Genomic DNA, 57,671 nt, shown 5'->3' on the forward strand with positions numbered 1-57,671 from the left:
TGCGACTTCTCATTTCGGTATCACCATCAGTTCTCACTTGGATGCCATGCATCTCTGCTGGTCACAGCACAGAACCGGTGACATCAGGTGAAAAGGCTTGGTGACATTGATTGAGAATCTCCAGCGCAGTGAAATGAGAAGCCCAAAGGAATGGCCGTCTGACCTGCAGTTTTCTATCCCAATCTTATTGGATGCTCGGTTCGGCGACCGGTCGTCCGGCGGTGCCTTGGGGCATGTTCGCTTGGGGCATCGAGTGGCGCGGCTCTGCTGGTCGTTCGCTGTGCGGCCGGCTCAGGTGTCGCGCGCTTCGGTGTCCGGAAGATTCGGGTGTGCCTGCCGGTGGCCGAGCGGGGCAGTGCGGGGGAAGGGAGCGTGCCACGCGTGGGGATATTTCGGCTGCCTGGGTGAGGGCTGTTTTGCCACAGTGGGGGAGTGGCTGATGAGTTTCGGTTCGTGGCGCTGCGTGCCTTCGCGCGGCCGCCGCGTCTGCTGGTGGTGTTGCCGTATGTCGAGGCGGAGTGGGTGCATAGGGCGGTGGTCTGGGCGCGCTGAGCCAGGTCTGGGGCGGTTGCGCGGGGACCGACGGCAGGGCAGCGGAAGCCGAACGGGCGCCACCGTTTCAGGTCGGCCGTGGGGCATCGACGGCCACGGCGCCCGAACGTACCGGTAGGCACTGACCTCTCGCGCGTAGGGAGAGAACAAAAGCCCAGCCCAGCCTGGGGCGCTGACCCAGCCAGCTCGCCCCCAGGGCCAGTGAAGTGCGCCCTGCCAGCGACGCGGACGGATCGACCCCGCACTTTGGGGACGACGACCCTCGCACTCGAAGGGGAGCGGGTGTGCGAGCTGCTCCATACGGCGGGCTGACCCCCACAAGTGTGGGGAAGACGAGTCGTCGTGCACCCCGCAGAGCAGCATCAGGGAACGACCCTCACGCAGGTGAGGAAGGACATCGCCCCGATCAGCGTCATCGACCAGGCTGGCAGACCCCGCGTGTGCGGGGAAGACGTCATCCGGCGCACCGTGCTCTGGATGTCCGACACACCCATGTGGGGAAGTCTCTCCCACTGATCGACAGGCCCCAGTGAACGACGACAGACTCCCACGCGTGTGGGGAAGACGCGCGGAGCGGGTCCCAGACGGTGTCGGTCCCGGACAGACCCCCACGCGTGAGGGGAAGAGGTGGCGTCGGGCCGCGGCACGCCGAGGTAGCAGGACAGACCCCCACGCGTGTGGGGAAGACACCGTCATCACCGTCGGCATTGTGGTTGCCGGGGACAGACCCCCACACGTGTGGGGAAGACACGTCGACGACGAGGAGTAGTCCTCACCGCCAGGACAGACCCCCACGCGTGTGGGGAAGACGCTGAGACCGTGCGCGAACTCGTCTCGACCCGGGACAGACTCCCACGCGTGTGGGGAAGACCGCGAGCGGGAGATGCAAGCGGCATACCGTCAGGACAGACCCCCACGCGTGTGGGGAAGACCGTCCAGGGTGTGCCGCGGGAAAGTACAGCGGGGACAGACCCCCACGCGTGTGGGGAGGACCCTTGCTGAACTGGAGTTTTGAAGATCGACACGTCGTCTTTCCCTGACTTTACATGCGTCGTGTTCGGCGCCAGACCTGCGTGCCAACGCTGTGGCGGGGGCCGGTGCGAGGGCGTCAGTGGACTGGGGCACGGTGATGCGTGCATCCGGTACCAAGGCCTCTTGTCGCTCCGTGCCTTGAGACGGAGACGGCGGGCTTGCTCGATCGTCCTCCTGGCCGAACGGGTGGGCCGACTCGGCCGGGGGTACATCGACTGCTGGCTGGCGGCGACGAGTTGCTCGCGGTCTCCGGCATCCGCTCCGTAGTCGCCCCTGCTCGTGCCGACGCGTGCGCTCCTCGGACAGGAGGCAACGGGTGCACGTACTCAGGCAGGCAGAGACGACTGTCCACACCCCACGCCACGCGTGGGGAAGGCGCCGAGGACGACCGAGCCACCGACGAGGTGCAGGACAGGCCCCCACGAGTGTAGGGAAGACGGCGGCGAGGTAGGAGGCTTCGGCGTGGAGCAGGACAGACCCCCGCGCGTGTGGGGAAGACTCCAGCCTGTTCTGGGCTAGGCCTGCGGAGTTGGACAGACCCCCACGCGTGTGGAGAAGGCCCTTGCTGAACTGGAGTTTTGAAGACCGGTAGGGCACGTTCTGCTCACTTTGCATGACCTGGCCGTGCTGGTGAGGGCCGTTGCCTGGAGGCGGTTGCCTTTGGTGGTGCGGCCTGAACTGCCCGGCCGGTAGAGGGATTTGGTTGCATCGGTAGCGCGGTGGTTGCGCTTACCTGTTGGGCTTCTCCCGTTGGGCGCGGGTTGACCCGGCGGCGTTGCTGGCGGGCGGGTGCTGAACGGAGGGTGTGGGCTTGATGCGGATGGATACGAGCCCTGCGGCGGCGCGCCCCTCGCGGTCACTTTCGGAGCTCCCGCGCGAGCCCGATCCCGTGCGCGGGGGAGGCGTCACTTGATCGCCTGGAGCGTGTACGACGGCGGAGAAACCCCCACGCGTTTGGGAAAGGCGCCTCATCTCTGGACGCGGATACGGCCTGGCAGGACCTACCCCCACGCGTGTGGGGAGGACTTCTACACCGAGCCAGAAGCGGTCGCCACGGTGGACAGACCCCCACGTGTGTGGGGAAGGCAGTTCACCGTCGAAGGAGCGCGGGATGCGGGGGGAACGACCCCTACGCACGTGGGGAGGGCGCCCCGCTGGTATCCCGTCTTTCCTCGCGTGCTGGACAGACCCCCACGTGTGTGGGGAGCCAAGGTGGGCTGGACCGGGTGTGCGCAATTCACCGACGAACCCCCACGTACGTGGGGAAGACGGCGACTACTTCTTCGGCAGCCGCGAGGAACTGGGCAGACCCCCACCTATGTGGGGAGGGCCGCGCATCGTCCAGCTTGCCGCCCTGCTGTACGGCTGATCCCCGCGCGTGTGGGGAAACGGGGCCCTGAGCGGCCCGTGATGACCAGCAGGGGCGCACCCTCACGGGGATGAGGAAACCGGTGAGATCGAATCGTAGGCTACACCCTGACCTCCCAAGGCCGCGTACGGGGGGAGATGCTCTACATGCGGCAGGATGGGTGAAACACCCCTGATTCCAGGGTGGGTTGACGTAGAGCGGAGCGGGAGCATTCGGTGGGGGTGCGGGAGGATGCCCGGCGCGACGGAATCAACCTGTCGCCGTGGGGCAAGTTCGACCGCGGAGAGCGGGCGGTGTATGCGCTGCTGTTCCATCTGCTGGATGTCGCGGCGCTCGCGGGTGCGGTCTGGGACGGGTACCTGACCCGCGGCCAGCGCCGGCTGATCGCCGCCGGACTGGGGCTCACTCTGGCTCAGGCGCGCTGCCAGGTGATGTTCATCGCCGGCCTGCACGATCTAGGCAAGTTGTCCGCGTTCCAGGAGCAGGAGGCGCATCCCTGGGCGCGGGTCAGTGACACGCTGCGCAGCGACACCTGTAACTGGCCGCGTATGCCGCATGAGCGGGCGTCCATGCACAGTGTGCTGCAGCTGCTGGCCGAGGCAGGCTATCCGGCGGACACTTCCGACAGCCCCGGTGTGTTGATTGCGCAGATCCTGGGCGGCCATCACGGCCGGTTCCTGCAGGTCGACATCGATGGCGCAGCCAAGGCATCTCGAGTCAACCTCGCCCTGGGCGGGTCGGCCTGGCAGGACGTGCGCCGCCGCTACTTCGCCCTGTTGCGTCATCTGACCGGCGCCACCGCGGTGCCGGCGGACGTGTCGGTGCCGGCGGCCGTGCTGATCACCGGGGTCGGCGTCATCGCGGACCGGCTGGCCAGCCAGCGCCACTACTGGCTGCCCAAGGCCCAGGCGCCGGCCTTTGGCGCCGGCGAGCACTTTTCCCTGGCCGTCCGGGACGCTCCCGGCGTGGTCGAGGAGTCCGGGCTGGTCCGTATCACTCTGCCGCAGGTGCCGTTCACCCAGGCGCACGGCGGCCTGGAGCGGCCGAACGCCCTGCAGGCCTCGGTGATCGGGCAACTGCCCGCCGTGGTGGGGGAGAAGGGGCCCGGCATCCTGGTGGTCACCGATGCCACCGGTGGCGGAAAGAGCGTCACCGCGCTGGAAGCAGCACGGATCTTCAACGCCTCCGGTGACACCTCAGGCATTCTGTGGCTGCTGCCGACCATGGCCACCACGGATGCCGCCTACGACCTCCTCGAGGCCTACGTTGCGGCCCACCATCCCGAGCACGCCCCGGTCTCCCTGGTCCACAGTCACAGCTACAACAACACCGCCTACACCGACCACCGCCTGGCCGCCCGTGAACCCTCCACCAGCGACGCCTACTGGCCCGACAGCGACGACGGCTACGGTGATGAGGGCAGGCCGACTGCGGGGGAGCGGCCCGAAGAACGCGTCACGGTGCCCGACGGCTGGCTGCGCGGCTGGGACAGGGCCCTGCTGGCCCAGTTCACCGTCGCCACCCACGACCAGGCCCTCATGGCCGCCCTTCCGGTCCGCTTCAGCGCCCTGCGCATGTTGGCCCTGTGCGGGCGGACCGTCATCGTCGACGAAGTCCACGCCCTGCCCCCGTTCATGCGGCAGACACTGTCCCGGCTGCTGCACTGGCTCGGCGCCCTGGGCTGCCCCGTGGTGCTGCTGTCCGCGACTCTGCCCGGCCACATCAGCAGCCAGCTCGTGCGCAGCTATCTCGACGGCGCCGGCCACCCGCACCCCGCAACAGCCCACCTGGACTGCCGGCCCCCCTACCCGGGCTGGCTCTACGCCGCCGCCTCAGACGCCTCCCTCACCCGCATCGACCCAGCCGCGGCCGACGCCCACGCCGACCGCCACCGCCGCCGCGCCGACCTCCGTCTCCACCCGGTGCGCCACCCCTCCTGCACCGACCCCGAGGACGCCCCGGCCCGCGAGAGCCGACTGGGGCGCATCACCCAGGAGATCGCCCCCGTCGCCCGCTCGGGCGGCTGCGCGGCCGTCTACTGCGCCACCATGGCCGACGCCCAGACCACCTACGCGCACCTGACAACCGCCCTCAACTGGCCGGACGGCGGCCCCGACGGCCAGCTGCTCCTGCTGCACGCCCGCCTGCCGGGCTTCCAACGTGAGGCCCTCACCCGCCGCGTCCGCACCGCCCTGTCGGCGACCGGCGAGCGCCCTCGAAGGCTGGTGGTCATCACCACCAGCCTGCTGGACATGAGCCTGGACGTCGACGTTGACGTCATGGTCAGCGACCTGGCCCCCCTGCAGACCCTCCTGCAACGCCTGGGCCGCCTGTGGCGTTTCGACCACATCAAGCGGCCCGACTGGCTCTGCGGCGACGTCCCCCGCCTGATCGTCCTGGAGCCCACCGACCACCGCGGCCGCACCCTCCTGCCGCCCGCCTGGCGCCCGTTGGACTCCCCGTTCCTGCCGCTCGCCACCGCCGCCTACCTCGCCCGACGGCCCGAACAGCCGCTCACCCTGCCCGACGACGTGCAGCAGCTCGTGGAAGCCGTACACGGAGACGCCGACGCCCTCGCCCGCACCGACGCCGCCCTGCGCCGCAGCCACACCCTGCACCAGGCCCGCACCCGCACCGAGGAACACCACAGTGCCCTGCACCTCGTGCCGGCCTGGCACGACACCCTCTCGCTGTCCGACCTGCACCGCCAGAACCTGCACCCCCGCGAGGCCGCCACCCGCCTGGGCGCCATGCCCCGCCGTCTCCTGCCCGTCTACCGCATGTCCGGCGGCCGCCTCACTCTGGACGCGGCCGGCACCCGGCCGCTGCCCGAGCACCGCAAACCGACCACCGCCCAGATCCGCACGATCCTCCAGCACACCCTGCCCGTCCCCGCCGCCTGGGTCGCCGGCCGCACAAGAGACCACCACATCCCCGCCTCCTGGCGCAGCCACGCCCTCCTCGCCGACCTCGTCCTGCTCCCGCAGGACGCCGGCGACCCCTCCCGGCCGGTGCGCTTCGGCCGGCACCGTCTGCACCTCGACGACGCCCTGGGACTCGTCCACACCGAAGACTGAGCCGCTTCCCGCCTCACACCGCCCGCCCGAACTCCCCTCACGGGCATCGCCGCTGCAGGAAGGCCGGATCTTCCTGCCCGAGGCACGCAGCAGCGCGATGCCAGAAGACAGAAGGCGGCGAATTCTCATCCCAGGCCGCCAGGGCTTCTCATCCGATGCCACCCTGCCGCTAGCTGGGGCCAGACAGGAATGCCTGACATCTGAGCGAGAACCGGCGGTGACACTGAAATGAGAAGTGACAGTTGTCGCACCGTCGGCACGGATTGAGGAGTGCGGTCCGGAAATGACTTACGTTCAAAAAAGGGGAACCGACCGGTAATTTTCGGCTGAACTATGTGGTTCGGAAGCTGCTTGTCTATAGCTAATATGGAAACGCGGAGCCGGACTGACGTTCGAGTCCGGTCTCGCGCGCCCTGCCTGCTGCGCTGTGTGCACCACACCCTTGGTGTCCCCGTGTAGCCGGGGCGGCACGTCGGTGTGGCCTGACCCGGCCCGCGCCCTGACAGTCTCCCCTTCCTTCTCTTTCCTGCCGCCCTGATGCGCCCCCGGCGTCATAGCGTGCGCAGAATTCCCGCCCCGGCGCACGAATCTTCCCTGAAGTCCCTCTTTTGTTCGCACCCTGCAATGGATCCTGTGTGTCTTCCCCGCGTTTTGAGACCGACAAAGAACCGTGTATTCCCGTCCTCTTCCCGGACGGGCACCAGGAGGAGCTGGGATGGCGGGACGTGCTGCTGCGCGCCCACCTCATCAAGGACCTGGCACTTCCCGTCCCGCCGGCGGCATCTGCCGTCTTGCGCCTACTCGTGGTCATGGCCGCACGGGTCAGCGGCCTGGACGCACGAGGACCGGGGCGCATGACGGCACGTCAGTGGGCTGCCCGCCGAAGGGAGTTACTGGCGCATCCCGCCGGGTTCGACCCCAACGCCGTTCACGCCTACTTCGACGCCTACATCTGGGACCTGTTCCACCCGGCGCGGCCGTTCCTGCAAGACCCGAGACTGGCCAGCCAGTGCCCGCAACGCGCCGGCGTCAACAAGCTGGTCTTCGGCCGTCCCGAGGGCAACAACCTTTCCTGGCTCAGCCCGCATACGGACACCAACCCGCAGCCGGTGCCCAGCGCCCAGGCGCTGTGGCACATGCTCATCCACCACTACTACGGCGCGGCCGGACAATGGTCCGTGCGCACCGTAGGCGATCGCTCCCTCAACCGGGCTAAAGCCGGCCCACTGCGCTCGAGTCTGTCCTTCCACCCCCTGGGCCGGACCCTGTACGAGACCCTCCTGGCCGGCATCCCCAAGCCCGACTCGTCCTGGCCGGACACAGTGGACCACTGCCCGTGGGAGGAACCGCTGCCCCACCCCGACCCCGACGACGACGGTGACCCCGTCGAGGGCCCGGACCCCGATACCGCGCCGCCGCCGGTGTCCTCACCGGGCCGTCTGCTGACCGGCCGCTCGCGTCACGCCGTCCTCCTCATCCCCGCACCGGACGGACGCCACGTGACCGACGCCTACCTGACCTGGGCCACCCAGAAGAAACTCCCGGCCCTCGACCCGTACCTCATCCATCACTTCCATGCGGACGAACCGGTCACCCGACGCCACCGACCACGCCGCGCGGACGCCGACCGGGCCCTGTGGCGCGACCTGGACGCGCTGCTGCTGGCGGGCGACGAGGACGACCGCAAAGGCACCCAGGCAAAGAGCGGAAAAGGCCGCTACACCGTCCAGCGACCCGACGCCTTCACGACCCTCAACGACCTGCCCCCCGACCTGCGCGCCGCCCTGCGGGTGCGGGTCTACGGATTCGACCAGGACGGCAAGACCACCAACCGCACCTGGTACACAGCCCTGACCCCGCCGATCTGGCCCTGGATGCAGGAATGCGACCCAGCCGCGACCGAGCGGATCGCCGCATGCCGCAAGGCCGCCGAAGAGATCGGCGCCCACCTCGACAGCCTCTCCCAGGAAGCCTGGAAGCAGACCACCAACGCCGGCAGCCCCCGCCACCTGCCGCCCTGGACCCGCAGCGCCCGCACCCTGTACTGGCCCCGCGCCGAGGCCACCTTCTGGAACCTGCTGAACGAACCCGCCCGCAGCGCCCGCGCGGCGTTCGCCGCGGACGCCATCGACGCCCTGCGCACCGCTACCCGCCCGGCGATCGCCCAGCACTTCCGCGCCGCGGAAGCCGTCGCCACCGCCCTGGCCCAGCTGCGCCTGCGCAGCCGCTGATCCTCCCTCACCACATCCCTCTGCCCACTCTTTCTTGCCGCCTTCGGAGGCTGCCGCCCCTATGCCCGTCACCACCGCGCAACGCCGCGCCCACTACGACGACTTCGTCCACCAGGTCATCACCCTGTGCGCGGTCAACGGCATCCGCGCCGACCTCAACTCGGGCTTCGGACGGCCCGTCGCAGAGTGCTCCCGGATGCCCGAGCACCTCACCCGGCACATCGCCGGCTTCGGAGCACGCCGCGCCCACTACACCGTGGCCGCACTCATCGCCCTGCACCCCGACCTGCCCCACGAAGAAGGCCCCTACCAGCCGGAACAGCCTGCCCCCGGCAAGGACCAGGACGCCACCACACCGACCGCGAACACCGCTCCAGCATCCAACCCGTCGGGTCCGGCACCGGCGGCGAGCACGGCTGAGCGGCCCTGGCGCCGCCGTCCCGATCTCGGCACCCACCTCGCCATCGCCGTGGCCCGCTACGGCTTCAAAGAAGCCACCATGACCAACCGCGTCAAAACCCTCACCCGGCTCGACACCTCGCTGCTGCACCCGAGGCTGTGGACGCTGACCGGCCACCTGAACAGCCGCGGCGCCGCCCGCCTCGACTTCGCCGTCCTGCTGGAGGACCTGGCCTGGTGGGACGACGACCACCTCGAGACCGCCGCCCGCTGGCGCGAGAACTACTTCCTCACCCTGCACACCCTGACATCCAAGGAGCAGTGACATGACCGCCTACGCCCCCGCCCGCTACGCCGACTTCCACATCCTGCACCCGCTGCCCGCCTCCCTCCTCAACCGAGGAGAGGACGACCTGCCCAAGACCCTGCAACTGGGCGGCGTAGTCCGCGCCCTGGTGTCCTCGCAGTCCTGGAAGCGGGCCGTGCGCCTGCGCCTGGAGGACGTCCTGGACGAGCACGCCGCCCGCACCCGCATGCTGCCCCTGCGGGTGGCCGACGCCCTGCGCGCGGCCGGCTGGCCCCCCGACCTGGCCGCCTTCGCAGGAACCCAGATCGTGCGCTCGGCCACCACGGAAGGCCTCAAGACCGAGGAAAACCAGCGCGGCATCACCTCGGCCACCCTCTACCTGCCGCGCGACGTCCTCGACGACCTCACCGACCTGTGCACCGAACACCGCCCGCACCTCGAAGAAGCCCTCGCCAAGGAAACCGCCGCACAGACCGCCCCGGCCAAGGGCACCCGCAAGAAGCCCAAGGCGGAGGCCGTCCTGCCCACGCCCAGGGTTGCTTCCGTGATCCGCCGGCGCACCGCGACCATCAACCTCTTCGGCCGCATGCTCGCCGAGGTGCCCGACGCCCACGTCGACGGCGCCGTGCAGATGGCACCCGCCTTCACCGTCCACGCCAGCTCACCCCAGCCCGACTACTTCACCGCCGTCGAGGACTGGGCAGCCCCGAACGAGGCCGGCAGCGCCCACCTGCAGACCGCGTTCTTCACCACCGGCCTGCTCTACCGCTACGCCACGGTCAACCTCACCGAACTGACCCGCAACCTGAACGGCGACCACGAACAGGCTCTGCACCTGCTGCGCCTGTTCGCCGACGCCTTCATCGACGTCATGCCCGGCGCGAAGAAGACCTCCACCGCCCCGCACACCTACCCCCACCTGGTCCACTACACGATCCGCGACCGCCGCCCCGTCTCCTACGCCGCCGCTTTCGAGCAGCCCGTCAAGCACGCCCCCGGCGGCGGCTACACCGCCCCCGCCGTCACAGCCCTGTCCGAGCACGCCGCCGGGCTGAACCGGCTGCTGGGCACCCGCCGCCTCGTCGGCTGCGGCTACGCCACCCTGCACCCCGGCCCCGTCGACCACCTCGGCACCGCCCACGCCGGCCTCGACGACCTCATCGACGCCCTCACCAAAAACGCGGCCCTGCCCACCGGTACCCCCGTATGAACGGCATCCTGCTGCGCCTGGCCGCACCGCTGATGTCGTTCGGAGAACACGCCGCCTTCCACTACCGCGACACTCTCCCCTTCCCCTCCCGCTCGGCCCTCATCGGCCTGTTCGCCGCCGCCGACGCACGCCCCCGCAACGAAGCCCTCGCCCCCGACCCGGCCACCGGCAAAACCCCCTACACCGACCTGACGTTCACCGTCCGCGTCGACCGCCCCGGCACCCGGCACACCGACTACCACACCGTCGGCGGCGGCCGCCCGCACCGCCAAGGCCTGCGCACCAGCAGCGGCGCCTACCGCCCCCGCGAGAAGTCCACCCTCATCACCAAACGGGTCTACCTCGCCGACGCCGTCTTCACCCTCGCCGTCCAAGGACCCGACCCGTTCCTGGAACACCTCACTCAGCGGCTCGAACAACCCGCCTTCGGCCCCTACCTCGGCCGGCGCGCCTGCCTCCCCAACGAACCCCTCGTCCTCGGCGGCCCGCGCCCCGACCCCGTCGGTGAACTCCTCCACCACGTCCCGCTCAGCCTCACCACACCACCCCGCGCAGACCAGGCCACCGTGCCTGTCGCCTTCGTCTGGGAACACCCGCCCTCCCACGTGCCTGCCGCGCGTAGCGAACGCGAAGTCGCCGATGTCCCCCATGACTTCACTCCCACACGGCGCTTCCACAAGACCCGCCGCACCTGGCACACCACCGAACCCCTGCCCGCCGCCCTGTACGCCCCGCCGCCCGCACTCACCGAACTGACCGCCTACATCCGCCAGGACGCCACCCCGTGACCAGCACCCCAACCGCCGCCCTCGCCACCACAGCGACACTGACCCGGATCCGCCTCAACCGCCGCAGCCCGGCCGCCCGCCGTGACCTGGCCGACGCCGTCAGCCTGCACAAGAGCGTGATGCTCCTGGCCCCCGACGACCTCGGCGAAAACCCCCGGCAGCAGGCCGGCCTGCTCTTCCGCCTGGAAGACGCCACCGACGACACCCCACCCACCCTGCTCGTCCAGTCCCACCAGCCGCCCGACCTCACCCGCCTGCCCCACCACTACGGCACCGCCGAAACCCGACCCCTGCACCCCATGTTCCAGGCCCTGACCCCCGGCCGAGCGGTGCGCTACCGCATCACCGCCAACGCCAGCGCCGCCCGCCGCGTCCTGGACGACCACCACCCCGTCGACAACAAGCACGGCAGAAAAGTCGTCGCGCTTCACGGCGACGACGCCCTCGCCTGGTGGCAGCGCCGCGCCCACCAAGCCGGCCTCACCCTGACCACCACCGACATCACCCCCGCCCGCTTCCCCCGCACACGCCGCCGCGCCGACAAGCCCGGCGAACAAGCCCACTCTCCCGGCCCCATGCACGCACTGACCCGCTTCGACGGCCTGGCCACCATCACCGACCCCCACCAGCTCAGCCACGCCCTACTCACCGGCATCGGCCGCGGCAAGCCCTACGGCGCCGGCCTGCTCACCCTCGCCCCCGCCTGACCCACCGCCCCGACGCCCACCACCCCAAGGAAGCCACCCGAACACCCGTGCCAGCCATACCACCACCCACCGGCCCCTACGACCTCACCTCCCTGCGCGCCGCCGCCGTACGCCGACTGCTGCGCCTGCGCGCCGCAGACCGCCTCGCTCACCACGATGTCCGTACCGTCGCCGCCGGGTTCGACGTCCACTGGCGCACGGTGCGCCGATGGATGGACAACGCCGACGCCCACCACGGCACCTACACCCCCCAAGGCCGCCGCCACTTCACCCTCACGCCGGCCATGCATGAAGCCCTGGCCCGATGGAACGGCAACGCCGCAGCTACCTACCGCGAACTCGTCGCCGACGGCATCTTTGGCAACCCGCCCCGCGTATCCCAGGCAACCTTTTACCGCGCCGTAGACCGGGAACTCAGCCCCGGCCAGCGTGTCGCCCTCAGAGGGGGTGAAGCCGCCCGCCGCCGACACGATGTGCACGCCTTGCGCCCCCACGGCAACCGCAACGACGTCTGGGAGACAGACCACGTCGAAGCCAGCGTCTTCGTCAACGTCGACGGGCGCCGCCGCAAACCCTGGATCACCTGGTTCATCGACCACACCACCGCCGTCATCTGCGGGCTGGCCATCACCCCCCACCAGCCCAGCCAGGACGCCATCCTGGCCGCCGCCCGCGACGCCATCCTCTGCACGGATCACCACCGGCCCTTCGGCGGCATCCCCCGCAAGATCCGCACCGACCGCGGCCGTGACTTCCTGGGCAAGTGCGTGGACGAGGCGTTCAAAAAGTTCGGCACCGAACTGATCGTCCTGCCGCCCTACAGCCCCCACCTCAAAGGCACCGTCGAAGCCATCAACGGCGCCGCCAAGCACATGCTGTTCAAAGGACTGCCCGGCTACGCCCACACCCCCCGAAGCCGTCGCGACCGCCGCGGCCAGCCCCTGTGGGCCCTGGACGACCTCCTCGACTACGAAACCTTCATCACCGTCGTCCTGGACTGGGTGGACTGGTGGAACAACGACCACACCATCGCCCGCCTCCACCGGCGCACCCCCGCCCAAGCCTGGCACGCCGACCTCACCCCCATCGACACCCTCGACCCCGCCGACCTGCACACCTACACCCTCACCGACGGCGGCCCACCCCTGAAAATCACCAGCAAGGGCGTCCGCTGGAAAAGCGCCTACTACGTCGGCGACTGGATGCACGGCCACTCAAGCGCCGGCGAGATGGTCCGCCTGCGCCACGAACCCCACCACTACCACCGCGTCGAGCTCTACGACGCTCACACCCTCAGCTACCGCGGCTCCGCCTTCCGCAGCGACGAGATGAGCCCCCGGCAATCCCGCGCACTACGCAACGCCCGCCGACGCGAAGCCGACCGCTACGCCGCCAAAGCCCGCCGGGCCCGCAAGAACGCCAACCCCCGCTACGCCGCCACCAGCATCGCCGCCGCGCCCGAGCCCCTCAACCGGCTCACCGCCAGCCAGGCAGCCGCCCAGCTACGCGAACTGCAGACACCGGAAGGTCACCTGCAGGCCGAGGCCCGGCCCGACCTCCTCAACCGGCCCCAGCCCGACTCCGCCCGATGGACGAAACCCCGGCCCGGCCCCAAGCCCCAGGACACCGAGTGACCCACCCGACCACGCCCGAGAACCAGCCGACCGCCGGCCCGAACTACCACTACATGGGCCTGCCCGGCGCCCGCGCCATGCTGACCCAGGCCAGCGCAGAGACCTACGCCAACCTCGTCACCAGCCTCAACGCCGACGCCGGCAAAGGCGCCATCATGTGCGTCCACGGCGGCGTCGGCCTGGGCAAGACCTTCGCCGTCAACAGCCACCTCGACGACCTCGCCCCCCACACCACCCTGCGCATCAAAGTCGGCTCCGCCAAAATCCAGGCCCTGCGCGCCGCCCTGTACAAAAAGCTCGACCTACCCGGCGAGGCCCCCCTCAACAGCACCCGCTGCGAAACCATCCTCAAGGAAGCACTGTCGGAAACCCCGCGCGTCCTGGTCGTCGACGAAGCCCAGTGGCTCGACACACGGGCCTTCGAATTCATCCGTGAGCTCTGGGACGACGAGGACACCCGCCTCGCCGTCGTCATGGTCGGCGCCGAAACCTGCTACCAGAAGATCAAGAACCGTCCGGCGCTGGATTCCCGCATCCTCGTCTGGCAGCGCTACAAGCCCCTCACACCCGCCGAAGTCCTCACCATCATTCCCGAGTACCACCCGCTGTGGGCGGACGTACCCGCAGAGGAATTGCTGTGGATCGACGACGTCGCCTGCCACGGCAACTTCCGCCAGTGGGCCAAAATCACCTACCTGCTCTGGGAACAGCACGACGGCCCCGGCTCGAAGAGAGCTGGCAGCACGCCTCCGACGAACCCGCCCACGCCGCACGGCGCGGCCACACCGCTCCTTCCCTACAGCCGGGACCTCGTGCGCGCCGTCCTCAGCCGCCTCGACCCCACCCAACGTCACACCGACTGAAGCGCTGCTCCGGCGTCTCGGCGCATCCGCACCGCCACCGGAGCTGGCGGTGCGGCAGGGGAACTTTTCATGTCCACGCTTGTGCTGCTCGTAGGCCTGCTCTTCGGGCTGGTCGGCCTGATGCTGTTCGGCGGCCTCGTCTATCTTGTACACCACCATCCGACCTGGGCTGTGCCGATCGGCGTCGGCCTGGCCGGACTCACGCTCATGGGCACCATGATCACAGTGATCACCTCCCGATGATGGACGTCGTGTAGCCCGGCGCACTGGCGGTGCACCGCTCCCCGGGATTGGTGGAGGTTCTATGCGTTGACTCCAGCCGCCGGTTGGGGCTGGCATTGAGCAGCTCTCGTGGGGGAATGTGAAGCCGGACTGGCGGTCGGCGAGCGTGGGCTCGTTCGACGAGAGCAACCGTCTCGTCGGCGTGAGCTTGGTGCTGCTGCTGCGGCCGTTGCCGAAGCCGAAGCGGTATTTCGCCTACCTGTCCGGCGCTGGCGGCGAGGCCGTCGAAGTCACTGATCCGGCTGTCGCAGTGCAGAGGGCGGCGACACTGCGGCCCAATGCAGCAACAGGGCATACTGACACGCGGCTGCGGTTGGTGGCGGTAAGCCGGCATCAACTTCGACTCGGCGGCTACGAAATTCCGCGCAACCTTTGTAAGGGACGGGTTGACCAGTGCGGGCGTCGAGATTTGCGTCAGGTGGCCGCCGTGGTGACTGCCCGCGTCAGAGGATGACTGCTGCCCAGCGCCCGAAGGCAGTCCTCCTGTAGTGCGGCCAACATAACCGCAGCCGGCTGTGCGCCCTGCGTGCGGCGTGCGACCAGGAGTTGGTCATATCGGGTTGCCAGAGTGCGAGGGTGGGAGGCGCCGTGGAAACGCTCTTGATCACGGAGTACCTCTGACAGGACTTCCAAGGCCCTTTCCGGCTCACCGGTCTCTGCCAGGAGCTTGCCGAGTTGATGGCGGGTGCTCAGAGTGCGTGAATGCAGACCGAGAACACGCTCCTGGTCGCCCAGGACAGCCTGCAGCGTTCGGATGGCCTGGTGAAGGTCACCGGAACGGGCGACCAAGAGCGCCAGTTCGAAGCGGGTGCTGAGGGTGTGCGGATGCGCTGCGCCCAGAATGCGCTCCTGGTCCTCGAATAGCTCGGTGATGCAGGTGAGGGCTTCGGAGGTCCGACCGAGGTGGCCGAGAGTTCGGCCCAGTTCCTGACGCGCCAGCAGGACGTCCACATGAGCCGATCCCAGGGCTGCCGTCATGGTGGGGAGCAGTTCCCGAAACAGGTGCAGTGCCTGCGAGGCGTCTCCGCTGTCGCGCAGAAACCTGGCTCTGCTGCTACGGGTCACCAAAGTTGCCGTATGACGGGGGCCCAGGACGCGCTGTCGGTCCGAGGCGAGACGATCGAGGAGAACGACGGCTTCCGAGAGCCGGCCCGCCTCAGCGAGGTACCGCGCTATGTCGTGGCGTGCAGCGAGGGTGTCGGGGTGATCCGGGCCGAGCAGAGCATCACGCTCCTGGTGCAACTGGCGCAGCAGGCGTACGGCTGCCAGCGGCTGTCCTGCATTGCCCAGGGCGATGGCGTGCGCATAGTCGGCATCGGGAACCCCATGCCGGCGGGCTGTGTCGAAAGCTCCCAGCGCGATGGACGGCCGCATCAGGTCTACAGCGGCCCAGCCGACGTCGAAGGCCTCCTCCGGCGCTATAGCAGCAAGGAGTACCTCCCAGCTGTTTTCCGGTATGGCCGACAGTCCGGGAAGATCGATCAAGTAGTCGAACGCCAGATAGCGGCCCTGGTCAGGCAGCAGAAGGCTACTTGCCCCCTGCACCGGCGCGGTGGCCCACGCCAGCGCGTCCTCCAGAGGCTCCGGACGCAGGACGGCTCCGCCGCGAGCGGACAGGTAGATCTCGTGCAACGGCACCAGCAGCGATGCGTCCACGGGCCGGTGCAAGCCCATACGCCGACAGTCGACGGCGGCGGCGACCAACGCGGCACCGCGCGGATGCTCACCCGTGTGCCAGGCGTGCGTCCAGTCGTTGAGCAGTTCCGGACCTGCCGCCAGCACCTCGGCGATCCCGAATCGATCGGATGCCTGAGCCGCCGCCTTCAGCCGCGGATCCCGATCCGCTTCCCGGGCCCGCCCGACCTCCTGCGGTGACCACAGACGATCCAGCTCCACCGGTTCTCCGGCATGGAGCAGCACCTCACGGCCGGCCCGCCAGGTTGCTGCGTCGGTGACGTCACGCTGCCGCGCGCTGTACCTGTCGTACTCCTTGCTGCGCATCGACGCCAAGAGCACCACCTGCCGTTCCGGACCAGCGAGCATCGCTTTGACCATCTCCAGAGTGATGCCTCCGGCTCGCAGAAACTGGTCGAATTCGTCGAACCACACCACACAACGCCGGGTCCCGCTGACAGTGGAAGACAGCGTCTGCAGGTCGTCCGACGGCCGCGCCTGCAACAGGGCGAATTCGGGAACAGCCATGCGCATGGCCTCGTAGGCCAGCCGGGACTTGCCGGCCGTCGAGTCACCCACGATCAGGACAAAGCCCCCCTGCCGGATCCGCCGCACGACGTCGTCGAAGCGGTCTCGCTTGACGAACGCAGGCACTCGGGTGGCCCCCTGACGGGCGCTACGACGCAACGCCGCAGGATGGACCCCCAAACTGATTGGATCCACCGCGTCCCGCACACGCATCGTTCGAGCGGCCAGCTCTCTCCCGCGGGCCGCAGCGGCGTGACGTTGCTGACGGTGAGCCGAGAGAGCAGTCCGCGTCTCATCGGCGAAGACACCGGTCACCGCAGCGGCAACAGCAGCCACGGCAGCCGTCCAGCCTGCAGGCAGCCAGGCTGAGGTTGCCAGTGCTGCGCCCGCCCCACCCGCCGAAACGCCGAGCAGGATCACCCACAGGCGAAGCGACCGCCACACCCTGCCCTCCACCATCACGGACGGAACGGCACGCCGTCCCACGTACACGTCACATGCCGAACACGGACGGCCTCACCCATATTGAAGCGCAACAACCGAAGTTGGACCCCAACAGGAAGAAAAATGCCTGATCCGCACCAGACTTGCCCCACTGGGCGAGGGCGTACCCCGATGTCTTCGGATGGCAGCAAGACGATGACGGCAGTGCCGCGGCACCCGCCTCATGACGCCCTGCGGCGGGGCTCTACCGGCAATTTCCAAGAGGCCGGGCCTCACACGCGGCCGCTCAGTGGCCAGCCTCCGGGCGCGGGAAACAGCTCGGTGCTGATCATCTCGACGCGCTTCCAGCGCAGACAGGACCGCTTGCCGAGCGGTGAGTCCGTCATCCGGCCGGTATGTGGGGCGGCCAGAGGCAGGCGACGCTGAGCTCCCCGCGTGGAAGAACCGGCCCAGCGTCCGGGGATCATCCCCACGTGCGCGGGGAACAGGCTTCTTGACCTGCGGCTCTAGGCGAGACGAAAGCGGTTGGTGAGCGCTTCCGCGGACTCCAACAGTCAGGGCGTACAGACAGCCAACGATCACTGCATGCGTCACTCCTTGGCCAAATTCTCCCGGTGCCCGCTCTCCTCACCGACCGTTCGGCCAAAGCTGCGGCTGATGTCCGTGCCCCATGTCAGGCTGTCGGCGTGATCATGCAGCCCCCTCACGACGCGGCCGACTTCGCCTTCAGCCCGACCGACGCCCTGGACATACCCGTCGTCGTACGCGACTTCAGCTCGCTGCGGCGGCCCTCCGAACCTTTGTGGAGGGGTGCCACACAGCCGTGGCCGGGGGTGGCCGACATGCCTTCGTACGGGACCTACCTGGCGACCACGACCTGGCGGCAGGTCCTCCTCGCGGCCAAGGGCGTCGGGCGCGACCTGACCCCGTGGCTGCGCCGCACCCCCTGGCTCGCCGTCAACGAGCTCATCTCCCGTACCGCCCCCCTCCAGGCCTACCTCCAGCTCAAGGACGTGCCCGCACCCGCGCCCGCGGCCGGCCGCAGGCTCTTCGTGAACGCCCTCTACCAGTACGGCAGTGAGCGCAGCGCCCACTCCGCCTTCGGCTACCACTTGGGCATGACGATGGCGCACTGGCTCTGCGCCGGGATGGCCGGCCTGGGAAGCACCTGGCATCTCGAAGCCCGAGGTCCGGGCGGCCTGCCCGGCTTCACCGACCCGGCTGCCAAGCTGCCCGACCTGTGGGGCAACCACCACGCCGCCGGCCTGCCCTGGCTGATCGAGGCGAAGGCAGCCCGTGCACTCGGCGCAGGGGTGCTGAAGAACGGGAGAATCCAGCTGGACGGTGGCAGCGCCCTCATGCCCGGCATGGCACACCGGCAGGTCCTCTGCGGCACGTCGCTGCCCGGCAATAAGCCCGGCAAGTGGGAGCAGGACCACCTGTTCCTGGCCCTGCATACGGCCCACCTCCACGGCGGGCCGCAGACCGGCGCCTCCCCGGCCGGCAGTCCGCAAGGCGACGCGGAGGATTACGTCGCCGATGACCCCGAGGCCCTGATGGCCGTCACCCGGCAGCAGCTCCTGACGTACCAGGCCTTGGCCTTCGGGGCCGTGGAGCAGCGGCGCGTCGTCCCGATGCGCCGCGACCGTACGGAGCGCGGGCGTCACCGCACCGGTTCCCTGACACTGCTGGAACACGACGAATTCACCACCGGCCTGCGCCGTCGGCTGCGCGCGCAGAAGGTGGACACCGAGGGGAGCCTGGCGTCGCACACGGACGCCACCGCGTTTATCGCCGCCCGCATCCCCGGCACCGGCATTCACCTCGGTCTCTCCCGCCGCCTCTACGCGGCGTGTGAGGCCCTGTTCCTCCAGCTGACCGACATGCCCGACACCGTGGCCTTCGCCGACGGCCCCCGCCTGAACGACCCCGGCTTCGGTCAGGACCAGGACGACGACGAGGCCCGCGAGCAGTACGCGCGTCGGGCTCGCCAAGCCCACTACGAGCAGGAGCAGCGGTACCGGACGCGAGTTCGTGAGGCGGTGAGCACGGCCTTCCGGCTGGCTGAGGAACACCCGGAAGACAGCTGGCTCACGGACCCGCCTCTTCCCGTACGCGTGGACGACCCCGACAAGCCCCTGCTCCTCGAAGCCGCCACGGCAGAGAGTTACCTGGCCCTCGAGCCGACCGACCCCGTCCTCTCCACGGCGGGCCGCACCGCCTGAGCTTGTTCGTCGTCCACCAGGATCTGTCAGGCCTGCCGATGGCCTCTGGGGGCTCGGGGCGTTTGCCGGCCTGGCCGACGTCGTCGCTGAAGCACGCTGGCTGCCTCGGTGGCGTTGCGGGTTGCCGGGCAACTGGATCATGGAGTGAGGCCGCTACAGGCACCTCGCCACGACGCGTCCCCGGGCTCGTGAACGCTGGTGCAGGGGCGGACGAGGATTCTGGGGTGGTTTACCGGCCGCAGGTTCTGGAGCGGCCCCAAGTGCTCGGTGATCAGTTGGTGCCGGGCTGGTCCTTGACTGGGGCCGTCGCGGTTGCGGCCGGTTCCGGGGTGCCGGTGGTGGTGTAGTAGACGGAGCTGCCCTGCTTGGTGCGTTGGGCGTGACTCTTGGCGACAAGTCCTTCGACGGTGGTGCGTACGACGGTGGTCTTGATGGCGCGGTCGGGGTGGGCCTGGCCGAGTGCGGTGGCGATTTCCGCTGCGGAGCGGGGTTCGCTCTGATCGGCGAGGTGGCGGCGGATCAACTCGACGAGGGTGGTCTGGGCCGCCTTCGCTGCCGTCGCCTTGGCTGTGGCCTCGGGCTTCTTGGCGGCTGGCTTCTTGACCGCCTCGCCGCTTTGCGTGGCGGCAGTCTTCTTGGCCCGTACCTGCTTGCCCGCACCGGGCTGCGCGGTGGTCTTCTGCCGCGGTACCGAGGGCGTTGCCGCCGCTTCGGGGGCAGGCTGCGCGGCGGTGTCTGTGGCGCCAAGTGCCTTTTGCATGCTCGTCAGCACGGTGTGGTCGTGTTGCAGGGCGACCAGTTGTTCCTGCAGCGCGTCGATTTCCGCGCCGATGCGGTCCTGCTCCTTGGCATTGCGCTCAAGGTCGCTTGCCACCTGTGCCGTGTATTGCGATGTCAGTTCGGTAGTGGCGGTCTGGGCGTCAGGCATGATGCTGGCCTTTCCTCGGGGCGCGGCCGCAGGCTGAAGCAACCCCCAGAGCGAGCGCCTGGGCTGGGCGGTGATTCCGCAGGGCTTGATTGAGTCATGGGTGGCCGCACATGGTGCAGTCTGTCCCTGTGTAGCGATAGTACGTGCGGGCGGAGCTGGTTGTTCCGCTCGGGCGATGTCCTGCGCTCAGCCGCCCTGTCATCCACGCACCGCAGTCAGTGCCGTCGAGGCTCACTGGCCCTTGCTGTGCCGTGCTGTTGAGGCAGGTGCCAGAAGACCTCGTCCGTTTCGCGGTCGTGGCGCCAAATGGTCAGTGTGCGTGTTGCCGTCAGCCGGTCGAGGAGTTCGGCGGCCTGGTGGGGCGAGTGTCCGCACAGGCGGGCGAGCACAGTCATGTCGGTGTTGCCGGCGCCCCCCGAGGTGTGCGAGGCAAGGGTCAGTGCGGTCAGCTGCAAAGCTGCAGGCCGTCCGGTTGGCGGTGCCAGGGGAGTGGGGCGCAGGGCCCAGTGTGCGGCGCGGGCCCGGGCTCGGCTGCCCGGTTGCTGGGAGAGGACTGCCGCATCGAGCAGCTGCGCCTGCGTACGCGGATACGTACCCGCCGTGCGGCGTAGCCAGCGTGTGTGTTCCAGTTCCTCCCACAGCTCGCTGCGGCCGTGCAGCCGCATGCCGCGCAGCAGGCCACCGGGAAGCTGGACACAGCCGTGGGTGTCGGAGCGCAGGGCGCACTGCAGGGCGAGCAGGCGGGCGGCGGGGGAGGTGAACTGGGGGAGTGCCGCTGCCAGATAGGTGAGCATCTCCCGCACGCGGGTGCGTTCGGCCGGGCCGCCCGGCGGCTCGGGCCGGCACCGAGCGCGTCCGGGAGGGCGCGGGGCGAGGAGAGTGGCGGGGACGACGGCCGTGTGACTGGTGGCGGCCGCGCAGGCGGCGCAGGCGTCGGCGAGACGCCAGGTGCGGCCGCTGCGGTCGCGGGTGAGGGTAAGGAGCACCGGTCCTGCGCAGCCGCGGTGGCGGGGATGCCACTGGCAGCCGCGTGCCCTGCACTGGCAGGTACGCAGATGCCCCGGCAGAGCGTCGGTGCGGGCGTGCCGGGCCAGATGGGTCAGGGCCGCGGACCGTGCGGAGGCGGCCTGCACGGGGTGGCCATGCAGTGTGCAGCGAGGACAGGCCAAAGCTGGTCCGCCCGGCTGCGGGCGCAGCTCCACCGTCCAGATGCGCTGCACCGTGGCGTGCGTGCTGGCAACGCGCATCGACCCGTTGCCCTCCCCTCCGAATCCGTGCTGTCCAGGTGCCGTGCCCTCCCAGTGCAAGAGCGGGAGTCGGCCGCACCGTAGTGCAGATCCCTGCCCTCCCGCAGTGTCGAACCGTCCGTCGTCCACCCGCCTCGATAGTGCAGAAACCCGCACTGACAGGGCAGGGGTCTGCACCGTCGGATGGTGGAGTGACGATCTTGCCGCCCGACCCCGACCTCACAGCGCTGCGCGTGACACTGGCGCGACTGAGGGACACGCGCGGCTGGACCTTCGACGAACTCGCCGCCCGCAGCGGCCTCGCCCGGCGCACCCTCATCGACCTCGAACACGGCCGCACCACCGGCAGCGTCACCACCTGGCACGCCCTCGCCCACGCCTTCGACGTCCCCATCGACCACCTACTGGGCCCCATCTGCGACAACCACACCCCACCCGGCACCCCCGACTCCTGACCGCACTACCCCCGCTCGCCCACCGTTTTACGATTCACCCGAACCGGCGAGCACACCTCGAACCTGCGCACGCCGACCGGCTTACGCGTTCGATGCCGCTGGGCCGCCCGGGGGACACGGCCCTGTCCATCCCCACCAACGCGCAGTGTCGCCTGACACGGTCCCCGCCATGCACCCCAACACCCTCTCCACCGGCCGCCACTGGGACGGCAGCCCCCGCACCACATCGACGCGCCGCCCGCTGCGCGTGACCGCCACCAGCCCCAGCCGCCTGCTGCGCGCCGGCCAGAGCGGCCGCTGCCGCCGATGCGGCAACCGCATCGACTTCTACCAGCGCACCGACCAGCGGCCCATCGCCCTGCACCCCGCCGAACTGACCGCCGCCGACGTCCCCGAATCCTGCCGCTGGCACCTGAGCAGCGGCATCGCCCACCCCCACGGCGACGGCAGCACCTGGTGCCGCGTCCCGCACGCCATGCTCTGCCCGGACCGCACCCCCACCACCCGGACCGGCCCGCGCCTTGACGCGGTACGCCGCCAACTCGCCATCCGCACCCGCTGCCTCATCGACACCGGCGTCTTCACCCCCACCGCGCCCCCCGCCTGCAAGCCACCCGCCGGCAGCGACCGCCCCGCCCGGTCCATCGTGCAACTCCTACTGGGCCGCTACCTCGCCGAGACCCCCATCGAAGGCATCCGGTGTGTAGCCCAGACCCGACACCGCCACCGCTGCCCCCAGCCCGTCCTCGACCCCAACACCCCCCAGGGCCTATGGACGCTGCTCCCCGCAAGCCCACAACGCGGCCAACTCACCCTGCCCGCCACACTCATGGCCGTCTACGACCTCAGCCGCCTGCCGTACACCGAGCAGATGCGCTGGCGCACCCAACGATGCCCCGCCCACGCCACCAATCCGGGCGCCGCCGACCTCGCCCTGGCCGGATGGCAGGTCTTCGACCCCCTCCTCCACGCGGCACACATCCACACCCGCCTGCCCCACACCACGCCCGACCACCACGGGAAGGGATGACAATGCCGCACCACGCCCTGGACATCACCCTGACCCGGCCCCTCACCCCAGCCGAACTCCACCAGGCCACCCGCACAATGCCGCTCGCAGCCAACCACGACACCACCCACCTCCTGGCCCTGGTATCCGCCAAAACCCCAGGCAAGGCCCTCAACCGACTGCGCCACCAGGCCGGCGCGCTGCTCCCCATCGACGTGATCACCACGCACTACCCCGACGCGGACGGCAAGATCCTCCTCAACCTCGCCTACCCGCCCGCCACACACGCTGACCTCCAGGCCGCCGCCAACAGCGCGGGACAACCACTCCGCCTCTTTCTCCAGATGGCCCTCCACCGGGCCCTCGCCCGACACGCCGACGAGGAAGCCGACCGCCTCGACCGCGCAGTCCAGAACCTGCTCGCCCACACCACCGCACCCCACCTCCTCGCCGCCGTCGGCCGCGCCCTGACCCGCACCCCCGGAGCCACGCCGTGCTGACCCCCACCGACGAACAGCAAGCCGCAGCCGACGCCTTCCACACAGGCGACCACCTGGCCCTGCAAGCCGGAGCAGGCACCGGCAAAACCACCACCCTGGCCCAGCTCGCCCACGCCACCCAGCGCCGCGGCCGCTACCTCGCCTACAACCGGGCCATCGCCCAGGACGCGCGCACCCGCTTCCCGCCCACCGTCACCTGCAAGACCGCCCACGCCCTCGCCTACGCTGCCGTCGGCCACCGCTACACCCGCCGCCTGGGCGCCCCCCGCCGCCCCGCCTGGCAGACCGGACAAGCCCTCGGCATCACCAAAGCCCTCCGGATCGGCGAACGCGACCTGTCACAACGAACACTCTCCAACGCCGCCCTGCGTACGGTGGCCCGCTTCTGCCACACCGCCGACCCCGCCATCACCCGCCACCACGTCCCCCACCTGCGAGGCCTGGACGACCGCGACCTGCACGCCCAACTCGCCACGCACATCGTCCCCTTCGCCCGTAAAGCCTGGGCCGACCTCCAGCACCCCGACGACGGCGCGGTCCGCTTCGACCACGACCACTACCTGAAAATCTGGGCCCTCACGAACCCGAAAATCGACACCGACTTCCTCCTCCTCGATGAGGCTCAGGACACCAACCCCGTCGTCGAGCAGATCTTCCTCGACCAGCGCGACCACGCCCAGCTGGTCATGGTCGGCGACTCCGCCCAGGCCATCTACGACTGGCGCGGAGCCAAGGACGTCATGACCGAATTCGACGGCACCCAGCTCGCCCTGTCCCAGTCCTTCCGCTTCGGCCCCCGGCTCGCCGACGAGGCCAACCGGTGGCTGGCCATCGCCGACGCCCCGATTCGCCTCACCGGCACCGAGACCGTGCCCACCGAAATCGGTCCCCTCACCCGTCCCGACGCGGTGCTGTGCCGCACCAACGTCGGCGCCATCGCCCAGGTCATGGACCTGCTGACCACCGGATACCGGGTAGCCCTGGTCGGGGGAGGAGACAGCCTGCGCGCCCTGGCCCTCGCCGCCCGCGACCTCAAGGACGGCCGCCGCACCACCCATCCCGAACTGGTCCTGTTCCCCTCCTGGGGCGAGCTGCAGGACTACGCCGCCCACGACCCGGCGGGCCGCGATCTGCAGCCACTCGTCGACCTCGTCGACACTCACGGCACCGACGCCATCCTCTCCGCCGTCGCCCAGCTCGTCCCCGAGCAACAGGCTGAGATCACTGTCTCCACCGCCCACAAGGCCAAGGGCCGCGAATGGCCCCGCGTGAGAATTGCCGATGACTTCACCCCGCCCAAGGACAGCGACCAACTGGACGAGACCGGACGCGCGGTACCCGGCCCGATCGACGACGGCGAAGCCCGCCTCGCCTATGTCGCCGTCACCCGCACCCGCCACCACCTCGACATCGGAGGCCTGTCCTGGATCGACGATCGCCCAGGCGCATCCCTGCCACCGTCACCGCAGGCCGGGGACAAGGACGCGTAGGCCTCACTCCGCCGGCGAGGCCGAATACCCGACTCTGCGCAGACCACTTGCCGCCCGGCTCAGACCCGCCTCAGTCCTCAAGCGGGCTGGCCCACAGCCCGTCTATACCTGATCTCGCAGCGCCTCCAGTTCCGCACGTAGCGCCTTAGAGGTCGTTTCTTTTGGTGTGCGTGAGGGCTGGCTGCTGGTGAGTGGTGGGCGTGGCCGTGGCTGGTGTCACTGCGTGTGTGGGAAGGCTGTTCCAGCCAGAGTCTTTGCGGCGAGGCGTACAGCGTTCTCCCAGGCCCGGACCTCTTCGGGGGACATGAAGTCGAGGTGGTACTCCAGGCCCACGGCCGCCACGAACTCGCGCTCAGGATCTGTCAACGCCTCGATCCCCTGCCAGACTCGATCTGCGGCCATCTTCGGTGACAAGGCACCGGCGGTCAGCTCTGTCGCCATGTGATGCAGGAGGCAGCGTTCAGCGGTCTCGTAGTCCGGGATCTGGATCCCGAGCTCCTTCATGGTGTGCCCGAAGTGCTGGCGGATCTCTGCTGGGTGCTCGCGCCGGGAACGGCCGGCCAGGTCGCGCAGTGAAGGAGAGTCGTGGCCGGCAGCCAGTAGGTGGGCCGCCAACATGGGCAGGTCTTCCTCGCAGATGAGGTTCGCCACGTACTTCCAGGCGATGGTGGCTGGCTCGTCCATGAGCGAATCCTGACCGAGGGGAACACCTCTGACCAGTGAGTTATCGGATCCGTGTGAGGCGCCGATGGCCGATGAGGAGGGCAGCGATGCCCACGAAGGCCAGGAAATGCTCGGGCTTGCGCTCGTAGCGGCGGTGGAGACGGCGGCAGCCTGCCAGCCAGGACACCGTTCGCTCGACCACCCATCGGTGGCGGCCGAGTCGTTGTGAGGATTCGATGCCTCTGCGGGCGATGCGGTGGCGTATGCCGCGACAGCGGAGCCATCGGCGCAGGTGGTCGTAGTCGTATCCCTTGTCACCATGGAGTTTCCCAGGTCGCCTGCGACGCGGGCCCCGGCGGGACCGGATCGGCGGTATGCCTCGTACGAGCGGCACCAGGCCCTGACTGTCGTGCAGGTTGGCTGCGGAGATACCCAGGGACAGGGGCAGTCCTTTTCGGTCGGTGATCAGGTGGATCTTTGATCCCGACTTGCCGCGATCGGTCGGATTCGGTCCCGTCAGTAGCCCCCTTTTGCGGCCCTGACGCTTACCGAGTCGATTGCACATCGGGACCAGTCCAGCTCACCGAGCGCGCCGAGTTCGTCGAGGATGACGCGGTGCAGTCTGGCCCAGACGCGGGCACGGCTCCAGTGCGCGAAGCGCCGGTAGACCGTGGGCCACGCCGGGCCGAAGACCGGCGGGAGTTGCCGCCAGGTGCAGCCCGACGTGGCCACGAAGATGATCGCCGCCAACGTCTCGCGGTCGCCCGCCCGTCGTCGGCCCCCGCCCTGGGGACGTATGACCTCCGTAGGAGGTACCACCCGGCGAAACAGCTCCCACAACTCGTCCGGTACCAGCCGCTGGACCAGGTCTGCCATGCACTGACCAACGACCACCCCAGGCCAAAAGAAACGGTGTCTTAGACGGTGTCCTATGTGGTGAGGGCTCGTTGAGCCATGTATGGGGCGGGGTACGTGGAGTTGGATTGTTCCGGACGGGCTGTGGGAGATCGCGAAGCCGCTGATCCCACCGTCGAAGGTGCGGCCGCAGGGCGGCGGAACGCAGGACACGCCTGATGAGACGCTGTTCGCGGCGATCATCTACGTGCTGGTCAGCGGCTGCTCCTGGCGTTACCTGCCACCCTGCTTTGGGATCTCGAAGTCCACCGCCCATCGCCGGTTCCTGATCTGGTCCAGAGCCGGCGTGTGGGGCCGTCTGCACGAGGCCGTCCTGCACCGGCTCGACGACGCGGGCCTGATCGATGTCTCACGCGTCGTCCTCGACTCCGCCCACGTCAGGGCGAAAAAGGGGGCGGTCATACCGGCCCGAGCCCCGTGGACCGGGGCAAGCCGGGTTCCAAGATGCACGTCCTGTCGGACGCGAACGGGCTGCCCCTGGTCGTCGGCGTCTCCGCCGCGAACGTCCACGACAGCGAAGGGCTGAAGCCGATGGTGGCCGGTCACCAAACGAGACACGACCCCCACCGCGGCCGCCACTTCAAGCCCCAACGGCTCCATGCGGACAAGGCGTACGACGTGCCTCACCTGCGGAAATGGTTACGTGGCAAGCGCATCGGTGTGCGCATCGCCCGCAAAGGCATCGAGTCCAGCGAACGTTTGGGCCGCCGCCGGTGGGTCATCGAGCGGACCATCTCCTGGCTGTCCGGCTACCGTCGGCTCAGCCCCCGCTATGAACGAAATCCCCGCAACTACCTGGCCTTTCTCGGTCTCGCCGCCGCCCTGTGCTGCTACAAGCGACTCGTCCGCCTCACCACATAGGACACCGTCTTATTCTCGGCTGCCAGTTCGGCCTTGCTGCGCCGGTCTGCGGCCGGTCGCCGGGCGGAGCGGCTGCGTCTACGCGAGCGGTTGACCATCGAGGGAGAGGCGACAGGTCCCAGGGGCTCGAAGGCGACGATCACGGCTGGGTCCAGCCCGCACTCTGGGCAGCGCTCCGCGTCTCGGACCCCTCCATTGGGCCTTTGGCTCTTCCGGCTACGGGCCGCCTCAACGACGTGCCCGCAGTGCAAGCGCAACCGCCACCGCTGCAGTTCCCACGGAGGAACCGGCGGCCCGAGGAGCTGACGCATCCGTTCCCAGCGCTCTTCCGGCCAGGGAGGGGCCTTGGCAAGTTGGCGTTGAACCCACTCGTGAACTTGCGCGGCCTCGTCCTGGCGTCGATGGTCGGCCTTGGTCAGCTGGTAGTCAGCCAACGGCACGCCATGGTGCAGGTATTCGACGTCCATCTCGATGACGGTAGGCAAGGCGGCACCGCCTTTGAGTGAGCCTTCACAAGCCCACCCGTTCGGATGGCGTCGACGTCTGCCGCTGGAGAGTTCACCGGCACGGTGATACCGAGAGAACTATCCGCTGGGAGCGTCTGGTTGCAGACGGCGTGGGCGTGGAGGAACAGCGTGCCGGCGAGTCGGAAGACGATGGCGCGTCCGTGGCTTGGATTGATTACCGAGCCTGTCCGAACTGGGCTTCCTGGTAAGGGAAAAGGAAGTTGACCCAGGAGGTGTCGAACGTTTTATCGAATTTCTGGAATGTGGAAGGCCAGCACTTCTCGGGGCGCTTATGGTCCTGGCCTCCTCCGTGAACATGGCTGAATCCCTTCCGGTAGCACTCGAGGTGCACAGGCTGAGATTCCGCCCGCGTATGCACCGTGCCGTGAGTGATCATTCTGTTGTCGCTGTAGCTATTGACGCAGCTCAAGGCAGCTCGGCGGTGACGAGCCGTAAGGGGGCTGGCCGGTGTCGGTTCTTGATCACAGCCCTCGCGAGGGAGGAGGTGATTTCACGTCACATGCGGCACAGCAGGGATCGTTGAATTCGTGCTTTCCCAAGGGCGTTGTCAGTGGGGGCGTCTACTTTTCTTAAGGAGGCCTGGGACAAGCGGCCCTTGGCGTCGTGGATGGGGGAGTGGTGGCACCAGAAGAAGAGAAACCTGCCGCAGCCGACAGAGTGGCCGATGCTCGTGAGGTCGTGGGATACCTGGTGCGGCCGGAGGCCGGTGACTACATCGCGATCATGGACGTACTGGAAGGGTCGGTAACCGATCTGACCGTCAGTGAGGTCGCGACAGCACTGGCTGCCGGGGGACTCCGCCTGGACGCACGCCTGGTGGAAAAGCGGTTGGACGTTCTGAAAGACATCGGGGCAGCCTCGGTGCGGTCGGACACCAGTCACGCACGCCGCTACGCCGAGATCCTGGCCCGGAACTGGCGTTACACCGCCAGCCCAGCGGGCCGGCACGTCCAGCGCTTCTACCGTCAGGTCCTGGCGGGGACGGCGACCGTACGGGAGATCCCGATTGTGTCGCTGAACCGCATCGTGTCCCATCTTGAGCAGCTCGCCACGGCCCTGGGCGCTGCAGAGCCCGACGCCGCGCATTTCGACGCCGCCGTACTGGACGCAGTGAGCGCCGTGTTCACCAGCCACGATGATCTCGACGCGGCTTTGGTCGGTGCCGAGGACGCGCTGGTAGGTCTCGCCGACCGGTTCGACCTGGACGAGGGACGTACCAACGACCTCAAGGGCCTGCTGGTCGACTATGCCACCCGTGTGGCGGCCGAACTCGACTCCGGCTCCGCACGGGCCGCGGCAGCACTGGTGGTGCTGCAGCCGTGGTTTGGTCTGCTGGCGCAGGCGGCTGTCGACGCCTCCCAGGCTCGCGACCTCATTACAGCCGGTGCCCTCAGCGCTTCCCGCGGCGGCCGCGCGGAGGACTGGGAAGGACTGTGTGCCTGGTTCGACGCCCGCACCGGACGAGCGGCACGGTTCTCGCTGCGCCTGGTGCGGGCACTGCCGGGCATGCATGCCAACCTGCGCCGGCTGCACTCCTCGGCCGGTACCGCCTCCACCCGCAGCCGTGCCCTGGCTCTGGCCCGGGCGGTGCTGACCCCGGAGATCGGTGTGCAGATCTTCCAGGCTGCGGTGGGCGACCACTCCTGGCGCAAGCTCTACGGTCGGGCCGACGAGGACGACACAGGCCGCAACCCGTCCTGGCGGGGCGGCCCGCAGGTGCCGGTGCCGACGCTGCTACGCACAGCGGGCCGCTCCGGGCCGCGCGGTCGAGGCGCTGCGCCACGCGACGACGCTGCTGCCAGAGCGCAGGTCGCCGAGGCCCGGGCACGCCGCCAGGCCGAGCATGAGCAGGCGGTCGTCGCGGTCCTGGCATCGGTTCCCGGACAGCAACTGGGCGAGGCGGCTGCCCGGGCTGCGCTCGCCGCCCTGATGGCCGCCGCCCGATCTGCCCCGGTCGGCCCGCGTCGCACCGCCGCTAGCCACGGACTGGCCTGCACTCTCGTCCACACAGGCACCGGCACCGGCATGCTGAGCGCCCCCACCTGGCACGTGCTCCTGCCCGGCCGCCTCCCCCTGTTCCACCAGCCCGGCCGCCGCCCCACCACCGCCGCTCTCGAGGCTCTTGCCGGCCTTGCAGTGGCGGACGACCTCTCCGCATACGCAACGCTGCGCATCACCCCGGCCCCGTCCACCGGCCCAAGGTCTCTTCGTAGCGAAACAGCCCACGCCGACACCCGGCAGGAAGGCGCAGCATGAGCGAGGAGACGCACACCCCGGTGCTCGGGCCACAGCCTGCACCCCGTGCTGAGCCCGCCCCGCCGCCGCGGCGGCGCAAGGCATGGCATCCCGAGGCCGCCGCCGAGGCGGCCGCTCTCCTGCGCCGCATCGCGGCCACCCCGTGGCTGGTCGGCGGCCGCCACGACGAACTCATCGCTGCGGTGCGCCGCAACGAGCACGCGCTGCGTTCCGCCGTGGCCCGGCTGGGCTGGGTACTGATCATTGAACGCGACCTGGTGCGTCTGCGGAAAAGCCCGCCACCACGCGGGGAGGCCTGGGCTTGCCAAGGACCGAGTCCAGCCGCCTGCTCCTGGTTCTTCCTGCTGCTGGCAGCCGCTGAGTCGATGCCGCCGCGCACCGCACTGGGACACCTGGTCACTCAGGCCCACGCTGCCGCTGCCGAGGCGGGACTGCCCACCCACCATGACATTGCAGAGCGCCGCGCCACTCTGGCCGCACTGCGCATGCTCGACGAACGCGGTGTCATCGAGCGCCTCGACGGTGACTTCGACAGCTACCTGCACGACGAACAGGCACCCGTGCTGCTGGCCGTGCACCACACCCGGCTGGCCTACGTCATCGCCAACCCCGGCACCCTCGACCCGGCCGCCGACCCGCCCGCATGGCTGGAGCAGGCCCAGCGTGAACCGGACGTGGCCCGCCGGATGCGCCGTGCCCTTGTGGACGACACTTGCGTGCACACCGCGCTCCTCGACGAGGCCGAGGCACAGTGGCTGAGCCAGCGCGTCCGCGGCGACGACGGAGGCCCCCTGGCGGACGCCTTCGGGCTTGTGCTCGAACGCCGCGCGGAGGGCGCCGCATTCGTCGTACCGGACGAAGCCTTCCGCCATATGAACGAACTCGGCCCGATGCCCTTCCCCGCACCGGGCACCGTCGCACACGCCGCGCTGCTGCTCCTCGACCACGCGGCACTGCACGGAACCACCGACAACGGGCCCGGACCGGGCTGGCGGGGCCTGGCCGAGGGCCAAGTGGTGGATGCGCTGGCGGCATTCGCTGGCACCAAGGCTTCCGGGCGCGGCGGCTGGGGCGCCGAGTACGCGCAGGACCCCCTCCTGCTGGCCGACAAAGTCCGGGACCTGCTGGCCGGCACCCACCTTGCCCGACTGACCCATGCCGCCCCGTCGGACGGCGACAAGACCACCCCGATGTGGTGGTTCGCGCCCACCGGCGGCCGCTGGGCAGGAGAAGGCACCGCCGATTCCCAGGCCACCCGCATCCGTTCACCCCGCGGCACGCCGCCGCGACAACGCCCACGCACCCCTGTCCAGCAGGGACTTTTCAACGACATGGAGACCGAAGAAAACATGGAGGACCACACCCCGTGAGTGACATCCTCGACCTGGACTTCGCTCTGCCGCCGGTACCTGCCCCGTCCGGTGACACGGGCCGGTTCGGCGGCCGCTGGCGGCTGGTCGGCGCCGGCCTGTCGAACGTGTGGCGCTACGGCGACCTGGACCTGTCTGCCGTATCGGGGCGGCTACTGCTCCGCGGTCCCAACGGGACCGGCAAGACCACCGCGCTGGAGGCCCTGTGGCCCTACCTGCTCGATTTGAACCCGGCCAAGCTTGCCGCAGGCAAGGCACGTCCCACCACCCTAAAACTCCTGATGAGCGAGGGAGCCCCGGCAAAGGGCCGCCGCTACGGCTACCTGTGGCTGAGCTTTGCCGCTCCGGACGGCGAACCGGCAGCGAGCCCGGCGCAGGAGACGGTAGCAGGCGACGGGATCGTGAGTTTCGGTGTCCGGCTGCAGTACTCGCCGAGCTCCACCCCCGCTGTCAGGGTCGTCCCCTTCACAGTGCCTGGCCGCCCGCTGAAGAACCTGCTCCTGCGCGCCTCCAACGGCGGGGCGCTGGAGCACGAGGAGTTCTCCGCCCGCGTCGAGACCGTCGGCGGACGGGTGTTCGCCGAACCAGAGGACTACATCGAAGACCTGGCCCGCCGCGTCTGGTCCACCACCTCCGGCGAACTGCGTCTTCTCGCCTCACGGCTGCGGGAAGTACGCAATCCGACCCTGCTGGGCGACGTTTCCCCGGCCGCAGCCGCCGATGCGTTGCGCCAGTCCCTGCCAGGCGTGGCCGGCGACGTTCTCACCGCGACCGCAGAAGCCCTTGCCGAATCCGACACCACCCGGGAGGCGTTCGAACGCGACGAGTACGCCGCCGCTCTCCTGCAGGAGTTTGCCCGCGTGTGGACCGGCCACGTCGTCGACGTCACCCGCGCCGCCCACACGGCCGCCCGACAGGCCCACACCGATGCCGGCACGCGCCGTGGCCGCGTCCGACAGTGCACCGGCCTGCTGGAAACGGCGAAAGCAGCAGCCGACCGGGCCGGCAGTGACGTTCAACGGCTCGACGACGCTCACCAAGAGGCCCAGGCCGCTGCCCGCGCCATCGAGACCAGTGACGCCTACCGGTCCCACGGGCGCGTCATGGACCTGCGTAAACGGCTCCGAGCCGAACAGAGCGCGGCAGCCAGCAGCTATGACAACCTGCACGCCGCGGCCGAACAGGCCCGTACGCAGACCAAGGACGGCCGGGACGCTCTCGACGACATCATCGGCGACCTCGAGGAAACCGTGGCCGACGCGGAGGCCGCCGGTGCCCAGCCGGTTGCGCTGGAGACTCTGCTCGCCCACCACCCCCGCGCCCGCGTCACCCGCCCGGTCGCCGACCGTGTCTCCGATCCTGGCCCTGGTATGACCCTCACCCACGACCACAGCGGTCTCGAACAGCTTGCCACCGGGTGGACAGACCGGGCCCAAAAGTACTGTTCCACAGCTGACAAGGCCGCGCTGATCCTGCGCGACCACGACCCCGTTGCCACGGCCGACAAGACAGCCACGACCGCACACCGCAAGGCAGCCGACGCCGAAGGCGTCTACGACGAAGCAAGCCAGGCCCATGACCGCGCCACCGCAGAGGCCCGCTCGGCCGCCCGCCAAGCGCTCGCCGACGTCGCCCGGTGGGCGCTCGCACATCCTGATCTGCGCGGCCTGCACGACACAGCGGCCCCGGGCGGAGACGAGCAGCAGGTGTGGGACATAGACGACGTCGAAGCCCTCACCCATACAGAACCCGCCGCCGTCCGCGACCAGCTCAACGCCTGGGCCGACCAGGCTCTGCACATCGGTGAAGCTCTCGCCGCCGGTCACGAGAGCGCAGCCAAAGAACACCTCGCCACCGCAGCAAGCCTCGATGCCGCCGCCGTGCAGCACCGCACCAAAGCCCGTCAACTGCGTTCCGGACGACTCCTGCCGCTGCCGCGCCCTTCCTGGGCCGGGCAGGGCGACGACGATACCGCGCTCGGCGCCCTGCTCGAATGGCACCCCGCCCTTCACCACATGGACGATCAGAAGGCCCTGCTCGAACTCGCCCTCGCCGACTCCGGAATCCTCGGCGCCCACCTGCACCCGGGCGGCGCCACCACCCACACCTGGCACATCAGCCCCACAGGCGCCGTCCAGGAGCAGAACCTCACCACTGTCCTCGACATCGCCCCCGGCCATCCGCACGCTGACCTCGCCCGCACAGTCCTGCAGCGCATCGCCCTGGCCGACACCGCCACCGCCTCAAGCCACCCAGGCACGCCGGCACTCCTGATCGGACGCGACGGCACCTTCACCGCCGGCCCCCTCACCGCAGACCCCGCCACCGCGCTGCGCGCCACAGGCAGCCAGATCCCCACCGCCTCGCACATCGGCGCCCGCACCCGCCTGGCCAAGGCACGTGCCAAAGCCGACGAACTTGACGCGGCCGCACGCGAACTCGAGACCGGAGCCAGCGACGAGCGCAGGCGCGCCGCCGACCGTTGCAAGCACCGCGACGCAGTCCGCTGTGAAGGACGAGCCTTCCCCCCACGGGACAAACTGACCACCGCCGAGTCCGACCGTGCCCGCACAGCAAAGACAGCGCACGATCGCCTCAGCACCGCACGGACCCTGCGCGGACGGGCCGACGACGCCGCGGCCGAACACACCCGCCTGCGCACCGCCTGGGAGGACCGCGCCCGCAGCCTGAGCATGCCGACGGATCCCGGCGACCTGCCCAGGCTGATCGACAAGAGCCGCTCGTGCGCCGAGAAGCTGAACGACTGCGCGAGCCAGCTCGCCGCCCGGCTGCTGCCCAGGCTCGACCGCATCGTGCGCACCCTGCCCGACGAAACCGCCCTCACCGAGCGCCTTGCCGGACTCCAGCACACCGCCCAGGACATGCACGCCGCGGTGCTCGAGACCCGGGCAGAACTCGCCGAGACCCAGTCCCATGGCGACGCCGACGACGCGGCACGCCGCTACGAACAGGCCACCACACAGGCCAAAGAACTCCACAAGCAGCTCGAATCCGCCCGGGAGAAGGGCGTTGTCGCCGAGAAACAACTCAGCACCTGCGAGGGCGACCTCACTGTCGCCCAAGAGCGGCTCGACGAAGCACTCCCGCTCCAGAAAACGACGCGCGCCCATCTGACCGCGTTGCTCGCCTGGCCTCCTCTGGCCCAAGCCCTCGGTACCGAACCCGCTTCCCGGGACGCTGACTCCACTGACGGCGCCGTCCTGTTCGACACCGTCGAAGCCCTGCTCGCCCGCCGACCCACCGCCTCCAAGAAGACCCTCGGTGAGCGCTACGACGCCGTCCGCGCCGACCTCGCCCAGACCTGGACCATCGCCCGCGACGACCCGCCTGTCGGCATCGAAGAACTCGATGCCTTCGTCCTCACCCACGCCGAGACCCACTACGACCCCCTCGGCGCAGCGGTCCGCGCACAGACCCTCGCCGACCGGGCCAAAGCCGCACTCGACACCGCGGAAGCAGCAGCGCTGCGCGATTTTGTCATCGGCCGCCTGCCCGCCGCCATCGGAACCGCATGGACCGCCCTGACGGACTGGAAGAAGACGGTCAACCGCAAGATGCGCGCAGCCCAGGCATCCTCCGGGGTCGGAGTCCAGGTGCACATAGCGCTGCGCGACGACCTCGATGCGGCAACCCGCACCGTGTACGAGCTGTCCTGCACGGTCGGTGATGCCCTGCGCACAGATGCACAGAAGGAACAGGTCGGCAAGGCACTGCAGTCCCTGCTGGCCGCCGCCGACGGCTCCACCATGGCAGAACGCCTTGCCGGCGCTGTCGACATCCGCAACTGGGTCGAGGTCCGCTACCTCGTGGAACGCCCCGGCCCCGACGGCACACCCGTCACCCGCCAATGGGGCTCGCGCACCGGCCTGTCCGGCGGGGAACGGCGCCTGGTCGTACTGGCCCCCATGCTCGCCGCCATCGCCGCCAACTACGACCGCCTCACCAGCACCGGCCTACGCCTGGTCCCGCTCGACGAAGTCCCCGCCGAAGTCGATGAACGCGGCCGCGAAGGACTGGCCCGCTACCTCGCCGAACTCGACCTGGACATCCTGTGCACCTCCTACCTGTGGGACGGCGCACCCGGCGCGTGGGACGGCATCGACGCCCACGACCTCGAAGCAGGCACCGACGGAACCGTTGTTGCCTTCCCCATGCTGATCCGCGCAGGCCAGACCCTACCGGGGGACACGGATCCCGCACTCTTCCTCGGGAAGGGATCGGCATGAACTGCTCTCTGTGCGACGGAGCTTGCGCCGACGCCGACCTCGCCCCGCTGCTCACCTCTGAACTCGCCTGGCTGTGGCAGGCCCTGGCGGCGGCAGCCGATCGACGTGGAGACGAGTCCCTCACCGGCGGACCGGCGATCACTGTGACGGTGCCCGTCGACCCGGCCCAACGCGCCGCAGCCGCCGGACTCATCTACGGTCGACCCCTGCAGCCCGGTCGGAGTCGCCGAGTCAGCCTGGAAGAACTGACCACCGCAGTGGCCATTCGTGGCCCCCTGCTCACCCCCGGCGCCGTCGCGGCCCACGCCTGCAATCGACGCCTGGCAACAAAAGCCCGCAGCCGTGCCGAACAGGAAGCTGCATCCGACCGGGTCCGCATCCGACTCGGAAACTCCGCAGCCGACTTGCCCGGCCACGTACGTGAACTAGTGGGCCCGGCAACGGTCTTTGACCGGCTGCGCTCTCTCGGATGGATAACCCGCCTGCTCAATACGCCGACCCCTGCCGACCTGCTCGACCAGGCCCTGCACGTCGTCGCACGCCTGCCTCCACCAGGCGAGCGCATCGACCGCCGTCTCCTAGTACCGGGCAACCCCCACGCGCTCGACGCAGGCGCGCTGCCCGCACTCGTGCTCGCCCTGACCGGATCCTCCGGCACGCCTGTGCGTTCGGGCTGGGCACGCCTCGGAGTGGACTGCGACGACCTGCTCGGCGGACTCATCGTCACCGGCATCACGCCCAGAGGGTGGAGGATCCCGAGCGGCGCGACCTTCACCCTGCCTCCCAGAGAGCTGACCAGCATCGCCTGGGAGCCTCCCCCTGCCGTCGGCGCATGGGTCTTCATCACGGAAAACCCGTCCGTGCTTGCGGCGGCGAGCAACCGGGCCCTGGCCCAGGAGACGATGGTGACACCACGGGTGATCTGCACGGCTGGCACACCGTCGCAACTGGAATGCGAGGCAGTCGGCGCCTTGTCACATGCTGGCTGGCGCATCGCTGTCCGCGCCGATTTCGACCAGGCCGGCCTGGCACACGTGCGCGCCCTTCTCTCCGCTGCACCGGCCGCGGTTCCATGGCGGATGGGGGCGGCCGACTACCTTGCGTCCGCCCCGGAGGGTGCCGACACCCTGCACCTTAAGGAGTCGGACGCTCCTTGGGACACCGACTTGGTGCCCGTGATGCTGGAGCATTCCGTGCCGGTGTACGAGGAGGACCTCCTTCACCAGTTGCTTGGCGACATCACGGTCGGCGCGCCGGGGGCGTCCATGGCCTAACGAGTCGTCACGTGCGTGCTGTACGCGGTGTGCGACAAGCGAACCGGACCGCTCGGTACCTGAGCAAGCACACTGGTGAGCCTGCGGAGGTCATGCGGCGACGCGGTGTTGGGCGAGTTTGGCCAGCATGACCTGGTTGGCCTCCCACCCGTCTGGGAATTTGGCGCGTACGGAGAGGTGCACGGGGTCGGTGGACGGGTGGCTGTCGAGGAGGTCGGTGATTCCTTCGCGGGCGACGACGATGCATGCCTGCCGGTGGCGGGAGGCGAGGACGCACAGCCGCCCGGCCTCCAGATGGAAGGCGGTGGCGTCCCGGCGGCCGGACAGCGGGTGCACGACGATGACGACTTCGAACTCGCGGCCCTGCAGCCGGTTTGCGGTGTCCACCGCCACACCCCGCGCGGCGGGGTTCCCGGTCCGGGCGAGTGCGGCCCGGACCAGGTCGGCCTGGTCGCGGTGGGCGACGCCGATGGCGATGTCACGGGCGTCCAGGGGCCGTCCGTCCGGGTGGCGCTCGCAGGTGGCGACCGCTCCGCGGATCAGCAGCCGGGCGGCGAGATCGGCGGCGGTCCGGATGGTTTCGTTGTCGGTGCGCGGTACGTGCCTGCGGGGCAGTTCGTGCAGGGCCCAGCCGGTGGTGAACGCCTTGGCGAGGGTCTCGTCCAGGTCGGTGCGGGCGAACCCGGTAGTGCTGAACTCCAGGGCGCGGGTGGCCTCTTCGGTTCCGGCGGTGAAGCGGTTGAAGGGGTAGAACGCCTGGGCGATGGTCGGTGCGGCCGAGGCGGGCAGGCGCCAGGACACCGGAAGCCGGTGCACGGGGATGCCCGGGTTGTGTTCCAGCATCACGCTGACGCCGTTCTGCGTCGGGTCGTGCGGCAGCCCGATCCAGCGCTCGGTGCCGACGATCGTGAACGGGTCCAGCTGGCCGGGGTCGCCGACGAACAGACCGCGGTCGAAGTGCTCGACGATCTGCAGCAGCATGTCCGAGCGCATCTGGTAGACCTCGTCCAGGATCGCCCAGCCGAACGTGGTGGCGTCGCGTACGGTGGCCCACTTGGCGGCGGTGCCGACGACGATCCGGCAGCCGGCCAGATCGGCCAGGGTGCGCCCGATCGTGGTGTTCGTCAGCCCGCTCAGGGCCTGCGGCGGGCTGTAGGTGCTTGCGCTCAGACGGCCGAGGGGGAGGTCGGGGTGCTTCTCGGCGAGCCGCTCGATCAGGTCGTCGACCTGGTTGTTGGTCTGGGCGACGATGATCGGGCGTTCGTCGCCCGCCGTGAGTTCCTGGGCGGCGTCGATCACCAGGGTGCTCTTGCCGGCGCCCGGCGGGGAGTCGACGACGACGGCCCTGTGCCGGGAGTCGGCCAGGTCGGCCAGGATCGCCGCGGTGGCGGCGCCCGCAGCCGCGGATGGGTCGGGTCCAGTGGTGTCGTCAGTCGTCATTGCCCCACTCCTCTGCGGCGGCGTCCTCGGGTACGGCGGAGTCGGTGTCCGGCCCGTCCGGGCTGGCGCTGTGCGTCCACGGGGTGTGATCGGACACCGGGAACTGCGGCGCCGGGCGCCACCCCGGGTCGGGCAGGTAGTCGATGCTCTGGCCGAGCTCCGGCACAGTGCCCGGCTTCGGGACGACAGAGTGCCCCATTCCGCCGGTGACCTCCACCATGACCAGCGTGGCGTCGCCGTCGGGGAGGACGGAGACGATCACGGCCTTGTGACTGGTCGGCATGGTCGGGCTGATCAGCGTGGTGTCGGCGGCCAGCCGCACGGGATCCTCGGTGCGGACGGTGACCCGCGGTCGCGGAACCCGCCTGTTCTTGGCCGTGGTGACCGTCCGGCCGGGTTCGGTCTCCACGACCGTCCCGGCGAACGCCTCCCCGGCGCTGCGCCGGTCGGCCCGCACGAACCGGTCGTCGAACGCCGTCTCGGACTCGAAGTCGGCCAGCGCGCGTTCCAGCCGGTTCAGCCTTCGGGCCGCGCCGATCGCGGTGTCCCGCTTGCGCTGCGGAAGGCCCCCGGCGTCCCGGTCGTCGGAGTAGCGGGTGAAGGCCGCGCAATCGCGTTCGAAGCGCCTGGCGGTCTGCGGCGCCTCGGGTATGGAGCGCAGCAGCGATATGGCCTCCCACACCATGCGCCAGGTGGGCTGGATCTGCCCCGCGATCAGCTCCCGCAGGTCGGACTCGGCGGTGGCCAGCGCACGCGGGTCACCGAGGGTGCGGGCTGTGTCGAACCGTCTGATCGCCGGCGCCAGGTCCCGGTTGTCGAACTCGGGGGAGGTCGTCGGGCCCGCCGGCGGGCACACGTCCGGGTTCTCCGCCTCGGCCATGGCCTGCTCGACGCTCACGCCCGCCGGGGGAGAGATCCAGGCCATCAGGGAGGCGAGGTTCTGGTCCTCCAGCGTGCTCTGGCCGGTCGCCCAGTGCTCGGCGAGCATCCCGGTGACGGGCAGCAGAAGGGAGGTGCCTGCCTGCTCGGCCCTGTCGACCAGGAACGTCAGCCACATGCCGAACTCGGGGATGACATCCGGCACCGCGTGAGGACCGGACGTCGAGCGGAAGCGGCACATGCGTCCCAGATCGGCCAGGGCTTTGACGCCGCCGGGGTTGGGCACCAGGATCTGCGGCGCGTCGGTGTACCGGGAACGCTCGCCTTCACCGCGGCGGTTGTGACGGAAGGAATCGATGTAGTCCATCACGATCCGGCCGAGTCCGGCGGCGAACGCGAACCGCTGGTCCCGGTTGCGGGGCTGTGGCACGACCAGCAGTGTCCCGGTCCTCCTGGAGGAGCCGACCATCGCGGCCAGGGGTGCTCCGGCCTCTCCGGCCATGGCCATCGGGACGATCACCAGCGGCCGGCCCGACAGACGCCGGTGCCGGTACTCGGTCAGGGGCACCGCCCGCATCGACTCCATCGCCTGCACATGCGCCAACGCCGACAGTATGCTCACGCCGCACCTCCGAGACCTTCCAGTTCGGCGCGCAGTCGTGCTGCGTGCCGCAGGGCGTCGGCCATCTCGGACTGGGCCTCGCTGGGCTGCAGTTCGCCGTGGGCCAGTCCCATCACCATGGTCGTGGTGTCGATACCGCCGAACTGCTCGCGCACCACCGGCCCGAGGACGTCCAGCGAGGCCTCCGCGCGGGCACGGCTGCGGCAGTAGAACGCCATCTCGCAGTGGTTCAGGCAGTCCGGACGGTAGGTCACGAGGACCCGATCCAGCGATGCGGTCAGTTCCCCGGCCGGGCGCTGGGGCCGTTGCTCCTCATCCAGGTCGAGATCGAAGGTGAGACCCTCGGGCACCAGGTCCACCAGGTCGCCGATGCGCTCGATGCGCGACAGCTGGCGGCTCAGCGCGGCCACCTGCTTGCGGGCATCGACGAACGCCGCGGTTGGCCGGTTGGTGAAGTCCTTCGGCGCGACCAGCACGACCGTGTCGGACACGGCCTCCTTGCCGATTCCGGCCCGCGCGAGCAGGTCGCGCAGCGCGATGATGTACGCGCACGCCTGGGTGGTCGCCGCCCGCACCTGCGTGGGGTCGGCCTGCCCGTCGAGGATCGGGAAGCTCTTGATCTCCACTATGTGAAAGCGCCCGTCGACACGGAAGGCCACCAGGTCCGGCTCCAGGAACGCATCGTGCCCGCCGACCCGCAGGCGCAGCATCGGATGGTCGAACAAGGTGCCGTCACCGTCACCCCGGGCAGCCTGCAGCAGGACCTGCGCGGTGCGGTCGTGGCGTACCGCGGCGCGGCCGTCGCCGCCGACATTGTTCAGGTCCCTGTACCCCACTTCCGGCAGCGTCAGCTGCAGGGTCTCGCGCAGGACCCGTACCAGCTCCGCGCAGCCGTTGTCCTTCACCATCGTCTCGAAGGCGTTGCCGCGCGCGAGGGCGAAGACGGACTGGCCGAAGGGCGAGAGGTGGCCGGCGTGCGCGGCGATCGCGGCCTTGTCGGAGCCGGAGGCATCGAGCAGTGCCCGCAGTGTGCAGCGCGGGTTGTTCTGCAGGGCCGCCAGCGACCGGGCGTTGTAGTCCAGGCGCTTCGCGGATCCGCGAAGCGCGGTGAGGCGTTCGTCGACTGGTGCATTCACGGTCTCGTGGATCCTTGCGGGGGAGTAGGGACTGCTGAGCGTCAAGGGTCAGGCCCGGGCCGTCCGCAGGTGCGTGACGCCCTGCGCGGGCGCGCCGAACAACTGCTGGTCGTCCTTGAGGGACTTGCGTGCCCGCCGGGCGGCCTCCGCCCGGGCGGCGCGATCGGCGTCGACGTGCACGTCCAGCTCGGCCCCGGCGGCGTCGATCACCTGCTGCGGGTCCATCGCGCCCTCGTGACCGGCCACGCTCCTCGGCAGGGCGTCGGGGATGTTCACCGCGAAGCGCCACAGCAGCCGCAGCGCCTGAGGACCGGGCCCGTCGGCTGTGGACTCGGCCGAGGTGCGCACGGCCTCGGCGATGCGGATCGCGCCGGTGAGGAAGTCCACGCGCGGCGACAGCGGGCCGATGACGCGCTGATCCAGCGTCCAGGTACTGATGGTGATGAGTGCCCGCACCGGTGTCAGCAGGTCGTGCGCCAGTGCCGGGCACAGGTAGTACGGCCGGGCGCCGGGGCTGGACCGGTAGGAGCGCTCCTCGTCCCGGCGCAGGCTGGAGAGCTTGGACGCCGACAGCTCGCCCGGGAAGAACGCCTCGTGCACGCCGACGATCAGCTTGGGGGCAGCTGGCGTCCCGAGCAGCATCAGGGCACGGTGGACGTGCTCGCGCGCCGGGAGCTGTGACCCCCGCGCGGCCGGAGCCGCTGCCGGTACGGGGTGAGGCGGGGCGGTGGCCGGTTCGCCGGCGCCGACGAGGGCGTCCCAGGCCCGCTCGGCGCGGCGCAGTTGCATCCGCAGCTCGCCGGCGCGCTCGGTGTCACCGGCGGCGGAAGCGTCGCGGATCGCGCGGCGCAGGGTGCTGATGCTCTTCTCCAAGGCGTCCAGCGGATCACTCATGCCCCAGACGCTACCAGAGTTCCAGAGCTTTCCAGAATTCTTCCCGAGATCCGGTGTACAGTCGGCGCCACCGAACCTCCGGCCGCAGCGGCGCAGCCCGCGCCGCCCCGCAGACCGTTCTCCTGGAGGCACCCCGTGACGGGACGCGTGTTCCACACCTCCGACTGGCACCTGGGCCGCCAGATCGGCCGCTACCGGCGCGACACCGAAGTCGACGCCGTCCTGGACGAGATCATCGACATCGCCGCCGATTTCGCCCCCGACCTGATCGTGCACAGCGGCGACCTGTTCGACAGCTCCCGGCCGGGCCTGGACGACCTGCGCCGTGCGGCGCAGGCACTGCGCCGCCTCGGCGAGATCGCGCCCGTGGTCGTCGTCGCCGGCAACCACGACACCACCTACGTCCTGGCGTTCCTGAAGTTCATGCTGAGCGACATGGGAACCCGCGAAGGGGACGAGGTCCGGGTCCGCTTCGCCACCGACGCCCGCCCCGACGGGCTGCTCGTGGCCGAATACCCCACCAGAGGCGGGGAGTTGACACTGCGTATCGGCGCGCTGCCGTACCTGCACCCCAACCGGTTCACCTACGACTTCGCCGACCCCGGCATGACAACCGCGGCCTACACCGAGCGGATACGCATCGTCCAGGCCGACGTGTACCGCCGCCTGGCCGCGGGCCGCGGCGCACGGGACGTTCTGATCTTCGCCGCCCACCTGTTCGTCGAAGGGGCCACCCCTTCCCACTCGGAGCGGAAGATCTCTCTCGCCGCCGAGTACGCAGCCGCCGCCGCTGACCTGCCCGAGGTCGCCTACGGCGCCCTCGGCCACATCCACAAGCCGCAGTCCGTCGGCCGCGCCGGATTCCCGGCCCATTACGCGGGCAGCCCGCTGCAGATGGACTTCGGCGAGCGGGGCGACACCAAGGGCGTGGTGCTGGCCGAGGTCGGCCCGGGCATCGAGCCCCGCATCGACTTCGTGCCGCTGACCGCTGGCCGCCGTCTGATCCGGCTGGAAGGCACCTTGGAAGAGATCACCCAACGAGCCGGCCGTGTCGGAGACGCCTGGGTGAAGGCGGTGGTGAACGTGGAGGTCTCCAACCCCTTCCTGCCGGACACCCTCGCCAAGATGATGCCGCAGGCGACGCTCGTCGACATCGACGAACGCCGCACCGGGGCAGCCGACCGTGTACTGGACCGGGAGACCTCCACCGGAGAACTCCCCGATGTCGAAGACCTGTTGCGCGACTACCTGCCCGGCCGCGGCACCACCGGTCTGGCCCTGGACCGTGCCATGGCCGCCCTCGCCCATCTGCAGGCCGAACCCGACCCCGACGATCCCGCCCCGTGCTGCGAGGAGAACCTGCTGACCGCGGCCATCGCCGGCCAGCCCCTCGACACCATCGACCGCTCAGGCCTGCTGCCCGGCATCGACACCTCCGGAGCGAAGACAACGCGATGAAACCCCTGACACTGTCCATCATCGGACTCCGCAGCTACCCCACCCCGGTCACCGTCGACTTCACCGGCAAGAGCCTGGTCGCCGCCCTCGGCAACACCGGCGCCGGCAAGAGCAGCATGCTCGACGCCATTGTCTTCGCCCTGTTCCGCAAAAGCTCCTGGGACGCCAAGGAACCCCGGCAACTCATCGCCGACGGCGCGCAGGCCATGAGCGTCGAACTCACCTTCCTGCACAACGGACAACGCTGGCACATCCATCGCACCATGCACGCCACCAACCCGAACGCAGCCCGGCACCATCTGAAGAACCTCGACACCGGAGAGGAGATCGACGGCGCCAACGACGTCGACCCCCGCATCAAGGCGATCCTGCAGATGGGCTACGACACGTTCCTGCGTGTCGGGCTGCTCCCGCAAGGCAAGTTCGACCGTCTCCTTGTCGCCGCCCCCAAAGAACGGAGCGCGCGGCTGAGAGAACTCTTCGGTGCCGAGTCCCTGGAGTCGGTCCAGCAGATGGCAGCCCGCCGGCGCGAGGCGCTCAAGGACCTGCTGGTCGACGCGCGGGCCAAACGCGATTCCATGCCGGCCGACCCCGAGCGGGCCGCCGAGGAAGCCGGCGCCGCCGCCGACGCGGCCGAAGCCCGCGCCGAACGCCTCCGCACCGCCGTCGACCGCATCACCAGGCTGCAGAAAGAAATCTCCGAAGCCCGTACCGCCGCCGAAAAGGCAGCCGCCGCCAGAACGACTCTGTCGACGCGCACGGTGACCGGCGCAGGCACCGCCCTCGACGCACTCGAAGCCGTTGCCACCGACATCGCCGCACGACGCGACGCCCTGGATGACCGCGACGCCCAAGCCCGAGCCCGGGAAAGCGAACTGACCGACGAGATCACTGCGGCAGAGGCGGATGGAGAAGGCCCAAGCGCCCTCACCAAAGCCGCAGTGATCCTCCAGACCCTCGCGGAGCAGGCCACGGAGCACCGCAGCGAGCGCGAACGGCTCGCCGGGCTCACCGGACAACTCGCAGGCGAACGCGAGGACATCACCACGACCGAAGCGGACCTGGCCGAGCGCGTCGCACACACGAAACCGCTCGCAGAGGCAGCCCGCGCCGCTTCGCAGGCGAGCAGAGAGATCCGCATCCGCGCCACCACCGCCCGCACCGCGCTGACCGCAGCCCTCTCGACGGCCCGCCGCGTCGCCGACACCGCGAGCGCCGAGGCCACCGCAGCGAGCGGACACCGATCCGCCCGCGACGACATCGGCCCGCGGGAAACGGCAACAGCCGCCGCCGACAAAGCCCTCGCCGCCGCCGAGAAGCATCTGGAAGCGCACCAGCTGCGCAACAGGGCCGCCGCGATCGCCGCCGAACTGCAGCCGGGCGACGACTGCCTCGTATGCCACCGCCCACTCCCGGCCGACTTCCCACCCGCCTCCACCACCGATACCGCCGAGCTGACTGCGGCGAAAACACAGCTCGACGAGGCGAAGTCCGCACGAGAGGTGGCCGTCGGACGGCTCGCCGAAGCCCGCGCCGCCGTAACCGAAGCCGAAAAGACGGTCCTCGCCCGCCAGAAAGACCACCAGGACACACAACGAGAAGCGCGCAAGGCCATCGCGGAAGCAGTGGGCGCGTTCGAGGACCTCGAGGCCCTGGCCGCCGGAACCAGCCGAGGCTTCGAGGCGGAATCAGCTTCGGCGACACTGACCGCCGCCACTACAGCCCTGGCGACCCCGACCACCGACGGCGCCGCACAACCACAGGAACGTCCCGAGCCGAACACCGCACCCCTCACCGACGCCATCGCCGCGTGCGAACAGACGGCCGAGGACCAAGCCGAGCACCTGAAAACCGAAGAGAGCCGCCTCACCGCCGGCCTCGAGGCAGAACACAAGGCACTGGAAAGGCGCAAGGAAGCCCACCGCCGCGCCGTCGACGACGCCGCGACAGCCTCCAAGCGACACGCCCGCGCCGCAGCCAGGACCACCACCGGCCTCCATGCGCTTCCCACCCGCATCCGGGCGATGCTGCCGGACGAGGCCATCGACGTCACCGCCGACGAGGCATCAGCTGTCGCCGCCGCGGTCACCGCCCGGCAGGCCGAAGCCCGGGAACTGCTCGACCGGAGAGAAGCGGCCCGAGCGGAGAAGACCTCCGTACTCGCCGAGCAGCGCGCCCTCGACCAGGAGGCCCGCACCGACCTGGAACGCCCGCTGAACGAACTGCGAGGCAACCTGGACGCCTGGGCCCATGCCGCAACCCAGGCGGCTGCCCACCTCGACGACGCCGACAACCACCGGATGCCCCAGGCCCCCACCGAGCCGGGAATCGCCGAAGTCCGGCAATTCGTCGGGGAACTGTCCGCAGCCACCTCGAAGCTGGACGACCAACTCACCGACCGCGCCACCACCGCCACCGACCGCGCGAACACCGCGGCGATCGGCCTCGGAAAGCAGGCCGCCGCACTCCGCGATGTCGAGGATCTCGCCCCCGCAGCCGACCTGACAACTCCATCGGCGCTGCATCCCCTCGTCACCGCGGCCGCACACGCCAACAGAGAGATCGAAGAGCAGCGCCAGAAACAACAGAAGGCGCTGGACACGATCCAACCGGCCGCCGACCTGGACTTCGCCATAGCCGCCGGCACAGCCCGCTACGAGGCCCTGGAGGTGCTGCGCACCGAACTGGTCGACGCCAAGTTTCTGGGCCATCTCACCGCTCTGCGCACCCACGCACTGCTCGGCGTCGCCAGCGACCTGCTCCAACACATGACCGAGGGACGATTCGGCTTCGCCGACACCTTCGACATCGTCAGCCGCAGCTCCGGAGTCAACCACCACCCGAACCGGCTGTCCGGCGGTGAGAAGTTCCTGGCATCGCTCGCTTTGGCCCTGGCACTCGCCGAACTGCACTCCCGCAACGGCTCGAGCCTCGGCTCGCTGTTCCTCGATGAAGGCTTCGCAGCCCTCGACACCACCACACTCGACTCCGCCCTCGACGTGCTGCGGGCCCAGGCCGGAGGCAACCGCCTCGTCATGGTGATCAGCCATCTGCATGCCGTTGCCGAAGCGGTCGATGATGTCCTGTGGGTGGAGCGGACCCCCGCCGGGTCCTCCGCACACTGGCTGACGTCAACAGAACGCGACGACCTGGTGCAAGCCGATCTGGCCAGCGGCCTACAGGAACTCGCGCGGTAGCGGCGCTGGCGAGTCATGCAAGAGGCGATGGCCTCACAGGGCAGCGGGCTGGGCGCGGACGGCCACATGGTGCCGGCCCGGGCTGGTGCGAAGACGGGTCCCGACGAGGAGCGGGTTCTCGCCTGGGTGCGGACTGGGTGGGGCGCACTTCATGCCACCGGTCTTCTAGGCAGGTCAGAGATGAGAGAGATGATCAGAACGTTGCGCTCGCCGGGAGGGCCCAGACCTTGCCACGCTTCACAGAGCGTCTCCCTCACTCTCAAGCTCGTCTCCGAGGCCGAGATCGGCGAGTTGGTGCGCGGCTCCGAAAGCCGTGGCGCGGCAATCCGCGCTCAGGTTGGCGCCCTCATCGAGGGGGCCACTTCATCGGGCCTACGGGGCGGTGCTCGTGACCACGGCCGTCGTCCCCACAACCGAGCTGTGTGATGCCCAGCGGGCCGCGATGAACCAGGCCTTGCGCACGATCCTGTCCGTACACCGGTTCTGGATCACCGACGGTCCGCTGGGTGAGGCTCTCTCGTCCTTGGGCTGCCCCGACCGGTGGGCCTGAGCAGCTGTGATCAGCGCGGTCACCGTGGGTAGGGGGTGATGCCAACGGTCACTAGGACGCGGCCGCTGCCGGGGAGCAGGCGGTCACTGTGCGGTGAACCCGGTGCAGGTGATAAAGCGCTGTGAGCCGTCGCCGACGGACCAGACCACGGTGTATGTGCCCGGTGGGTAGTGAGCGACAGCTCCTGGGAAGTCTCCGGGCCAGACCACGGTGGCCGCCGTGTCGGAGTACACGGTGGTGCGCGCCGCAGGCGTGAGATGCCGTCGGGCATATAGACGCGGGCCAGAACGGGCATTTCAATCTGCACGGGGTCGATGTTGCCGTACTTTTGCGCAGACTGAGTTCCACCGCGTCTCCGGCCCGGACGTCACCGGCGGCGAAGTACTGCCAGGCCCCGTCGACTTCTGCTCCTTTCTGTGGGGCACGCAGTCGAGCTGGTCCGGCAGGTAAGTGAAGGGCGGGGGTTGCAGCGGCGAGGGGGACGTCGGCGACGGCGTGCGGGTTTCCGTCGAGATGACCGAGGGCGTAGCGGGGGAGGGCGTCGGCGACGCGGTGTCCCCCTCGCCGTTGCGGGCCGGCTCCGGCGCGGGCGGGGCGCTGACGGCCCTTGTCGGGCTGCCGGGCAGCGCCGTTGCCCGGCCCTGCGCGGGTGTGGACGCTGATGATGCGGCGAGACCCCAGCCATCAAGCCCAGCTGGCGGCGCGCACCGTCAACGAACACGGCGGCGCCAGGTGCCGGTTGAATCGCCCCACGGCGTCGTCCAGCCAGCGGATCCGTTCTCGTCGGTGACTTGCCGGGAAATGGCAGGAGTGCCGTGCGAGGATACGGGTCGTGGCGAGGCGGAGCGGTGCGGCGGTGCGGTCGTTGGGGGAGGTGCCGACGAGTCTGCGTGTTCCTCCTTCGGGCATGGTTGCGCCGCCGATTGCCACCAAGTCCGACTATCTGCCGCTGGATCAACTGCCGTGGCAGGATGCGGAGCGGCTGTTTCTGCGGCTTGCCGAGCGGGACGGCAGGGCCGAGTATGCCGAGTTGTACGGCACGGCAGGACAGGGCCAGGAAGGCATCGACCTGTTCGTTCGCAACACCCGCGGTCCGGCCGCGTCCGCCGGCACCGATCCCGGCCGCCGCTACACCACCTTGCAGTCAAAGCGCGTGGCAACGCTGACACCGGCAGACATCATCAAGGCGGTCGACAAGTTCCTGGCCGGTTCGTGGGCCAGTCGCTCGGAGGTCTTCATCTACGCCACCACCCATGCCCTGCGCCCCACGACGCTGGCTGAGGAACTCGAGCGCCAGGCGGACCGACTGGAGAAGGCGGGGATCCGGCTCGAGCGCTGGGGATGCGAGTCGGTGAGCGAGCGGCTGCGGCACCTGCCCGAGATCGTCGATGACTTCTTCGGCCGCTCCTGGGTGGCCGGGTTCTGCGGTCCGGAGGCAGCACAGGCTCTGGCGGGCCGGCTGCCGGGCCAGGATGTGGTGGCATTGCGGGCGGGCCTGCGCAGCCTGTACCGGGCGTCCTTCGCTCTTCAGGACACAGGGGCGGTCCTGATGGCTCCGGCCGTGTCCGCGCACCCGCCGAAGCCGCTTGAGTACATCCTGCTGGACATCACCGACAGCGGCGGTGAGTTCATCGGGAGTCCGCCGGGCACCGCGGGAGAGCAGCCCTCGGCGGACGAGCGCCGGGACGGGCACGGTCTGCCCGGCCCAGCAGGCCCGGGTGCGGCAGGAACAGCGGAGATGGACCAGGCCGTCGGCGGGTACGCCCCCTGGACCAACCGTGACGCCGTACCCGCCGTGGACCGCTTGCTGGAGCGCGGCCGGGTCGAGGACGAGCTGGGCGGCTTGGAGGTGACCCGCAGCGCCTGCGACGAGTGGCTGGCCGACGGCGACCTTTCGGTTGTGGCCGGCGGGCCAGGGGCGGGAAAATCCAGTCTGCTGCGCTTCGTGGTGTCCGACCTTCTGGACGACCTGCCCCGTTCGGCCGCCCTGGCCGCGAAGTTCGGCTCGCATCTGCCGGTGTGGTTGCCGTTTTCGTTTCTGTGCGAATACCTCAAAGGCGACGCCGAGCGGTCGGTGGAGTCTGCTGTCCGGGCCTGGCTCACCCGCTACTCCGCGCAGCACCTGCACGACCTGGTGGCGCGGGCCCTGGCCGATGACCGGCTGCTGCTGGTCGTCGATGGTCTGGACGAGTGGACCGACGAGGACAGCGCCCACCCTGCCCTGACCCTCCTGGAGAACTTCGTCCGCAGCCGCAACGTCGCCGCCATCGTCTCCAGCCGCCCCTACGCTCTGCGTCGCCTGATGCCGCTGGCGGGATGGCGGGTGGGAAACCTGGCGCCGCTGTCTGCGGCACAGCAGCAGCACATGACACGGGCCGCCTTCGCCAGGGCCGTGACCGCCGAGCTGACCACTCCCGCGGGAGGGCAGAAGGCGGGCCCTGTCGCGCAGCGCCTCACGGGGGAGACCGCCGACCGCTTCCTGGACGAAGTCGAGGCCGTGGCCGACCTCAAGGCGCTGGCCGCCGTTCCGCTGTTCCTGCTGATGCTGGCCGGGATGTGGTCCAGCGGACCGCTGCCCACGCGGCGAATGGAGGCCTACCGGCGGCTGGTTGACGTCCTGCTCGAGCAGCATCCGGCCATCCGGCGGCGCGACGTTCGCAGGCCCACGGGCCAACTGGACGCCCGGGACATCCGCCAGGTTCTGGCCGCTGTCGCCTACGAGCTGCGACAGGCCGACACAGGACCTGCCGCCAGCACCCGGGTATGGCGCGCCGGCGTGGTCCGGGCACTGTGCGATGACGACCTGTTCGGCTACGACAGCGCGGAGGCCCGCCGTCTGGCCCCGCAGATCATGGAGGTGGCCGAAGGCGATCTCGGCATCCTGCTCGCCCAGGGAGCCGGCACCCTGGGCTTTGCCCACCGTGCTGTCGCCGAGCAGCTGTGCGCCGAGCACCTGATGACCCTGCCCCTCGCCGACCAGCAGGCCGTCGTCCGCTCCAGAGTGGGAAGCCGTTCCTGGCGGGACGTGCTGCTTGCGTTGCTGGCCGGGCAGGACCGCCCGAGCGACGCCGCCGAGCTCCTGCAGACGGCCCTCGACGCAGGCCCGAAAGACTCGGCTGCGGAACTGGGCGGCCACGAACTGGCCGCGGAGGCCCTGGCCGCCGGTGTGCGCATACCCCATCGGGAGGTCACCCGCTTCGCCCTGCTGCTGTGCGCCCGCGTCGAGCAGCACCCCTGGATGCCGCATCGGGCACGTCTGCTCGCCGCCCTCACCGGTGCCCTGGCCGAGACCACCGCCCGCCGAATCTTGCTGCCGTGGTTCGCCCGCAAGACCCTCGCCACCACCGACGAGCCGAACGCCTACTGGTCGCTGCGCAGCCAGGACATCGCCGTAGCGGACGCCGAGACGATCCTCCTTCAGGCACTGCGCCACCCTTCTGACGCTGTCAAGCACGCCTCGGCCAACGCACTCGCCCAGCGCATGGCAGGCACCGACGAAGTGGCACAAGACCTGGCCGTCCTGACACGCGAAGGAAGCGACACCACCGTCCAGGCCGCCGCGCTCGAAGCACTGGCCACCGGCTGGCCCGGGCATATCCGGACGACGGAACTGATCTCCTGGGGCATGCGCCAGGGCGCCATCGGCATCCGGGCCGTCGCACTGCGCGCGCACCGAGCCCTGCGACGCGATACCCCTCAAGGCACAGAGCCCTACGACGAGAACGACCGTCAGTGGCTGCTCAGCCTGCTCGATCGGGACTCGGTGGGGGACACCCTGGACCGGGTCACCGCAAAGATGGTCAGTGACGCAGCCCAGGGCGACGAATCCGCGCGAGACCTCTGCCTTGCCATCCTCTCAGGCACGCCCGGCCAGCCCGGCACCCCAGGATGGAGGGAGCTCGCCTGGCGGGTGCTGCTCACCGCATTTCCGCACGATCCGAAGGTCGTCCAGTGGGTGGCACGCACGATCGCCTCCAACGACTACCTGGCCTACCCCCTGGCCCACGCGCCGGACGCCTGGGCGGATGAGCCTGCCATCCGCGACGCTGCTCAGACCCGCCTCCTACGCGAATCCCGCCACCCCGCAGACAACACCTTCCATCTGGCCCGGCTCGCCCGCACCGACCAGGTCCGTGACCACCTGATCAGTGCCCTCGACGCGTCCCTCGGCACCGCCGTGGCCGCCCGGGCCCTTCAACAGCTTCACGGCGACGACCCCGTTGCTCGAGAAGCCCTGTTGCGCAAGATCAACGGTCCTGCTGACGAGGCAGTATTCTTCGTCGAGGTCGTGGCCACGGTCCTGGGACCCACAGACGGCATCGATCACCTGCTCCAGCTGATCCAGCAGAGCCCCCAGCAAGGCGTCCAGCATGCCATCTGCGCCCTCGCCAGCCTCTGGATCGACTGCAAGAACGCCGTACGTGGCGAACCCACCCCCCTTCTGCCCGCGCAGGCCGAACAGGCTCTGGAACACCACGACGCACAGGCACTTGCCCGCGTCTGCCTTGATGCGGTGCCGACAGAGAACTTCGGCACCGCGCGCGGCTGGATCATCGGGGCCTGGCCCGAAGTCCCAGAAGTCCTGACCTACGCCCGCCAGTGCCTGACCGGCGCCGAGCCCGAGGTCGGCCCGGTCCTCATCGGCTATGGCCCGCTCAACAGCCCGCAGGCCGCACAGATCGTCGCCGAAGCCACGGCCCTGCTCAATCCGCTCCCGCCTCCTCTGCGCGTGCTGATCGCCCAACAGCTCACACGACGCGGCATCGACACCGACACCGTGACCAATCTGCTCACCGAATGGCGACACGACACCTCGAGCCCAGTCCGCCGGGCCGCCGCTACAGCACTGGCCCGCGCCCTCGCCGTCACTCCCGTCACGGCGTCCGGCACCGACGGCGCGACACTGGGAGCCATCACGGCCCACCACGGCTGGCAGCAGGCACGGGAGAGGCTGCGCTCCGAATGCCGCCAGGAACTGCTGGCCCACGATCTCTACACAGGAGACGACCGCCGACGCACCGCCTGGCTGATCATGCTCCTGCTCGGTGACGTCACCCTTCTGGAAGGCGTCGTCGAGCGCAACAACGGCCGACCAGCCTCTGTCGAATTCGACGATTCCCTCTCCGACCCCGATCCCCAGCTGACCGAACTGGTCGCAACCCACTGGACCGCGCTTCAACAACAGTGCGGTAACCGGCTGCCCGAACGCCTGGCTGGACGGCTCAGCCGCACCCCTCCGGAGCTCACCCAGGTATGGGCCACGCTGGCGACCGTTGCTACCCGGCACGCCGAACTCGACCGTGCACTGAGCGATGCCGTGCGCGCCGACCCCGAACTCCTACGCGACACGAATGTGTTCGCCTGGTACGCCGACACCAACCCAGACGATCCAGACCTGCTCCGCCAAGCAGCCCAGGCGGCCCAGGCCGACAACGACCCCCAACCCGTGCTCCACGCGGCGCGCAAACTCCACCAGCTTGACGCCCATAAGCGTGAACTGCTGGAACTCCTGATCCGCCCGCCGGGCAGAGAACCGTCACCACAATTGATCAGTGACGACGACATCGACATGGCCGTCACTGGCTGGTGTCGCATCGCCCTGGCCCGCCTTCTACCGGAGGATCCGCACGCGCACAGCCTCTACCGCGCCCTGCAACAACACCTCGCCGGCAGCTACCGGAACGACTGGACCTGGCCCGAAGCCATCGCCGTGACGATCAACCTCGCCCCGGCCGCCCAGGTACCCCACCTCACCCTGCGCATCGCCGAACGGCTCCAGCGTCGCGATGCCGGCTTTGCCGCACCCGCACTCCTCGAGGCAACGGCCCACCGCATCCGCCGCGACCCTCAAGCCGAACAAGCCATGATCGACGCCATCACCAGCCTCGACACCATGGATACCAGCGCCCCCCTATGGCTCCTCCACGGGCGCACCTACACTCCTGCGCCCAGCCAACCGGATCACCAGCAGATTCTGCTGGCTGGCATTCTGGCCGCTGCCACAGGGCTGCCTGCCGACGTCGCAGTGGCCCTGGCGCCGCTCGCTGACAGCGACAGCGTCCTGCACGACAACCCGCTCATGACACCAAGGCCAATCAGGCTCGCCCTCCTTGATCTCCTCGACACCGTTCGCTGACCTCCGACGTGAACGACGGCGATACGCGGTCGTCGACAGCTGGCAACAACCGAGTCCCTCTTCGTCCGAGATCCAGTGGCGGACGGGCGCGTCCTGCGCGCGCAGGGGCTGGGCCTGCCAGGTCGCAAGTGGCGGCCTCACCCACCAGGAGCGGAAGAACCGCGTGCCGGAGGGCGAGTTCGAGGAGACCCACCCGACGTGGTGGGGACGCTCATCGGCCCCCAGACCATCCCAGGAAGGCGACGACCTCGTCGCCCGAGGCGACGAACAGCTCGTCGTCTGAGGTGATGTCGAGGGCGCGGACCGGACTGTCCAGGATCAGGATGCGCTCGACGAAGTCGCCGTCCGGATTCCACGACTTCACGGTTGCGTCTGCCCCGCCCGTGAGCAGGCTCAAGCCGGACTTGCCGTACCGGACGGTCAGGGCGGTCACCGGACCCTTGTGAACTCGTTCCTGACGTACGAGCAGGTCTCGGTCGACAGCGCTCTCCACGATCACGGAGCCTTCAGCGGTGCCGCGGCAGACGACGAGGAGCCCGTGGAACAAGGCGTGCACCGAGGGGCCGGCCGGTTCCTGGCTCGTGGGGAACGGCGCCAGGCTGCCCGAGCCCCTGCCCGCGTCGATGAGACGCGGCGTGCCGGGCTCATGGATCCAGAGGTGCCCGGTGTCGTCCGTCGCCAGTGCCACCGTGCGTCCGGCCAGAGAGAACCTTTGCGCGTCCACGAGCCTTGCCGGGTGCGGATGCTCAGGTCCGGTGCGCCGTCCGGTGTGTCCTTCCAGCACGACGTGGTCGTCTTCTCCGGCGGACAGGACGAACAGCTCGGTCCGGTGGTCCGCCGACAGCGCGAGGAGCCGCTCGGGACGCGTGGGGCAGATGGTGGTCCACCTTGGCTGCCAGGGCAGGGCGGCACCGTGGACGGGTTCGGACAGGCGGTGGGCGAGATCGGAGTGGCCGCCCCTCAGCGCGGTGAGGCTCGCGGCCGTGCGCCGGTGTCGGGCGGAGAGCTTGCGGTCCAGCAGTCGCTCCAGCACCGGGCGCGGCAGGCCTCGCGGTTCGGAGTGACCTGCCAGGGCCTCGCGCACCGCCCGGGGGTCGGCTCTGAAGAGGAATTCGGGGTCCTCCAGCAGTTCCCACTCCCGGTCGGCGTCTTTGGCGATCGCGATTCCGTGCCGCAGGACATACGGTTCGGCCGCGTCCCATTTGCGGGCCGATGTGTGGTCAAGCGGGGCGAGCAGCCGCTCCAGCAGGCTCCGGTGCCAGTCCCGGCTACCGGCCGACTGTGCAAAGTCAGCTACCAGGTAGTCGGCCATCGACTGGTGGAAGAGGCGGTAGAGGAGAGTCCCGTCAACATCGGTGACCGATCGCAGGTAGAACCGCGCGGCCTCCAGGGTTTCCTTCATGGCGTCGGGTGACGGATCGGTCGGCACGGCACTGTCATCGCCCTCGGCGGCGAAGAGCGGCGCGACCCGGCTCAGGGCGGACACGGGCATGCCTTGGCCGTGGGCGGTGCCCAGGGCCGTGAGGACGGGACGCAGCCAGAAGAGTTCCGGCTGGGACCGCAGCTCCAGTTCGAGGAATTCGGTCAAGGTGTGCGGTACTCGATGGGCCGCTTCTGCTGCCTCCTGCGGCATGGTGACCGTTTCGGCGCCGGAGTTGATGAAGTGTCGTGTGAGAAGGCCGGCGACGAGAAAGGATCCCCAGGGCAGTTCGGGAGAGCGTTGGTCGACCAGAACGGACGCAAGTTCGTGCGCGAAGGCATGGACGGCGGAGCCGCGGCGGCGGAACTGGCTTGTCGTGCGCAGGATCCCGGTGACGTAGTCTGCCAGGTCTCTTGCCAGTTCCTCCCGCGGCACGTCATCGAGGTTGACCAGCAGTCCGCTCTCGGCCGCGGCGTCGAGAAGGGGCTGGAATTCTGCGTACGGGCGGGTGGCGACCAGTACCCGTGCCAGGGGACGGCCGTCGTCCCGGCGGTCGAGGGCGAGGGGCAACAGCAGGCGGTGCATGACCTCAGAGCCCTGGATCATCTCGTCCAAGGCGTCGACGACGACGACCGGCGGTGCCGCTTTCTTCCGCAGCAACTGAAGCAGCCGGTCTGGGGAGCGTGCGCCGACGCCCAGTTGGCGGGCGATGGAGGCGCAGACCTCGGACACGTCACGTTGACGGGCGTGTACGGCGGCGAAGTCCTTGACGGCGGGGAGCGGTGCCCGAAATGCCCTCATCCACAGCTCCTCGGTCACCTCGCGCAAGGCAGGGTGAGCCGCGCAGACGAGGATGCCGAGCAGCGCCGATTTTCCGGAGCCCGGCGCGCCCGTGACCAGGGCCGGGACCCGGGCGTTCGGATCATCAAGCCAGTCGGACAGGATGTCCAGTTCGCGTCGGCGGCCTGTGAAACGCCCGAGCACCCCGCGCCCGTACTCGGCCACGGCCGAGGTGCCGGAGGCCCGTTCCATGAAGTGCAGGTGGTCAAGACCAGCGTCCACGTCCGCCAGGAAGGGCAGTACGGCGGGATCGATACTCCGGGGCAACAGGCCGTGTCTGCGCCCGCCCATGTAGGCGGGGTTCATGAAGAACGGCGGGTTCCCTTCTCCGGACTCCAGGTCTTGCGCGTCTGACGGTCCCGCCATAAGGAGAGCCGATGCGGCGGAGTGCCACAGCTCTCGCTGGATCTCCTGGGCGAGCGTCTGCAACGGAACGACCGCCAGACTCGGGTCGATGCCGAGGGCCCCATGACGCAGGCGCGACAGGACAGAGACAAGCGCGCGGCTCAGCGCTCCAGCGGATCGGGGTCCTTCCCGGCTTCCGGCATCGAGGATCAGCCAGTTGCGTTCGTCTGGGAACAGCTTGAACCGTCGCGGTGCCGCCGGCCAGGTGTCGAAGACGAACAGGACCGAAGGCCGGGAAGGATGGCCAGAGTGAAGCAGATCGGACCAGAAGCTGGCATCTGACCATCGCTGGTCCGCACCGCTGTCGGCTCCCGGTGCCCGGAGGTCATTCCAGTGGACGCCGTGGCCGGTGACATAGACGATGCAGAGGTCGTCGGGATGCTGGCGGTCAAGGAAATCTGCCACCTCGCCGCCGACCCGTCGAACTGGCACATCGGACGACGTCGCGCACACGTAGCCCATCGTGGTGAGTGCGTCGGCGACTTCGCGGATGCGCCCGGCCATGGAGTCGTCAGAGGCCGTCGGCGTACTCAGATGGTCGGCGTGGTGGTCACACGCTTTGATACCGAGGCACAGAGCCCTGCGCCCGCGTGCCGGCGAGTCCAACGATGACCTCCTAGTGCTTCTTCGTCGCCCAGCCTAGGCCTAATTCCGTGTCCGTCGACCTGAAGACGGGCGGACTCCAGTAGCCTGACCCGCACAGTGCGACCGTCGGACGAACATCGAGGATGACCGGATGCCGGAGGCCTCCGACGAAGCCCGGGGCTTCCAGGGCAGGGCGATAAGTCTTGCCGTCCATGAATTCCAGGGGCCGCTGGTCGATCTCTCCTTCCTGAAGCAGGTTGGGGCACTGCGCAAGGCGCTGACCGTTGCGGGGTACGCGCTGGAGAGTCATGACGGTTTGACGGCCAAGGAAATGGGTTCGAAAGTCCACAGGTTCCTCGAGTCGCCCGGGGACCATCCCCGTATCGTGCACATCCTCAGCCACGGCGTCGCCCCGCCGCCGAGCCGACGGCTGCATGCCGTGGGCGCCTGCGGTCAGTTCCATAAGGACACCGACGTCCAGGTCTGGCTCGACCTCGTCGACATCTATCACCCAGAGCGGCCCTACACACTCTTCCTGCTTGACTTGTGCGGCGCCGGTCAGGCCGCGTGGCCGGACTGGACGCAGGGCGCTGTCGGCTTCGATCGGCGTGCCTGGGTGATTGGGGCCTGCGAAGAGTCTGAAGCGGCCTACAACGCCCGTCTCACCCAGGCCCTCGCCGACACACTCGACGGTCTTCGTGCCGACCCGGCTTCGTTGGAGCTGGAAGTATCGCGCCCGTACGTTCCGTTCGACACGTTCGTCGATGCCACCCGTGCGCGGGTCGATGAGCTTGCTTCGGCGCCGGGCGCTCACCAGCAGCGGGTGACCGCCACCCCGTACGACGGGACGTATCCAGATCTGCCTTTCTTGCGTAACCCCCGGGCGGTTCCCGTAGCTGTCCAGCTGGACGAGATACTCGACTTCGGCCACTGGCAGGGGGCGTCGACCGGGCGGCTGATGGCCCGGCCTCACAGGCGGGGGGTCGGCTTTGTCGGGCGGTCGACCGAGCTCGGTCGGATCGCGGACTGGATGGACTCCACCCTG

The 57,671-nt window shown here is 69.6% G+C and carries 35 protein-coding genes and 1 CRISPR repeat array (1 of these 36 running past the window's edge); of the genes, 25 read left to right on the forward strand and 10 right to left on the reverse strand.

Annotated elements, in window-relative coordinates; all coding sequences use genetic code 11:
• Positions 1 to 1,089 precede the first annotated feature (1,089 nt).
• Positions 1,090 to 1,541: a CRISPR direct-repeat array (repeat unit 25 nt; unit sequence GGACAGACCCCCACGCGTGTGGGGA).
• 1,271 nt (positions 1,542 to 2,812) lie between these two features.
• The 11 genes from H4687_RS45640 to H4687_RS48670 all read left to right on the forward strand — a co-directional run bounded on the left by H4687_RS45640 (position 2,813) and on the right by H4687_RS48670 (position 14,905).
• Positions 2,813 to 2,953: a hypothetical protein gene (locus H4687_RS45640; RefSeq protein ID WP_159026106.1), complete on the forward strand. Its 141-nt coding sequence runs from the start codon at positions 2,813 to 2,815 to the stop codon at positions 2,951 to 2,953.
• Positions 2,954 to 3,168: 215 nt separating this feature from the next.
• Positions 3,169 to 6,030 carry a CRISPR-associated endonuclease Cas3'' gene (locus H4687_RS45645; RefSeq protein WP_046914087.1) on the forward strand — a complete coding sequence of 954 codons (2,862 nt, stop codon included), beginning with the start codon at positions 3,169 to 3,171 and terminating at the stop codon, positions 6,028 to 6,030.
• 635 nt (positions 6,031 to 6,665) lie between these two features.
• Positions 6,666 to 8,261 carry a type I-E CRISPR-associated protein Cse1/CasA gene (casA, locus tag H4687_RS45650; protein WP_233443632.1) on the forward strand — a complete coding sequence of 532 codons (1,596 nt, stop codon included), beginning with the start codon at positions 6,666 to 6,668 and terminating at the stop codon, positions 8,259 to 8,261.
• A 61-nt stretch (positions 8,262 to 8,322) separates the two neighbouring features.
• Positions 8,323 to 8,985: a type I-E CRISPR-associated protein Cse2/CasB gene (locus tag H4687_RS45655; RefSeq protein ID WP_005477211.1), complete on the forward strand. Its 663-nt coding sequence runs from the start codon at positions 8,323 to 8,325 to the stop codon at positions 8,983 to 8,985.
• A gap of 1 nt (position 8,986) precedes the next feature.
• Complete coding sequence (gene cas7e / locus H4687_RS45660) at positions 8,987 to 10,177, forward strand: type I-E CRISPR-associated protein Cas7/Cse4/CasC (RefSeq protein WP_005477209.1); 1,191 nt, start codon at positions 8,987 to 8,989, stop codon at positions 10,175 to 10,177.
• Positions 10,174 to 10,965: a type I-E CRISPR-associated protein Cas5/CasD gene (gene cas5e / locus H4687_RS45665; protein ID WP_005477207.1), complete on the forward strand. Its 792-nt coding sequence runs from the start codon at positions 10,174 to 10,176 to the stop codon at positions 10,963 to 10,965. Before cas7e ends, cas5e begins: the two co-directional genes overlap by 4 nt.
• Positions 10,962 to 11,672: a type I-E CRISPR-associated protein Cas6/Cse3/CasE gene (gene cas6e, locus H4687_RS45670; protein ID WP_046914085.1), complete on the forward strand. Its 711-nt coding sequence runs from the start codon at positions 10,962 to 10,964 to the stop codon at positions 11,670 to 11,672. The genes cas5e and cas6e overlap by 4 nt, the downstream gene beginning before the upstream one ends.
• Positions 11,673 to 11,719: 47 nt before the next feature.
• A complete protein-coding gene (locus tag H4687_RS47870; RefSeq protein ID WP_046914084.1) occupies positions 11,720 to 13,306 on the forward strand; it encodes an integrase catalytic domain-containing protein in 1,587 nt (528 codons plus the stop codon).
• Positions 13,303 to 14,169, forward strand: a complete 867-nt coding sequence (locus tag H4687_RS45680) for an ATP-binding protein (RefSeq protein ID WP_046914083.1) — start codon at positions 13,303 to 13,305, stop codon at positions 14,167 to 14,169. Before H4687_RS47870 ends, H4687_RS45680 begins: the two co-directional genes overlap by 4 nt.
• Before the next feature lie 69 nt (positions 14,170 to 14,238).
• Positions 14,239 to 14,412 carry a hypothetical protein gene (locus H4687_RS45685; RefSeq protein WP_159026078.1) on the forward strand — a complete coding sequence of 58 codons (174 nt, stop codon included), beginning with the start codon at positions 14,239 to 14,241 and terminating at the stop codon, positions 14,410 to 14,412.
• Positions 14,413 to 14,557: 145 nt separating this feature from the next.
• A complete protein-coding gene (locus H4687_RS48670; protein ID WP_225968472.1) occupies positions 14,558 to 14,905 on the forward strand; it encodes a hypothetical protein in 348 nt (115 codons plus the stop codon).
• On the opposite strand, the gene H4687_RS48345 is transcribed toward H4687_RS48670, so the two are convergent.
• On the reverse strand, positions 14,866 to 16,779 hold the full coding sequence (locus tag H4687_RS48345) for a tetratricopeptide repeat protein (RefSeq protein WP_050399414.1): 1,914 nt from the start codon (positions 16,777 to 16,779) through the stop codon (positions 14,866 to 14,868). The two genes, H4687_RS48670 and H4687_RS48345, sit on opposite strands and share 40 nt — an antisense overlap.
• Positions 16,780 to 17,783: 1,004 nt before the next feature.
• Between H4687_RS48345 and H4687_RS45700 the strand changes: the two genes are divergently transcribed.
• Positions 17,784 to 19,322 carry a hypothetical protein gene (locus H4687_RS45700; protein ID WP_192781853.1) on the forward strand — a complete coding sequence of 513 codons (1,539 nt, stop codon included), beginning with the start codon at positions 17,784 to 17,786 and terminating at the stop codon, positions 19,320 to 19,322.
• 271 nt (positions 19,323 to 19,593) lie between these two features.
• Here H4687_RS45700 and H4687_RS45705 read toward each other — a convergent pair whose 3' ends face one another.
• Together H4687_RS45705 and H4687_RS45710 are read right to left on the reverse strand one after the other, a co-directional pair.
• The gene (locus tag H4687_RS45705) at positions 19,594 to 20,250 is read right to left on the reverse strand and encodes a hypothetical protein (protein WP_046914081.1); all 657 of its coding nucleotides are present in this window, start codon (positions 20,248 to 20,250) and stop codon (positions 19,594 to 19,596) included.
• 215 nt (positions 20,251 to 20,465) lie between these two features.
• On the reverse strand, positions 20,466 to 21,497 hold the full coding sequence (locus H4687_RS45710) for a hypothetical protein (RefSeq protein ID WP_046914080.1): 1,032 nt from the start codon (positions 21,495 to 21,497) through the stop codon (positions 20,466 to 20,468).
• A 191-nt stretch (positions 21,498 to 21,688) separates the two neighbouring features.
• Between H4687_RS45710 and H4687_RS45715 the strand changes: the two genes are divergently transcribed.
• From H4687_RS45715 to H4687_RS45730, 4 genes are all read left to right on the forward strand, one after another.
• Positions 21,689 to 21,952, forward strand: a complete 264-nt coding sequence (locus H4687_RS45715; RefSeq protein WP_046702854.1) for a helix-turn-helix domain-containing protein — start codon at positions 21,689 to 21,691, stop codon at positions 21,950 to 21,952.
• 169 nt (positions 21,953 to 22,121) lie between these two features.
• The gene (locus H4687_RS45720) at positions 22,122 to 22,982 is read left to right on the forward strand and encodes a DUF6083 domain-containing protein (RefSeq protein ID WP_050399412.1); all 861 of its coding nucleotides are present in this window, start codon (positions 22,122 to 22,124) and stop codon (positions 22,980 to 22,982) included.
• Positions 22,979 to 23,461: a hypothetical protein gene (locus H4687_RS45725; RefSeq protein ID WP_050399411.1), complete on the forward strand. Its 483-nt coding sequence runs from the start codon at positions 22,979 to 22,981 to the stop codon at positions 23,459 to 23,461. The genes H4687_RS45720 and H4687_RS45725 overlap by 4 nt, the downstream gene beginning before the upstream one ends.
• Positions 23,458 to 24,951 carry a UvrD-helicase domain-containing protein gene (locus tag H4687_RS45730; RefSeq protein ID WP_050399429.1) on the forward strand — a complete coding sequence of 498 codons (1,494 nt, stop codon included), beginning with the start codon at positions 23,458 to 23,460 and terminating at the stop codon, positions 24,949 to 24,951. Before H4687_RS45725 ends, H4687_RS45730 begins: the two co-directional genes overlap by 4 nt.
• Positions 24,952 to 25,167: 216 nt before the next feature.
• On the opposite strand, the gene H4687_RS45735 is transcribed toward H4687_RS45730, so the two are convergent.
• Positions 25,168 to 25,635, reverse strand: coding sequence for a hypothetical protein (locus H4687_RS45735; protein ID WP_046919323.1), 468 nt, complete (start codon positions 25,633 to 25,635; stop codon positions 25,168 to 25,170).
• 40 nt (positions 25,636 to 25,675) lie between these two features.
• Positions 25,676 to 26,490, reverse strand: a protein-coding gene (locus H4687_RS45740) for an IS5 family transposase (RefSeq protein WP_404819318.1) whose coding sequence is annotated in 2 segments (ribosomal slippage) — positions 25,676 to 26,140 and positions 26,143 to 26,490 — 813 coding nt in all. Because the reading frame shifts where the segments join, the coding sequence is not laid out codon by codon here.
• Positions 26,491 to 26,572: 82 nt separating this feature from the next.
• On the opposite strand from H4687_RS45740, the gene H4687_RS45745 reads away from it, so the two are divergent.
• The 5 genes from H4687_RS45745 to H4687_RS45765 all read left to right on the forward strand — a co-directional run bounded on the left by H4687_RS45745 (position 26,573) and on the right by H4687_RS45765 (position 37,064).
• Positions 26,573 to 27,390 (forward strand): IS5 family transposase gene (locus H4687_RS45745; RefSeq protein WP_099963510.1). Its coding sequence is split into 2 segments (ribosomal slippage): positions 26,573 to 26,927 and positions 26,927 to 27,390, totalling 819 coding nucleotides; the frame shifts between segments, so codons are not numbered across the junction.
• 1,145 nt (positions 27,391 to 28,535) lie between these two features.
• Complete coding sequence (locus H4687_RS45750) at positions 28,536 to 30,173, forward strand: DUF2397 family protein (RefSeq protein WP_233443279.1); 1,638 nt, start codon at positions 28,536 to 28,538, stop codon at positions 30,171 to 30,173.
• Positions 30,170 to 31,543, forward strand: coding sequence for a DUF2398 family protein (locus tag H4687_RS45755; RefSeq protein WP_225968473.1), 1,374 nt, complete (start codon positions 30,170 to 30,172; stop codon positions 31,541 to 31,543). Before H4687_RS45750 ends, H4687_RS45755 begins: the two co-directional genes overlap by 4 nt.
• Positions 31,540 to 35,790, forward strand: coding sequence for an SbcC/MukB-like Walker B domain-containing protein (locus tag H4687_RS48350; RefSeq protein WP_046915695.1), 4,251 nt, complete (start codon positions 31,540 to 31,542; stop codon positions 35,788 to 35,790). Before H4687_RS45755 ends, H4687_RS48350 begins: the two co-directional genes overlap by 4 nt.
• Positions 35,787 to 37,064 (forward strand): DUF2399 domain-containing protein, encoded by a 1,278-nt coding sequence (locus H4687_RS45765; RefSeq protein WP_078907046.1) that lies wholly within the window; start codon positions 35,787 to 35,789, stop codon positions 37,062 to 37,064. The genes H4687_RS48350 and H4687_RS45765 overlap by 4 nt, the downstream gene beginning before the upstream one ends.
• Positions 37,065 to 37,154: 90 nt before the next feature.
• Here H4687_RS45765 and H4687_RS45770 read toward each other — a convergent pair whose 3' ends face one another.
• The 4 genes from H4687_RS45770 to H4687_RS45785 are packed head-to-tail and all read right to left on the reverse strand — an operon-like array spanning position 37,155 to position 42,035.
• On the reverse strand, positions 37,155 to 38,504 hold the full coding sequence (locus tag H4687_RS45770; protein WP_046915697.1) for an AAA domain-containing protein: 1,350 nt from the start codon (positions 38,502 to 38,504) through the stop codon (positions 37,155 to 37,157).
• Positions 38,494 to 40,005, reverse strand: coding sequence for a hypothetical protein (locus H4687_RS45775; protein ID WP_046915698.1), 1,512 nt, complete (start codon positions 40,003 to 40,005; stop codon positions 38,494 to 38,496). The genes H4687_RS45770 and H4687_RS45775 overlap by 11 nt, the downstream gene beginning before the upstream one ends.
• The gene (locus H4687_RS45780; RefSeq protein WP_046915699.1) at positions 40,002 to 41,141 is read right to left on the reverse strand and encodes a hypothetical protein; all 1,140 of its coding nucleotides are present in this window, start codon (positions 41,139 to 41,141) and stop codon (positions 40,002 to 40,004) included. Before H4687_RS45780 ends, H4687_RS45775 begins: the two co-directional genes overlap by 4 nt.
• A gap of 48 nt (positions 41,142 to 41,189) precedes the next feature.
• Positions 41,190 to 42,035, reverse strand: a complete 846-nt coding sequence (locus H4687_RS45785) for a hypothetical protein (RefSeq protein WP_046915700.1) — start codon at positions 42,033 to 42,035, stop codon at positions 41,190 to 41,192.
• 135 nt (positions 42,036 to 42,170) lie between these two features.
• Between H4687_RS45785 and H4687_RS45790 the strand changes: the two genes are divergently transcribed.
• The 3 genes from H4687_RS45790 to H4687_RS45800 all read left to right on the forward strand — a co-directional run bounded on the left by H4687_RS45790 (position 42,171) and on the right by H4687_RS45800 (position 53,376).
• Positions 42,171 to 43,493: a metallophosphoesterase family protein gene (locus tag H4687_RS45790; protein WP_046915701.1), complete on the forward strand. Its 1,323-nt coding sequence runs from the start codon at positions 42,171 to 42,173 to the stop codon at positions 43,491 to 43,493.
• Complete coding sequence (locus H4687_RS45795) at positions 43,490 to 46,690, forward strand: AAA family ATPase (RefSeq protein WP_046915702.1); 3,201 nt, start codon at positions 43,490 to 43,492, stop codon at positions 46,688 to 46,690. Before H4687_RS45790 ends, H4687_RS45795 begins: the two co-directional genes overlap by 4 nt.
• A gap of 1,457 nt (positions 46,691 to 48,147) precedes the next feature.
• Positions 48,148 to 53,376, forward strand: coding sequence for an NACHT domain-containing protein (locus tag H4687_RS45800; RefSeq protein ID WP_046915703.1), 5,229 nt, complete (start codon positions 48,148 to 48,150; stop codon positions 53,374 to 53,376).
• A gap of 211 nt (positions 53,377 to 53,587) precedes the next feature.
• On the opposite strand, the gene H4687_RS45805 is transcribed toward H4687_RS45800, so the two are convergent.
• Positions 53,588 to 55,942: an AAA family ATPase gene (locus H4687_RS45805; protein ID WP_046915704.1), complete on the reverse strand. Its 2,355-nt coding sequence runs from the start codon at positions 55,940 to 55,942 to the stop codon at positions 53,588 to 53,590.
• An 835-nt stretch (positions 55,943 to 56,777) separates the two neighbouring features.
• Between H4687_RS45805 and H4687_RS45810 the strand changes: the two genes are divergently transcribed.
• Positions 56,778 to 57,671 carry the 5' end (the start) of a WD40 repeat domain-containing protein gene (locus H4687_RS45810; RefSeq protein ID WP_046915705.1) on the forward strand. Its footprint extends 3,405 nt past the window's final position, so 894 of the gene's 4,299 nt are visible here — the first part of the coding sequence; it begins with the start codon at positions 56,778 to 56,780; its stop codon lies off the right edge, out of view.

The organism is Streptomyces stelliscabiei, assembly GCF_014873495.1.
Lineage (GTDB): Bacteria > Actinomycetota > Actinomycetes > Streptomycetales > Streptomycetaceae > Streptomyces > Streptomyces bottropensis.

Excerpts from the sequence above, each read along its gene's own strand:
- H4687_RS45710 (WP_046914080.1), bottom strand. The coding sequence starts at position 21,497 with ATGCGCGTTGCCAGCACGCACGCCACGGTGCAGCGCATCTGGACGGTG.
- H4687_RS45795 (WP_046915702.1), top strand. The coding sequence starts at position 43,490 with ATGAAACCCCTGACACTGTCCATCATCGGACTCCGCAGCTACCCCACC.
- H4687_RS45720 (WP_050399412.1), top strand. The coding sequence starts at position 22,122 with ATGCACCCCAACACCCTCTCCACCGGCCGCCACTGGGACGGCAGCCCC.
- H4687_RS45685 (WP_159026078.1), top strand. The coding sequence starts at position 14,239 with ATGTCCACGCTTGTGCTGCTCGTAGGCCTGCTCTTCGGGCTGGTCGGC.
- H4687_RS45755 (WP_225968473.1), top strand. The coding sequence starts at position 30,170 with ATGAGCGAGGAGACGCACACCCCGGTGCTCGGGCCACAGCCTGCACCC.
- H4687_RS45725 (WP_050399411.1), top strand. The coding sequence starts at position 22,979 with ATGACAATGCCGCACCACGCCCTGGACATCACCCTGACCCGGCCCCTC.
- cas5e (WP_005477207.1), top strand. The coding sequence starts at position 10,174 with ATGAACGGCATCCTGCTGCGCCTGGCCGCACCGCTGATGTCGTTCGGA.
- H4687_RS45785 (WP_046915700.1), bottom strand. The coding sequence starts at position 42,035 with ATGAGTGATCCGCTGGACGCCTTGGAGAAGAGCATCAGCACCCTGCGC.
- H4687_RS45705 (WP_046914081.1), bottom strand. The coding sequence starts at position 20,250 with ATGCCTGACGCCCAGACCGCCACTACCGAACTGACATCGCAATACACG.
- cas7e (WP_005477209.1), top strand. The coding sequence starts at position 8,987 with ATGACCGCCTACGCCCCCGCCCGCTACGCCGACTTCCACATCCTGCAC.
- H4687_RS45770 (WP_046915697.1), bottom strand. The coding sequence starts at position 38,504 with ATGACGACTGACGACACCACTGGACCCGACCCATCCGCGGCTGCGGGC.
- H4687_RS45735 (WP_046919323.1), bottom strand. The coding sequence starts at position 25,635 with ATGGACGAGCCAGCCACCATCGCCTGGAAGTACGTGGCGAACCTCATC.
- H4687_RS45655 (WP_005477211.1), top strand. The coding sequence starts at position 8,323 with ATGCCCGTCACCACCGCGCAACGCCGCGCCCACTACGACGACTTCGTC.
- H4687_RS45800 (WP_046915703.1), top strand. The coding sequence starts at position 48,148 with ATGGTTGCGCCGCCGATTGCCACCAAGTCCGACTATCTGCCGCTGGAT.
- H4687_RS45805 (WP_046915704.1), bottom strand. The coding sequence starts at position 55,942 with ATGAACCCCGCCTACATGGGCGGGCGCAGACACGGCCTGTTGCCCCGG.
- H4687_RS45765 (WP_078907046.1), top strand. The coding sequence starts at position 35,787 with ATGAACTGCTCTCTGTGCGACGGAGCTTGCGCCGACGCCGACCTCGCC.